The sequence below is a fragment of the Halomonas campaniensis genome, from assembly GCF_014193375.1.
Lineage (GTDB): Bacteria > Pseudomonadota > Gammaproteobacteria > Pseudomonadales > Halomonadaceae > Halomonas > Halomonas campaniensis.
The window spans coordinates 1-54,693 of the sequence record NZ_JACHZF010000023.1 but is presented as its reverse complement, the minus strand read 5'-3'; the positions used below and the strand labels follow the sequence as shown (position 1 = coordinate 54,693).

The window sequence follows — 54,693 nt, the reverse complement described above, 5'->3', positions numbered from 1 at the left end:
TTGTACCAGGGCTGGGCAAATAGGTTGGCCTTCGACTCGACCATGCCGCTGCGGGGCTCGGCGGCACCATAGACGACCCGCGCCAGGCGCGCGTGGATGATCGCCCCGGTGCACATCAGGCAGGGCTCCAGGGTCACGTAGAGGGTGCAGCCATCGAGCCGGTAGTTGCCCAGCCGCGCGCCGGCATCGCGCAGCGCACGGACCTCGGCATGGGCGCTGGGGTCATGCCCCGAGACTGGGGCATTGAAGCCACGGCCGACGATCTCGCCATCGGCATCGACCACCACGGCGCCCACCGGCACCTCGCCGGCGGCCAGCCCCTCACGGGCCTGGTCGAGCGCCCGGTGCATGTAGAATTCGTCACTGCGCAACGCCACGGACTCCCTGTAGACTGGCATGAAACGTTCGTATGAGATCGCCGGGCACCCGATGCGCCGGCCCCAGGAGACCCCCGATAATGACTGACGCCCTGAACGACCTGGTGGGCCTGCTCGGCCTCGAGACCCTGGAGGAGAACCTGTTCCGCGGCGTGAGCCAGGACCTCGGCCTGCCCCAGCTGTTCGGTGGCCAGGTGCTGGGGCAGGCCCTCTCCGCCGCCAGCCAGACCGTGGACCCCGTGCGGCGGGCCCACTCGCTGCACGGCTACTTCCTGCGTCCCGGCGACCCCCACCGCCCGGTAGTCTATCAGGTGGATGCCGTACGCGACGGCGGCAGCTTCACCACCCGGCGCGTCACCGCCATCCAGAAGGGGCGGCCGATCTTCTTCTGCAGCGCCTCCTTCCACGGCGAGGAGGCGAGCATCGACCACCAGACCGAGATGCCGGACGTCGTCTCCCCGGAACGCCTGATCGAGTCCGGGGCGCGGCTGGCACGCTTCGACAACCATCCCATCGAGTTCCTGCTCGACAGCGAGGCGTGGGAAGTCGGCCAGCCGGCCCGCAAGCGGGTCTGGTTCCGCCTGCGGGGCGAGCTTCCCGACGACCCCGCCCCGCACCGCAACCTGCTGGCCTACAGCTCCGACTTCAACCTGCTGACCACCGCCCTGGTGCCCCACGGCCTCGACTATCGCGACCCGTCGCTGCAGATCGCCAGCCTCGACCACGCCATCTGGTTCCACCATGAGGTCCGCGTCGACGACTGGCTGCTCTACGACATGGACAGCCCCTGGGCCGGCGGCGCCCGCGGCTTCGCCCGGGGAAGCCTCTACGACCGCCAGGGACGCCTGGTGGCCTCCACGGCCCAGGAGGGCCTCACCCGGCTGCGCCATCCCGCCGGGGGCTAGCCCCGACGGCCACGGCAGGGCTACCATCGGGACAGGCCGCAATAGCTCAGCTGGCAGAGCAACGCATTCGTAATGCGTAGGTCGGCGGTTCGAATCCGCCTTGCGGCACCAAAAAACTCAATGAAAACGGCCACCTGGCGAATCGTCGCAGTGGCCGTTTTTCGCCTCCTAGGCTCCAGGTTCCAAATAGGTAGCTGCTGTAAGGTCGGGGATGAGCGAGACAGTGGCGGGAGCTATCCCCTGTCGGCGGTCAGGGCCTGAAACACGGCTTCGCTGGAAATGGACTTGCCAGGCTCTTCCCCCCACAGCATGCCGATGGGCACCGCGTAACAGCCTGGCACCTGCAGCTTGAGGCAGTGACGGCCGGTGTAAACCAGCATGCCTCCCCGAAATCCTTTACCGGCCTGGTCGGCGAGCCTGGCGAGGCCGGCGGCATCCCTGGCCTGAACGCTGGCCGCGCGCTTGACCTCCACCCCCCAGAGCTCCTGTCCGCGCTCGATGACAAGGTCGACCTCCACCTGATCCTTGTCCCGGTAGTGGGAAAATCGTAGCTCCGGGTCCACCCAGGAGGCCTGAGCCACCAGTTGCGCGACCACATGGCTCTCCAGCAGGGCACCGAAACGTTCTGCCTCGGTCAGCCACTGGTCGGGTGCCAGGCGGCCCAGAGCCGCGGCAAGCCCGGTATCCACCAGATGCAGCTTGGGACTCTTGATCAGCCGCTTGGCCTGGTTACGGTGCCAGGCAGGGAGCTGATGGACCAGAAACAGGCGCTCCAGGATGCTGAGGTACTTGGCAACCGTGCCGCGCTCGAGACCTAGCTCCTTGCTCAGGTTGCTGACATTGAGCAGGCTGGCAGTGCGGTAGGCCAACAGCTCCACCAGGCGCTGCATCCCGTCTTCGTCCTGGATGGCGGCGATATCTCGCACGTCGCGCTGCACGATGGCGTTGAGGTACTGACGGTACCACTGACGTGCCCGGCGGGGCGTCCGGCGGCTGGGTTCGGGATACCCTCCCTGACAGAGTACTTCTGCCACGGGAGAAAGCGGCGCGGCGTCTGACACCACCCTGGCGGTGAGCTGCCCCGCCATCAGCGTATCGAGCAGGGTCGAGGCGCTGACACGCTTCTCCTGCTCGGTCAGCGGATGCAGATAGATGACCTCCATGCGACCCGCCAGGGAATCCTGCGCCCTGGGCAACAGCATCAGGTTGGCAGAGCCGGTGAGCAGAAAGCGCCCCGGGCGGCGATCACGGTCCACCACCGACTTGATCGCCAGCAGCAGCTCCGGCGCCCGCTGCACCTCATCCAGTGTGACCCGTTCGGGCAGGCCCTCGATGAAGCCGAGCGGATCCTGCCGGGCCGCCTGCAGCAGTGTCGAGTCATCCAGATTCAGGTAGATCCGCTCGGGATCGATGCGCTGGGCGAGCGTCGTCTTGCCTGCTTGCCGCGGTCCCAGCAGACAGGCCACCGGCGTGTCGGCGAGCGACTCGAGCACTCGATCACGAATCAGTCGTGGGAGATAGGGGGTTGCCATGCCTCGCCTCTGCCAGCGTCCAATTGCTGGCAAGACTAGCGTCCAATTGCTGCTCAGTCCATCGTCCAATTGATGGCCGATGCACCGTCCAACTGTGCCAGGGATATCGTCTCGCTTGCGGGGTCCTTCCGAGGCGCGGGAGGGTCAGCCCGGCAGGTACACGCCTGCCATATCCTGGCCGTGGACAAATCTCTCTGCACACCCGCCGGCAAATACACACCGGAGCCCCTCAGAAGTAGCCGATCAGCCGCATGCAGTGCGGGCGGATGGTCAGGTAGGCCTCGCGCACGTCCGCCTCACTCGGCCGGTCGGTCATGCGCACCAGGTCCGCCGCGGTGTAGTGCGTCTCGCCGATGGTCAGGTCGACCTCCCCGGCCGGGAACTCCGCTTCGCTGAGGGGCATGGGTCGCAGGGTCGCGAGGCGCTGGCGGGAGTCGCCGATGGCCGTGTGCATCGCCATGTACTCGTCCTCCTGCAGCCAGTGGCCGGTCAGCCGGTCGCAGGAGAGCAGCTCGCGGTGATGGGCTTCCAGCCTGGCCAGGTCGGGGTCGGTGGGCGCGTCTCCCGCCAGGGCGGGCTCGCCGAGCAGGGCGGCGACAATCAGTGATTCCAGCATGGGCTCTCCTTGGTGACCGGCCCATTCTTGCCCGTCCGCCAGCGGCTGCCAAGTCCCGCTCAGGCCTCCAGCCGCGGGGCGCGCCGCCGTGGGGCAGGCTCCGGCACCTCGGTGGAGAGCTCGATCTCGACGGCCTCGCCCTGCTGCCAGAAGCGGACCCGGGCATCCTCGCCCTCGGGGGTGTCGCGCACCAGCTCCAGGAAGCGCAGCGGGGTCCGCGGCGTCTCGCCGTTCACCTCGAGCAGCATCGCCCCCGGCACCATGCCGGCCTCGCGTGCCGCCCCGCTCACGTCGCTGACCAGCAGCCCCGGTGCATCGGGCAGCCCCAGGGCCTCGCGCAGGTCCTCGTCGAGGGGCGTCACCGTGATCCCCAGGGCCACCACCACCTGGTCCTCGATGCCCTCGTAGTCGATCTGGCGGGCGGCCTCCAGTACCTCGGGGGCCACATGGATGCTGGCCCCGGCGGTGACCGCCAGGGCGATGGCGTCGCTCGGCCGGCTGTCGATGCGCAGCGGGGCATCGTCGCCCTGCCGGCGCAGCTCCAGCATGCCGAGGAAGGTGCCATCGACCAGCGCATCGATGTAGATCCGTTCCAGGCGCACCGCGATGCCATCGAGCACGTCGCCGAGCAGTTCGTGGGTCAGCGGACGGCGCGGACGATCGCCGGCCAGGGCACGCAGGATCGCCCTGGCCTCCACCGGGCCGATGAAGATCGGGATCACCTCCCGGGCGCCCGGCTCGCGCAGCAGCACCACCGGCACGCTGCCCATTCCGGCCATGCCCACGGTGGCCACCTCGACCTCCACCATGGCGTCGGGCGCCACGGCCAGTTCGCGTGCAGCTGCCGGCGCAGGCGCCGCGGCCAGCAGCAGGGCCAGGCCCAGGGGCACCAGCAGGCGCCGCCAGGAGAACGGGGGGGAGTGTGGCATGGCGAGGCTCCTCGATGGCTGCCCTGTCAGGATGGCAGCCGCGGCGCCCCGCCGCCATGTCAACAGCCGGTCGTCAGGACTTGCCGGCGGTGAAGCCACCGTCGACCATCAGGTTGGCCCCGGTGACGAAGCTGGCCTCGTCCCCCTGGCAGCGCTCCCCGCCGCGAGCCCCCGCCCCTGCCGACAGCGCCTTCTTCAACCGGTCTTGACCCGCATCAATTCGTCCCAGCGCGTGGTGTAGCGAGGCGTGCGCCGCTCGCAGCGCAGCGTCCAGGCGTTGCCCTCGCGGGGCAGGCCGAAGCGCACCGTGTCGCGACCCATCTCGCGGTTGAGCCGGTCCAGGGTGGCCATCAGCCGCTGGCTGCGACCGCGCACCGCCTCGTCCCGCGGCGTCTCCAGCAGCGACAGCTGGCGGCGCCCCGCCTCCACCAGGTCGAGCAGCATCACCCCGCACTTCTGGTAGCGATAGCCCTCGAGGAACAGCGCCTCGAGCCCGCGCCGCGCCGCCGCGAGCAGCACGCGGCTGTCGTCCGTGGGGGCCGCCAGCGGCACCACCACGGCGTTGCGGTACTGGGGCTCGCCGGCCAGGAAGGGGTTGGTGCGCACGAAGACCTGCACCGCCCGCGCCAGGCTGCCCTGCCGGCGCAGCTTCTCCCCCGCCCGGGCCGCGTGCTGGCGGACCGCCTCCCGGAGGTCGACCACGTCGGACGCCAGCCGCCCGAAGGAGCGCGAGACCAGGATGCGCTGGCGCGGCGCGCCCATGTCGTCCAGGGCGATCGACGGCCGGCCGCGCAGCTCCCAGACGAGCCGCTCCATGACCACCGAGAAGCGGCTGCGCACCCAGCGGGGGTCGGCCTCGCGCAGCTGCCAGGCCGTCTCGATGCCCATCAGCGCCAGCCGCTCGCCGCTGCGCCGGGCCACGCCCCACAGCTCGGTCACCGGCCAGGCCTCGAGCACCCGGCGGGTCACGGCGCCATCCGCCTCCAGCCGGCAGACCCCCTCGAAGGCCGGCTCGCGCTTGGCCAGGTGGTTGGCTACCTTGGCCAGCACCCGGGTCGGCGCCAGCCCCACCCCCACCGGGATGCCGGTCCAGCGGCGCACGGTATCGCGTAACCGGTGGCAGCGGGCCTCGAGTCCCGCCGACGGGAAGCCCTCGAAGCCGACGAAGCTCTCGTCGATGGAGTAGAGCTCCACGTCCGGCGAGAACTCCGCCAACACCTGGTTGACCCGCCGCGACATGTCGCCGTAGAGCGCATAGTTGCTGGAGAGCAGCACCGCCTGGCGGCGCACCGCCGGCGGCAGCAGGTGCAGCGGCGCCCCCATGGCCACGCCCAGCGCCTTGAGCTCCTGGGAGCGCGCCACCACGCAGCCGTCGTTGTTGGAGAGCACCCCCACCGGCCGTCCCGCCAGGCGCGGGTCGAAGGCCCGCTCGCAGCTCACGTAGAAGTTGTTGCCGTCCACCAGGGCGATCATGGCGCCCGCCCCAGCAGGTCATGCACCACGTGGGTGACCACGCCCCACACCTCGCACTCGCGCCCCGCCAGGGGGATCGGCGCGAAGCGCGGGTTGCTGGCCACCAGGCAGACGTGCCCGCCGCGCCGCTCCAGGCGCTTGACGGTGGGCTCCCCCTCCAGGGCGATGACGATCACCCGGCCGGGCAGCGGCTCCAGGCTGCGATCCACCACCAGCAGGTCGCCGTCGTGGATGCCGTCGCCGACCATGGAGTCGCCCTCGGCGCGCACGAAGTAGGTGGCGGCCGGACGCTTCACCACATGGGCGTGCAGATCGACCTCCGCCTCCAGGTGGTCGTCGGCGGGACTGGGGAAGCCGGCCCGCACCCGGCAGCCCATCAGCGGCTGGACCCGGCCACCCCCCTCGCGGGCGGCACGGCCGAGGACGCGCACCGGCGTCCGATGAGAGAGCGACATGGGCACCTCCGACATATACTGTATTTTTATACAGTATCCAGCAGTGGGGACCGCTTGGCAAATGCCGCACCGCCCCATCGACTCAACGCAGCGGCGTGCTAACGTGAACGCCACGCACGACAACAATAACGACAACACACGCCGAGGGGTCTCTCGCCATGGAACGCCGCACCCACCCGCTGCTCACCGACCGCCCCTTCACCGAGAAGGGCAAGGTGGTCTCGGCCCGCGAGGCGGTCGAGCTGATCCGCGACGGCGACGCCGTGGCCACCGGCGGCTTCGTCGGCATCGGCTTCGCCGAGCACCTGGCGGTGGCCCTGGAGGCCCGCTTCCTGGAGAGCGGCGCCCCCCGCGACCTGACCCTGATGTATGCCGCCGGCCAGGGCGACGGCAAGACCCGCGGGCTCAACCACCTGGGCCACGAGGGGCTGGTGGCCCGGGTGATCGGCGGCCACTGGGGGCTGGTGCCGGCGCTGCAGCGGCTGGCCATCGAGGGGCGCATCCAGGCCTGGAACCTGCCCCAGGGGGTGATCTCCCACCTGTTCCGCGACATCGCCGCCGGCAAGCCCGGCACCCTCACCCGGGTGGGGCTCGGCACCTTCGTCGACCCGCGCCTGGGCGGCGGGCGGATCAACGACGTGACCCCCGACGAGCGGGTCCGGCTGCTGCCCATCGACGGCCAGGAGTACCTCTTCTACCCGGCCCTGCCGCTGCAGGTGGCGCTGCTGCGCGGCACCACCGCCGATACCCTGGGCAACGTGACCATGGAGCGCGAGGCGCTGGTGCTCGAGGCGCTGGCCATCGCCACCGCGGTGCGCAACTCCGGCGGCCTGGTGATCGTGCAGGTCGAGCGCCTCGCCGAGCGCGGTACCCTGCACCCCAAGGACGTGCGCATCCCCGGGGTGCTGGTGGACTGCGTGGTGGTGTGCGACGAGCCGGAGCACCACTGGCAGACCTTCCGCACCCCCTACAACCCGGCCTACTCCGGCGAGATCAAGGCGCCCATGGCCGCCCCCGAGGCCCTGCCCCTCTCGGCGCGCAAGGTCATCGCCCGGCGCGCCGCCTTCGAGCTGGCGCCCAACAGCGTGGTGAACCTGGGGATCGGCATGCCGGAGGGGGTCGGCGCGGTGGCAAGCGAAGAGCGGGTGCTGGAGCTGGTCACCCTCACCGCCGAGCCCGGGGTGATCGGCGGCCTGCCCGCCGGCGGGCTCGATTTCGGCGCGGCGCTCAATACCCAGGCGATCATCGACCAGCCCGCCCAGTTCGACTTCTACGACGGCGGCGGGCTGGATATCGCCTTCCTGGGCATGGCCCAGGTCGACGCCGCCGGCAACGTCAACGTCTCGAAGTTCGGCCCGCGGCTGGCCGGTGCCGGGGGTTTCATCAACATCAGCCAGAACGCCCGCAAGGTGGTGTTCATGGGCACCTTCACCGCCACCCGGGAGGCCCTCGAGATCATCGATGGCCGGCTGCGCCTGCCCGAGGGCGGGCAGCCCAAGTTCGTCGCCGAGGTGGAGCACCGCACCTTCAGCGGCGAACTGGCCGCCGCCGACGGCAAGCCGGTGCGCTACGTGACCGAGCGCGCCGTCTTCGAGCTCACGCCGGCGGGCATCGCCCTGACCGAGATCGCCCCGGGCGTGGACCTGGAGCGCGACATCCTGGCCCGGATGGGCTTCACGCCGCTGATGCCCGAGCCGCCGCGCGAGATGGACCCGCGCATCTTCGCCGAGGCGCCGATGGGACTGCGCGAGACGCTGCTCGAGCGGCCCCTGGCCCAGCGCTTCCAGCTGGACGCCGCGGGCGAGGTGCTGTTCATCGATTTCGAGAACCTGCGGACCACCACCCCGGACGACGTCGCGGCGATCGAGCGGGAGGTGGAGGCGCGGCTGGCGCCACTGGGCCGGCGAGTCTATGCGGTGGTCAACTACGACCACTGCCGCATCGACGACGCGGTGCTGGAGGCCTACACGGCCATGGTGCGCGGCCTGGAGGAGCGCTTCTATACCCGGGTCACCCGCTACACCACCAGCGGCTTCATGCGCCGCAAGCTCGGCCACGCCCTGGAGGCGCGGGCCGTGGCACCGCACATCTACCAGAGCGCCGCGGAGGCCGAGGCCCACCTGCGCGACCGCGACGCCTGAGCCCGCGCCTCAGGCGTCGAGGGCCAGCGCCTCCAGCGGCACCGGCCGCCCGAACAGGTAGCCCTGGAAGGCCCGGCAGCCGTGTGCCACCAGCCAGGCCCGCTGGGCCTCGCTCTCCACCCCCTCGGCGACCACCTCCAGCTTCAGGCTGTGGGAGAGCGCGATGATACTGGCGACGATGGCCATGCTGGCCTCGTCCTCGAGCAGGTCGCGCACGAAGGACTGGTCGATCTTGAGCTGGTCCAGGGGCAGCCGCTTGAGGTAGGAGAGCGACGAGTAGCCGGTCCCGAAGTCGTCCAGGGCGAAGGTGATGCCCCGCTCCCGGAGCCTGAGCATCTTGTCGCGGGCCTCGTCACGCTCCTCGAGGAACAGGCTCTCGGTGACCTCGAGCTTGAGCCGCCCGGGAGGCGCCCCGCTGGCCTCCACGGCCGCCAGCACACGCTCGACGAAGCCCGGGTCGCGGAACTGGCGCGGGCTGACGTTCACCGACACCGTCAGCAGCGCCGTTCGCGGGTCACCGGCCCAGGCCGCCAGCTGGCGACAGGCCGCCTCGATCACCCAATGGCCGATCGGCACGATCAGCCGGTTCTCCTCGGCCAGGGGAATGAACGCCGCGGGCGAGACCATGCCGCGTTCGGGGTGCTGCCAGCGCAGCAGCGCCTCGACGCCGCAGACGGCACCGCCTTCGTCCACCTGGGGCTGGAAGTGGAGCCGGAGCTCGTCGCGGGGCAGGGCCAGGCGCAGGTCCGCCTCGAGCCGCGCCCGGGCCTGCAGCCGCACCTGCATCTCGGGATCGAAGAAGCTCAGCGCATTGCGCCCCGCCGACTTGGCCTGGAACAGCGCCATGTCGGCCTGCTGGAGGATCTCGTCGAGGGTGGTCTCGTGGTCGCGGAACAGGGTGATGCCGATGCTCGCGGTCACCATCAGGCTCTCGTCGCCCAGGCGCACCGGCGACTGCAGCACCCCGAGCAGCTTGCTGGCGACGCGCTCGGCCACCCGGGCGACCTCGTCCTCCGTCTGCCCCAGGTCGTGCAGCAGCAGGGCAAACTCGTCGCCGCCCAGCCGCGCCAGGGTATCGGTCTCGCGCAGCACCTCGTCGAACCGCGAGGCGACCTGCTGCAGCAGCTGGTCCCCGGCGTGGTGGCCCAGGGTGTCGTTGACCCGCTTGAAGTGGTCCAGGTCGAGGAACAGCAGCGCGCCGAGCTGGCCGTTGCGGTAGCTGTCCTTGAGCGCCCCCTCGAGGCGGTCCAGCAGCAGGCGGCGGTTGGGCAGCCCGGTCAGCGGATCGTAGAAGGCCAGCTGGTGGATCTCGTGCTCGGCGGCCTTGCGCTCGGTGAGGTCGCTGAAGGTGGCCACGTAGTGGGTCAGCTCGCCGGCGTGATTGCGCACGGCGCTGATGGTCAGCCACTCCGGGTACACCTCACCGCTCTTGCGACGATTCCAGATCTCGCCCTGCCAGCTGCCCTCCCTCGCCACCCGGGCCCACAGCGTCGCGTAGAAGGCCGCGTCGTGGCGCCCGGAGCTGAGCAGGCGCGGGTTGTCGCCCACCACCTCCGCCTCGGCGTAGCCGGTGATGCGGGTGAAGGTGTCGTTGACCCGCAGGATGGTGCCCTCGGCGTCGGTGATCAGCATGCCCAGGTGGGTCTCGAAGGCGGTGGCGGCGATGCGCAGCTGCGCCTCGGTGGCGCGGGACTCGGTCACGTCGCGCACCACGGCCAGGGCGCCGCCCCGCCCCTGGCCGTGGTCGACCAGCGGGCTGAGCACGGTATGGAAGTCGCGCGCCTCGCCGCGAACCTCGAGGCCGTAGTCGTAGGCGGTCGGGCGGCCGGTCCGGGCCACCCGCGCGAACGCCGCCTCCAGCTGCTCGGCCATCGGGGCGGGCAGCACCTCCCGAAAGTGGCGACCCTGCAGCGCCTCGGGGGGCGTCATCAGCAGGTCGGGGTCGCCGGCGTGCACGTAGACGAAGCGTCCCTCGCCATCGAAGACGAAGATCAGGTCCTGCATCGAGCCCACCAGGGCCTCCAGGCGCGCCTCCCGGGACTGCACCTCGCGGCGGGCCTCCTCGCGCTCCCTCAGCCGGCCCTGCAGCTCCCGCTCCAGCATCAGCCGCCCCAGGTAGTGACGCAGCAGCCAGCCGCCCAGGGCCGCCACCAGCAGGAAGAGGCCGGCGAGCAGCCAGAGGCGCTGCCACCAGCCGGCCAGGATCACCTCGACCTCCTCGCCGACCACCACCGCCAGGGGCAGGTCCGCCACCCGCTGCATGGCATAGAGCCGCTCACGCCCGTCCAGTGGCGAGCCGGTGCGCAGCGTGATCTGGGACTCGCCGCCGTCGAGAAAGGCCCGGGTCAGCGGCTCGACCACCGGTCGGCCCATCACCGCCAAGGCCCCATCGCCGCCGACGTTCGGCCGCCGTGCGACCAGCTGCATCTCGGTGTCGAGGAGGGCGATGCTCTCCCCCCGGGTCATGTCCAGGCGCCCCAATGCCTCGCCGAAGATCGCCGGATCGAGGCGCAGGGCGGCGACACCGATGAAGCGCCCCGCCGCGTCCCGCAGCCGGCGGGCATGGACCAGGTGGTAGGCCTGCCCGAAGGGCGACCAGTAGAGCGGGGTGACGAGCACGTCCCGCGCCGGGTCGTCGAGGAAGGCAGTGAAGAAGTTGCGTCCGCTGAGGTCGAAGCCGGCCGGCCACCAGGGGGCCGAGGAGGCCAGGATGCGCCCCGAGGCGTCGACCAGGCTCAGCTCGTCGATGAAGGCGAGACGATCGCGCTGGGCAGCCAACCGGGCCTCGAGGCGCTCGGGCTCAAGAGCCGGCCCGGCCACGACCGGCGCCAGGGGATCATCTAGCAGCTGCGCCAGGCCGCCCAGGGCATGCTCGCTGACGGCGAAGGTGGTGGCCACCCACTCGGCGACGATATCGGCCCGGGCGACGGCGCGCTCGCGGCCGACCTCCAGGTCGCGGTGGTGCTGGCCCCAGAGGATCCCGGCGAACAGCAGCAGGATGGCCAGCAGGGCCACCAGATAGAACAGCATGGCGCGGCGACGCAGGCGGGCATGGCCGGTCCCGGGCTGACCTTGAAGCGTGAGGGCATCGCCACTCATGTCACCGGCGTTCCTTGCGTTAAATCAATCCGGAGAGAATATCGGTAGATCGTTCAGCAACTTGAGCACCGAGTCACGAGCCACCGCGTCATGGCACCCATTGAAGCAGAGAACGCCACGGTCCACCATGCGCGTCTCCGCACAGGCTCACCCCGGTTCGGCCAGCGCAACCGCTGCCCCTCGTTGCCGCCCGCCAACGACGCGGGCCGCCCTGAGGCGGCCCGGTCGAGGGTCATGCTGCCGGCGCGCCGGCGTCAGTTGCGGCCGCGCCCGGCGCCACGGCCTCCCCCGGTGCCCGGCTCGTGCATGCGCTGGCGACGCTCCTCCATGATGCGGTGGCGCATCTGCTGGCGATGCTCGGCCTGCAGCCGCTGGCGCTCCTCGGGGGAACGGGCGCCCTGCATGCGCTCGGCGAAGTCCCGGCGCTCCTGCGGGTTCATCATCTGGCGACCATAGATGCCGTCGGGCTCGAACCCGCGCTCCATGGCGCGCTGGCGGATCATCTGCTGGTACTCGTTGTGGATCTGCTGGCGCTCCTCGAAGGAGCGGGTGCTATGCAGGCGCTGACGGATCTGGTCGCGCTCCTGCTGGGTGGTCATCTGCCGGCCGTAGAGGGACTCCTCGAGGTCGGCGTCCTGGGCCTGGGCCAGGCCCACGGAGAGGCTCAGCACGGCCACCGGCAGCAGGGCGGCGCAGCGCTGGAAGAGTGACTGGCGTTTCATGGCGGTTACCTCATGGAAGAGCGAAGGGAATGACGTTATTCCCTGTGCCTCTTCATATGTAGTTGGCGCGTCGCTGCCCGTCCACGGCCGGATCACCGAACCGCCGGGGATCTGTCGCCGGGTTGATGCAGGACAAGCCCCGACAGGGCAACGACCGCGGCATGGCAATTGCCACGCGCACCGTCCACCCTGAGGGAAGAGCCGCCACCGCCGCCGGGACCGCCATGGACGACGTCGCCAGCCAGTTCATCGCCGCCAACCAGACCGCCATCGAGCTGGCGGTGGCCCTGATGCTGGGGGCGCTGATCGGCATCGAGCGGGGCTGGGTGGCGCGGGAGCAGAAGTCCGGCGAGCGCATCGCCGGCATCCGCACCCACGCCCTGGTGGGCCTGCTCGGCGGCATCGCCGCCCTGCTGACCGAGGCGCTGGTCGCCTGGGCCTTCCCGCTGCTGTTCCTGGCGGTGGCGGCCATCGGCCTGGTGGCCTGGCGGGCCCGAGTGACCGAGCATCGCGACTACAGCATCACCGGCCTGATCGGGCTGCTGCTGACCTTCTGCTTCGGCGCCATCGCGGTGGCCATCGACCTGGCCCTGGCCACCGCCTGCGCGGTGATCACCGCGGTGATCCTCGACAACAAGCGCGAGATCCACGGCCTGCTGAACAAGCTGCAGGCCCACGAGCTCGACGCCGGGCTCAAGCTGCTGATGATCACCGTGGTGATGCTGCCGCTGCTGCCCAACCAGGGCATGGGCCCCGGCGCGGTGCTCAACCCCTACGAGATCTGGTGGATGGTGGTGCTGATCGCCGCCATCTCCTTCGTCGGCTACTTCGCCATCCGCGTGGGCGGCCCCGAGAAGGGCATCCTCTTTACCGGCCTGTTCGCCGGGCTCAGCTCCTCCACCGCCCTGACCCTGCACTTCGCCCGCCAGTCGCGCCGCACCCCGGAGCTGGACGCCCTGCTCTCCGCCGGCATCCTGCTGGCCTGCGGCACCATGTTCCCGCGCATCCTGATCTATGCCGCGGTGATCCATCCCGCGCTGCTGCCGCGGCTGCTGCTGCCGACCCTGGTCATGGGGGCCCTGCTCTACCTGCCGGCGCTGTTGATCTGGCGCCGCCACCGCCTGGCGGCGCGGGTCGAGCGGCCGACGCCGATCCAGAACCCGCTGGAGCTGCGCACCGCGCTGCTGTTCGGCGCCCTGCTGGCGCTGATCATGCTGCTGGGGGAGTGGCTGCGGGAGTGGCTGGGCCAGGCCGGCATCTACCTGCTCGCCGCCGCCTCGGGGCTGGCCGACGTCGACGCCATCACCCTGTCGCTGACGCGAATGTCGCTGGAGCGCATCGATGCCCCCACCGCGGTGCTGGGCATCGTCATCGCCGCGGCGGTGAACAACCTGGTGAAGGCCGGCCTGGCGGCCGGCTTCGGCACCCCGCGGACGGGCTGGCGGGTCGGGGGGCCGATGCTCGCGTCGCTGGCCGCGGGGCTGGCGCTGGCCTGGGGGCTGTAGGGCCCCAGACTCAGTCGTGGGCCGTCGCCAGCAGCCGTGCCCCGAGCCGTTGAACCAGCCCCTCGGCCCCGTCCTGGGCCACCATCAGCAGCAGTTCCGGCAACCTCTCTCCCTCCTCTACCGCCTAGGCCGCGCCGGCGCCCAGCCGGGCCCGCTGACGCCGCCAGGCCGCGGGCGGCTGGCCGACTTCCCGGCGGAAGGCGCGACTGAAGGCGGACTCGGACTCGTAGCCGACCTCCAGCGCAATCGAGGCGATCGGTGCGCTGGAGTGGCGCAGCAGCCCGGCGGCTACCTGCATGCGCCACTTGGCGAGGTAGTGCATCGGCGCGTGGCCGGTGAAGCGGGCGAAGCGCTCGTGCAGGGACGAGCGTGACAGGCCGACGTGATCGGCAAGCCGGTCGATCGTCCAGGCCTCGGCGGGCCGGGCGTGGAGCAGCGCCAGGGCACGCCCGACATAGCGGTCGTTGAGCCCGGCCAGCCAGGTCGGCGGCCCCTCGGGCAGGTCGTCGAGGTAGCGACGCAGCAGCGCGACGAACATCGTCTCGCTCAGTCGCTCGAGCAGCGCCTCTCCGCCCGGCCGCTTGAGGGTCGACTCCGACAGCGCGAAGCGGATGAAGTGGGCGATCCAGTCATCGTCGTCGGCCTGCCCGGCAGGTACATGCAGCAGCTGGGGGAGGCTGGCGAGCAGCGGGTTGAAGGGGTGGGCATCGCAGCCGAAGAAGCCGCACACCAGGGTCGCGCCGTGCCGGTCGCTGGCCGGGTCGAGTCGCGACATCGAAAGCGTGGCGCCGCGCCGGCTGGCAAAGAACGGCAGCTGCTCCGGGCGGGGCAACCCATAGGGGCGCATGTCCACCTTGCCGCGCAGGCCCGGCTCGCTGGAGATCACATGGCGGTCGCCGTGGGGGAACATGACCACGTCGCCTGCCTGCAGCTGCACCGGCGCCTGGCCGACCACCATGGTCCAGCAGCTCCCCTGGGTCAGCACATGGTAGGCCATGACGTGTTCGATGCCCGGCATGATCAGCGCGGCGATGGCCCGGGCCGGGGGCGACTCGCTCACCCAGCGGTCATTGCCCTCGACATGGTAGAAGACCGCGCCCCGCAAGCGGATGCTGCGCAATACCTGGGACAGCGTGTCCTGACTCATGGCCACCTCGTCGGTGGGGGAAGGTGCGTCGAAGCCTGCATCACTGAGTATCGCGGACGATGCCTCCCATCGCCATGACAAACCGGATTCCCGGACAAGCCCGTCGGAGTCGGGGTCAGTCGCGCCGCCACCCGGCATCGCATACTTCAGCCGTGGCCCTTGCCACCGTGATGCCCCCTGACCCCGGAGAGACCCATGGAAACCCTGACCTATCGCACCCTGGACGGCCCCCTGGCCGCGCTGCCCCCCGAGGAGGCCGAGGCACTCGCCGCCGGCATCCGGGGCGGCGTCATCACCCCCGCCGATGTGGATTACGAGGACGCCCGCCGCGTCTGGAACGGCATGGTCGATCGCCATCCGGCCTTGATCGCCCGCTGCCTGGGCAGCCAGGACGTGCGCCGTGCCATCGACTTCGCCCGCGACCACCGCATGCTGGTGAGCGTGCGCGGCGGCGGTCACCATATCGCCGGCAATGCCGTGGCCGAAGGCGGCCTGGTGATCGACCTCTCCGCCCTGCGGGGCGTACGGGTCGACCCGCAGGGCCGGACCGCACGCGTGGGCGCCGGCGCCCTGCTCGGCGATGTCGACCACGAGACCCAGGCCTTCGGCCTGGCCACGCCGCTGGGCATCAACTCCACCACCGGGGTGGCCGGGCTGTGCCTGGGCGGCGGCTTCGGCTGGCTGACCCGCCAGCACGGCCTGACCATCGACAACCTGCTCTCTGCCGACATCGTGACCGCCGACGGCCAGCTGCACGTGGTCTCGGCCAGCCAGGAGCCCGAGCTGTTCTGGGCCCTGCAGGGCGGTGGCGGCAACTTCGGCGTGGTCACCTCCTTCGAGTTCCGGCTCCACCCGGTGGGCCCCCAGGTGCATGCCGGCCTGGTGGTCTACCCCTTCGCCCAGGCACAGAAGGTGTTGAGGGCCTGGCGCGATTTCAGCGCCGAGGCGCCACGCGAGCTCAGTGTCTGGACGGTATTGCGCCAGGCACCGCCGCTGCCCTTCCTGCCCGAATCGATTCATGGCCAACCGGTGGTGGTCTTCGCCCTGGTGCATAACGGCGCCCTCGAGGAGGGCGAGCGCCTGGCGGCCCGGGTGCTCGAGTTCGGCGAGCCGGTCGGCAGCATGCTCGGCGCACAACCCTATGCCGGCTTCCAGACCGCCTTCGACCCGCTGCTCACCCCCGGCGCGCGGAACTACTGGAAGTCCCACAACTTCCAGGCGGTCTCCGATGCGCTCATCGACACCGTGATCCGCGGGGCCGAGGCCCTTCCCGGGCCCGAGTGCGAGGTCTTCATCGCCCAGCTCGGCGGTGCCGCCGGCGAGGTCGCGGTGGCGGATACCGCCTACGCCGGCCGTGATGCCAACTTCGTGATGAACGTGCATGGCCGCTGGCAGGATGCCGCCGACGATGACCGGGTGCGGGAGTGGGCGCGGGGCGTCTTCCGTGACACCGGCCCGTTCGCCACCGGCGGCGGCTACGTCAACTTCCTGACCGAGGACGAGGCGGGCCGGGTCGACAGCGCCTATGGCCAGAACTATGCCCGGCTCCAGGAGGTCAAGCGCCAGTACGACCCCGACAACCTCTTTCGCCTCAACCAGAACATCGCGCCCGCGGTGCTGGCCCGGACAGCATGACCCCGCCCGGGCCGGCATCCCGCTGCCGGCCCGGGCCCCTCTTGCCCCTCGGCCGCCTCGGGCGGCGGCGAGCTATACTGAGACGGCTCCCCACCCCGCGCCGACCGGTCCTGCCGGCACCCAGTGTCCCTGCCCAGGCACGGCAAGCCAGACGCCCCTGCTCTCGAGAGGTACGGCCATGCACCCATGGGTCACTGCCGCGCTGCTGGCCTTGCTGCTGGTAAGCGTTCGGTCCCTCGCCGATCAGGAGGAGCGGGCGGAAGCCGCCGCCGCCAAGGCCGAGGTGCTGGAACGGGTCGTTGCCCCCGACGCCACTGCCACCCCGCCCGACGAGCCGATCACCGAACAGGAAGTACAGGCCGTGGACCCGGCGGGCACCGATCCGCTGGAGGAGCCGATCACCTGCCTGGCACGCGCCATCTACTGGGAAGCCAAGGGGGTACCCGGCCGCGACATGGAGGCCGTGGCCAATGTCGTCATGAACCGGCTCGCCCATGAGGGATTCCCCAATACCGTCTGCAACGTCGTCACCGAGGGCTCCGAACAGCCCCCCTGCCAGTTCTCCTGGTGGTGTGATGGCCGGCCGGACGAGGTCGTGGAGCCCGATGCCTACGAGATCGCCAGGGAGGTCGCTCGACAGGCGCTCAATCTGGAACTGGCCGACCACACCGGAGGCGCCCTCTACTTCCATGACCGCACGGTGACCCCCCACTGGTCGGCAGTCTATCCCCTGACCGCCGAGACGGAGCAGTTCCTGTTCTACCGGCCCGAGGGCGGCTAGGCGCGCTAGCCTGCCGCTCACTCCTCCGCCGTCGATTCGTCTCGGATATCCAGCCCCAGGAAACCGCCGGACTGGCGGCGCCAGAGGGCGGCATAGAGCCCGTCCCGGGCCAGCAGCTCGCGGTGGGTACCGGTTTCCACGATGCGTCCCTCGTCGATCACCACCAGCCGGTCGAGCATGGCGATGGTGGAGAGGCGATGGGCGATGGCGATCACCGTCTTGCCCGCCATCAGCGCGTAGAGCTGCTCCTGGATCGCCGCCTCCACCTCGGAGTCCAGCGCCGAGGTGGCCTCGTCCAGCACCAGGATGGGAGCGTTCTTGAGCAGCACCCGGGCGATGGCGATGCGCTGGCGCTGGCCGCCGGAGAGCTTCACCCCGCGCTCGCCGACGTGGGCGTCCAGGCCGCAGCGCCCCTGCAGGTCGACCAGCTCGTCGATGAAGGCATCGGCGTGGGCGCGACGCACCGCCTCGCGAATGGCCGCCTCGCTGGCCTCCGGGCTGCCATAGCGGATGTTGTCGCGCAGCGAGCGGTGCAGCAGCGAGGTGTCCTGGGTGACCATGCCGATCTTCCGCCGCAGCGACTCCTGGGTGACGCCGGCGATGTCCTGGCCATCGATCAGGATGCGCCCACCCTCCAGGTCGTAGAAGCGCAGCAGCAGGTTGGCCAGCGTCGACTTGCCGGCCCCGGAGCGGCCGATCAGCCCCACCTTCTCGCCAGGGGCGATGGTCAGGTCGAGGCCGTCGAAGACCCGCATGCCCTCCCCATCCGGGCGCGCATAGCCGAAGCGCAGCGCCTCGAAGCGGATCTCGCCACGGGGCACCGAGAGCGCCGGCGCCCCGGGGGCGTCCTGGATCGCGGGCTCCCGGGCGATGGTGTTGAGGCCGTCCTGCACGGTGCCGATGTTCTCGAACAGGCTCGCCACCTCCCAGAGGATCCAGTTGGACATGAAGCGGATGCGCATCACCAGGGCGATGGCCACGGCGATGATGCCCAGCGACACCGCCTCCAGGTACCAGGCGCCGATGGCCATGGCCGCCACCCCGGCCAGCAGCAGGGAGTTGAGCAGGGTCAGGGTCACGGTGAGGCCGGTGGCCAGGCGCATCTGGCGATGCACCGTGGCCATGAACGGCTCCATGGCATCGCGGGCGTAGGCCTGCTCGCGGCGGGTGTCGGCGAACAGCTTGATGGTCTGGATGTTGCTGTAGCTGTCGACGATGCGCCCGGCCATCACCGCCCGGGCATCGGCCTGGGCCATGGAGACCGCCCGCAGGCGCGGCACGAAGACCCCCATGATCGCCCCATAGCCCAGCAGCCACACCACCAGCGGCAGCATCAGCCAGGGCTCGGCCTGGCCCATCAGCAGCATGGCGCCGGCAAGGTAGACGACCACGTAGACCATCAGGTCCATCAGCTTCATCACCGTCTCGCGCACCGCCAGCGCCGTCTGCATGACCTTCTGGGAGACCCGCCCGGCGAACTCGTCCTGGTAGAAGGCGAGGCTCTGGCCCAGCATGTGGCGATGGGCCAGCCAGCGGCCGATCATCGGATAGTTGCCGAAGATGCTCTGGTGGGTCACCAGCGCCTGCAGCAGGGTCAGCAGCGGCAGCACGACCACCACCAGCGCCGCCATGCCGGCCAGCCGCCAGCCGTACTCGGCGAAGAAGCCCTCCCGCTCGGCCCCGGCCAGCCAGTCCACCAGCTCCCCCATCCAGGAGAAGAACAGCACCTCCGCCGCCGAGACCAGGGCGGTGAGCAGCGACATCACCAGCAGCAGCGGCAGCACCGGCCGCGAGAAATGCCGGATGAAGGGGAACAGTTCCCGGGGCGGCGTGCCATGCGCCTCCTCGGGGTAGGGGTTCACCAGGGTCTCGAAGTAGCGCAGCAGCGGGCGAAGCATGGCGATCTCGGCTGGGGGTGATCGGCCCATGATACGCCGGCCCACGGTCGCCTGCCCGGACCGGGCGGATCATCTTAGGCGGGCGACGGCCTGTCACAGGTCAAGCCGGCAGCCTGGAGGGCAAGCGGAAGCCGGACCGAGGACTATGCTGGGGAGACACGCATCCACGAGGCCGCCGCCCATGGAGATTCTGCGCAAGCGCCGCCGCGAGGCCCGGGAAGCGGTGCTGGACGACTATCCCTCGGTCCGCGCCCGTTTCTCCTGGGACGAGGCCCGGCGCTGGCTCGACGGCCTGCCCGACGAGGGCGGGCTGAACATCGCCCACGAGGCGGTGGACCGCCACGCCACCGGCGAGGCCGGCGAGCGCACCGCGATCCGCTGGCTCGGCAAGGCGGGGGCGCGACGCGAGATCCGCTACCGCGAGCTGGCCGGACTCAGCGCCCGCTTCGCCAACGTGCTCGGCGAGCTGGGCGTCGCCCGCGGCGACGGCGTCTTCCTGCTCGCCGGGCGGGTCCCCGAGCTCTACCTGGCGGTGCTCGGGGCACTCAAGCACGGCGCCGTGGTCACCCCGCTGTTCTCCGCCTTCGGCCCCGAGCCCGTCGCCACCCGGCTGTCCCTCGGCGAGGGGCGGGTGCTGGTGACCACCACCAGCCTCTACCGGCGCAAGGTGGCCCCGATCCGCGACCGGCTGGCAAGCCTCGCGCACGTGCTGGTGGTGCGCGACGACGACCAGGCGCTGCCCGAGGGCACCCGGGAGCTCGGCCCGCTGCTCGAGGCGGCCGCGCCCGACTATGCGATCCCGGCCACCGACCCCGAGCAGCCGGCCCTGCTGCACTTCACCAGCGGCACCACCGGCACGCCCAAGGGGGCGCTCCACGTCCATCAGGCGGTGGTCGCCCATCACGCCACCGCCCGCTTCGCCCTCGACCTGCGCGCGGGCGACGTCTTCTGGTGCACGGCCGACCCCGGCTGGGTGACCGGCACCTCCTACGGCATCATCGCCCCGCTCTCCATCGGCGCCACCCTGGTGGTGGACGAGGCGGAGTTCGACGCCGAGCGCTGGTACCGGATCCTCGACGAGGAGGCGGTCAGCGTCTGGTACACCGCCCCCACCGCGGTGCGGATGATGATGAAGGGCGGCCCCGAGCGGGCCCGCACCCGGGCCTATCCCTCGCTGCGCTTCATCGCCAGCGTCGGCGAGCCGCTCAACCCCCAGGCCGTGCACTGGGGCGTGGAGGCCTTCGGCCTGCCGATCCATGACAACTGGTGGCAGACCGAGACGGGCGGGATCATGATCGCCAACTTCGCCAGCATGGACATCCGCCCCGGCGCCATGGGCAAGCCGCTGCCCGGCATCGAGGCCGCCGTGCTGCGTCACCTGCCCGACGGCGGCGTGGCCCCCGTCGACGCGCCGGACGAGGAGGGGGAGCTCGCCCTGCGCGCCGGCTGGCCCTCGATGTTCCGCACCTACCTTCACGAGGAGGAACGCTACCGGCGCTGCTTCGTGGATGGCTGGTACCTGACCGGAGACCTGGCCCGCCGCGACGGCGAGGGCTACTTCTGGTTCGTGGGCCGCGCCGACGACATGATCAAGTCCGCCGGCCACCTGATCGGCCCCTTCGAGGTGGAATCGGCGCTGATGGAGCACCCGGCGGTGGCCGAGGTCGGGGTGATCGGCAAGCCCGACCCGATGATCGGCGAGGTGGTCAAGGCCTTCGTGGCCCTCAAGCCGGGCCATGCGCCCGACGAGGCGCTGCGCCGCGAGCTGCTCGGCTTCGCCCGCAAGCGCCTCGGACCGGCGGTGGCGCCCAAGGAGATCGAGATCCAGGCGTCGCTGCCCAGGACCCGCAGCGGCAAGATCATGCGTCGCCTGCTCAAGGCCAGGGAGCTGGGCCTGCCGGAGGGCGACACCTCGACCCTGGAGGCTCCCTGATGCCCTCCCCCGATACCTGCCCCGCCTCCGGCGCGGCCGCCCTGGACGACCCCGACCGGGCCCGGGCGCTGCTGTGGCAGATGCTGCGCATCCGCCGCTTCGAGGAGAAGTGCGCCGAGCTCTACAGCGCCGGCAAAATCCGCGGCTTCCTGCACCTCTACATCGGCGAGGAGGCGATCGCCGCCGGCGCCATGCCGGCCCTCGCCGAGCGGGACCACGTGCTGGCCACCTACCGCGAGCACGGCCATGCCCTGGCCCGCGGCGTTCCCGCCGGGGCGATCATGGCCGAGATGTACGGCAAGCAGGAGGGCTGCAGCCGCGGCCGCGGCGGCTCCATGCACCTGTTCGACGCCGGACGGCACTTCATCGGCGGCAGCGCCATCGTGGGCGGCGCCCTGCCGCTGGCGGTGGGCTATGCCCTGGCCGACCGGCTGGCCGGGCGCGACAGCGTCACCGCCTGCTTCTTCGGCGATGGCGCCGTGGCCGAGGGAGAGTTCCACGAGTCGCTCAACCTTGCCGCCCTCTGGCAGCTGCCGGTGCTGTTCCTGTGCGAGAACAACCGCTATGCCATGGGGACCGCGCTGGAGCGCCACCAGTCCCAGGTCGACCTGGCCGCCAAGGCGGCCGCCTACCGCCTGCCCAGCGAGTCGGTGGACGGCATGGACGTTGTGGCGGTGGCCCGGGCCACCGAGGCGGCGGCCGACCGGGTGCGCGCCGGCCAGGGGCCGATGTTCCTGGAGTACCGCACCTACCGCTTCCGCGCCCACTCGATGTTCGACCCCGAGCTCTATCGCGACAAGGCCGAGGTCGAGCAGTGGAAGAAGCGCTGCCCCATCGAGACCTTCGCCCGCGAGGCGGTGGCCAGCGGGCTGCTCGCCGCCACGGCGCGCGACGAGCTCGAGCGCGAGGTGGCCGAGGAGATCGACGCCGCCGTGGCCTTCGCCGAGGCGGGCACCTGGGAGCCGGTGGAGCACCTCTGCCACGATGTCTATGCCCGGGAGGTGCGGCCATGACCACGCAGACCATCGCCTACCGCGAGGCCCTTCGCCAGGGGCTCCATGCGGCCCTCTCCCGCGACGAGCGGGTGTTCCTGATGGGCGAGGACGTGGGCCGCTACGGCGGCACCTACGCGGTCAGCCACGGCCTGCTGGAGGCGTTCGGCGAGGCGCGCATCCGGGATACCCCGCTCTCCGAATCGGCCTTCACCGGGGCGGGCATCGGCGCAGCGCTGAACGGCCTGCGCCCCATCGTCGAGATCATGACGGTGAACTTCAGCCTGCTGGCCCTCGACCAGATCATGAACAATGCCGCTACCCTGAGGCACATGTCCGGCGGGCAGCTCAATGTGCCGCTGGTGATCCGCATGACCACCGGCGGGGGGCGACAGCTCGCCGCCCAGCACTCCCACAGCCTGGAGGGGTGGTATGCCCACATCCCGGGGCTGCGGATCGTCGCCCCGGCGACCCACGAGGATGCCCGCGGCATGCTGCTCGCCGCCCTGGAGGACCCCGACCCGGTGCTGATCTTCGAGCATGCCCTGCTGCTGAACGTCGAGGGCACGGTCGAGGGCGAGCCGCACCCCATGGAGCTCGACCATGCCGCCATCCGCCGCGAGGGCGGCCAGGTCAGCCTGATCACCTACGGCGGCATGCTGCACAAGACGCTGGCGGCCGCCGACCGGCTGGCCGCGGCGGGCATCGAGGCCGAGGTGCTCGACCTGCGCACCCTCCGCCCGCTGGACGACGCGGCGATCATGGCCAGCGTGGCGAAGACCCACCGGGTGGTGGTGGTCGACGAGGGGTGGCGCAGCGGCAGCCTGTCGGCGGAGATCATCACCCGCATCAACGAGCAGGCCTTCTTCGAGCTGGATGCCCCGCCGGCACGCGTCTGTACCCGGGAGGTACCGATCCCCTATCCCAGGCACCTGGAGGACGCGGCGATCCCCCAGGTCGAGGATATCGTCGCCGCCGTCCATCGGCTGATGGGCGGGCCAGGAAGCGGGGAGCCCTCGTGAGCGAGTTCCGCATGCCCTCCCTGGGGGCCGACATGGAGAGCGGCACCCTGGTCGAATGGCTGATCCGGCCCGGCGAGCGGGTCGAGCGCGGACAGGTCGTCGCCGTGGTGGAGACCCAGAAGGGCGCCATCGACGTGGAGATCTGGGAGGCCGGCAGCGTGGAGCGGCTGGTGGCGGAAGAGGGCCAGAAGGTCCCGGTGGGCGAGGTGCTGGCGGTGATCCTTGCCGAAGGCGAAAAGGCCGAAGGCGAGTCCGCACCGGCCGACCGCCCCACCCCCGAAGCCCCCCGGGCGCCTTCGCCGCGGGCACCCGGCCTCTCGCCGCCGCCAGCCAGGGCGACGCCGGAAGTGGCATCTTCCGGCGCGCGCCTGCGCATCTCCCCGGCGGCGCGCAAGCGGGCCGCCGAACTGGGGCTCGACCCGACAGGCGTGAGCGGCAGCGGTGCCGGGGGCAGCATCACCCTGGACGATATCGAACGTGCGGCCAAGGTCGCCGAGCCTGGCCGGGCCGCCCCCTCCCCCCAGGCAGCCCCCACGACCGACGCCCGCGGCGCCATGCGCCAGGCCATCGCCGCCGCCATGGCCCGCTCCAAGCGCGAGATTCCCCACTACTACCTGGGCCATACCCTCTGCGTGGAGCCGGCCCTGGCCTGGCTCGAGGCCCACAACGCCGAGCGCCCGGTGGCCGAGCGGCTGATCTTCCCGGTGCTGCAGCTGCGCGCCGTGGCGCTGGCGCTCGAGGCGGTGCCGGAACTCAACGGCTGGTATCGCGACGGCGCCTTCCAGCCGGCCGAGGGGGTGCACCCGGGGGTGGCCATCGCCCTGCGCGGCGGCGGCCTGGTGGCCCCGGCGCTGCATGACGCCGATCGGCTCGCGCCGGACGCCATGATGGCCGCCCTGCGCGACCTGCTGGCCCGCGCCCGCCAGGACCGGCTGCGCAGCTCGGAGCTCACCGCGGCGGGCCTCACGGTCACCAACCTGGGCGACCTGGGCGTGGAGAGCGTCCAGGGGGTGATCTACCCGCCCCAGGTAGCGCTGGTGGGGTTCGGGCGCATCACCGAACGTCCCTGGGTCCGCAACGGCCAGGTGGTCGCCGCCCGCTGCCTGCACGCCTCCCTGGCCGCCGACCACCGGGTCACCGACGGCGCCCTGGGCGCGCGCTTCCTGAGACAGCTCACCGACCACCTGCAGGAGCCCGAGCGCCTATGGCCGACCTGAGCCGCGACACCCTCCGCGAGACCGTCATCGACGCCATCCTGGCGGTGGCCCCCGAGGCCGACGTCGACGCCCTGCCCCCCGGCCGCCCCTGGCGGGAGGCGCTGGAGGTCGACTCCTTCGACTTCCTCAACATCCTGGTCGACCTCGAGAAGCGCCTCGGCGTCAGCGTGCCGGAGAGCGACTACCACGAACTCGTCACCCTGGAGGGGCTGCTCGACTACCTGGAGAGCCGGCTCGCCGCCTGAGTCGGCGGTGGTCACGGAGGATGCCCGACGCGGGCAGCCGCGGCGGGCGCCAGGTCGGCCGGCATCACCTCCTTCAGCGGTCCTCGCGGATCGGGCCGAACTCCACCGGCAGCCAGCGATAGCCCTCGCCCTCTCGGATCACGTGGCCGATGCCGGGAAACGGCAGGTGGGCGCCGGCCACCCAGTGCGCGTCCTCGGCGGCGCCCTCGAGCACCGCCTGGCGGGTCGCGATGGCCTGCTCGGGGTCGGTGTCGAACTCGATCGCCACGCTCGGGTCATCGAACTGCACGCCGTAGCTGTGCACCACGTCGCCCCACACCAGGATCTCGTCGTCATCGCCCTCGAACAGGAAGCTGGCATGGCCCGGCGTATGGCCGTGGGTGTCCCTGGCCTCGATGCCCGGCAGCAGCTCGTCGCCGGGCTCGAAGGTCGAGAAGCGCCCCGCCTCGCGGTACGGTGCCACGGCGTTGCGCGCCATGTCGAAGAAGGCGCGGTCCTCCTCGGGGACGGCCTCGGCCCGGGCCTCGCTCAGCCAGAAGTCGGCATCGCCCCGGCTGGCCCGCAGCTCGGCGTTGGGATAGACCGGCCTGCCCTCGCCATCCACCAGCCCGCAGACATGGTCCGGATGCAGGTGGGTCATCAGCAGGGTATCGACCTCCTCCGGGGCATAGCCCGAGGCACGCAGGTTGGCTTCCACCTGCCCCAGGGTCGGGCCGAAGCAGGCCGCGGAACCCGCATCCACCAGCACCAGGTGGTCGCCGGTATGGACCAGGAAGGCGTTGACCGCCGTCTGCACGCCCGGCTCGGTGTCGATGAACAGTGCATCCAGATGGGCGCGCAGCGCCTCCTGGTCCATGCCCGTCAGCAGCCCGGTATCCAGGTCGATGTAGCCGTCGTAGAGTGCCGTGACCTCATGCTGATCGACCATCATGCGAAACCAGCCGGGCACCTGGTCGCGACGCTGGTCGGGCGGCGCGGCCTGGACGGCGAGCGACAGCGACGCCAGGGCGAGCGCCAGGGCGCCGACGGCCGGCACGGGGCCTGGGACGATCATCTTCGGGGCCATCACCTTCATGGGTACCTCCTCGGTCAGGACTTCATCGTGGCGGCCGAGCGCTCAGGCCGGCCGTTCATTGAGCTGCCAGTCGTTGTCGGTGAGCGGCTCGCCGCCCTCCGGGGTGACCCTCACGGTATCGCTGAGGCCGATCCCCCACTCTCCCGGCAGGCGCAGGCAGAGCGGCAGGTGGAAGACCATGTCGGCGGCGAACTCCCGCGGCTGGCCGCGGGCGATATAGCCGGTGCCCTCGACCCAGCTGGGCGGGAACTGGGCCCCCACCGCATAGCCGAACACTCCCGAGAAGAACAGCCGGTCGGCCTGGGGGGCCAGCACCGCCTCGGCGGCGCGGGCGGCATCGTCGAAGGTACGGCCGGGGCGCATCTCGGCGGTGAGCGCCTCGAAGAGGCCACGACACAGGTCCCGTACCGCCTGCATCTCGCGGCCGGCCCGACCCGCCACGGCGGTGCGCATCATGGGGGCGGTGTAGCGCTGGAAGGCCGAGCCGAACTCCAGGAACACCGGGTCCCCGGCCTCGATGACGGTGCGCTTGTGGTTGACGTGGATGATGCTGATGCGCCGCCCGCTGGTGACAATGGGCTGCAGGCTCATGAACTCGCTGCCGGCCGCCAGCATCGCCCGGGCGCCCTCGGCGGCGACCTCGTTGTCGGTGACGCCGGGGGCGATCACCGCCTCGGCGGCGGCGAGGCCGGCCGAGGTGATCCGCGCGCTCTCGCGCAGGCAGTCGAGCTCTGCCGGCGTCTTGACGATCCGGATACGATCGACGACATCACCGCCGTCGTCACGAAAGCGCCCGGCTCCGAGCCGCGCCTGGAGCTCGCGGATCACGCCGAAGCGCAGGCCGGCGCCGAAGGCATCCAGGCCGATGGCCCGGAACGGGGCCAGGGTCTCGGCCAGCGGCTCGATCACTTCCTCGACGCCTTCCCAGCGGTAGCCGAGGATCTCGTCCACCTCGGCGGTGACCACGGCCGGGCCGGTCTCGATGGAGGGCACCTGCAGCACCCGCCGGTCGGCCGAGACCACCAGCGCCGTGTGCACCGAGACCTCGAAGGTGTGGTAGCCGGTCAGGTAGAAGATATCGGCGGGGTCGGTCAGCAGCAGCGCCTCGAGGCCCGCATCGCCCATCGCGGCGCGCACCCGGGCGAGCCGGGACGCGAACTCCTCGCGGGCGAAGGGCAGCTCGGCACCGGCGAGGTGGTCGGCCAGGGCATGGCGGTAGGCGTGGTGGTCCATGAGCACTCTCCGGGCAGCGCCGTGATGGCGTTCGAGCGAGGATCGACCCCGACGGTTCGGGGCTACCGGCAGTGTAGACCCGACCCGGCGCACGCCACCGCGAGGAAGCGAAAATATCCCTGTTCGCCTCCGGCCCGGTTTCGTAGAATTCCGCCACATGTTGAACGCCACAGGACAACGATATGGGTAGGGCCTTCCAGAACCGCAAGGAATCCATGGCCAAGACGGCCGCCGCCAAGACCAAGGTCTACAGCAAGTACGGCCGCGAGATCTACGTGGTCGCCAAGCAGGGCGGCACCGACCCCGCCGGCAACCTCAGCCTGCGCGGCCTGATCGAGCGCGCCAAGAAGGACCAGGTGCCCTCGCATGTCATCGACAAGGCCCTGGACAAGGCCAGCGGCGTGGGCGGCGAAGACTTCTCCCCGGCCCGCTACGAGGGGTTCGGCCCCGGCAACTGCATGGTCATCGTCGACTGCCTGACCGACAACCCCAACCGCACCTTCGGCGACGTGCGCGCCTGCTTCAACAAGGCCAAGAGCAAGCTCGGCACCCCCGGCAGCGTCAGCCACATGTTCGATCACTGCGCCATCCTGGCCTTCGCCGGCGATGACGAGGAGGCCACCCTGGAGGCGCTGATGGAGGCCGATGTCGACGTCACCGACATCGAGAACGAAGAGGGCCGGATCACCGTCTTCGCCCCGCACACCGAGTATGCCAAGGCCAAGCAGGCACTGCTCGACGCCTTCGGCGAGCTCGACTTCGAGGTCGACGAGATCCAGTTCGTGCCCCAGACCGTGACCCCCATCGAGGGCGACGACGTGGCGATGTTCGAGAAGCTGCTCGACACCCTCAACGACCTGGACGACGTGCAGAACGTCTTCCATAACGCCGAGCTGTGAGGCGACGGCCGCTCACCCTTCCCGGCGGCCCGTGATCGGGCGCCGGGAAGGGTCGGCGAGGCCGCGGATGCGCCGACCGAGGTCTACTCCCGGGCGTCCACGGGAATCATCAGGTGCTGATAGTCCGTCCCCTTCCACATCACATAGGGGCCGCCGTTGTGCGGATCGGTGGGGAAATTCTCCAGCAGCTCCGCCGGGGCAATCAACATCAGGTGAGGCCCTTCCTTGACCCACTCGTTGTCATCAGTGGGGCCCTCGGCATAGGGATCGACATTGCTGGCGCCCTCATCACCCGACAGCATGTACGCCACGCCGATCGACTCGGCGGTGAACGGCTCCTTGTTCTGCCAAGCCTGCGCCCACTCCATCCATAGTTCGTCGAGACACATCGGCGCGGTGCCCGAAAGCACCGGCGGTGTCGGCATGCAGGTAAAACCATTGGAGCCCTCCTGCAGGACATTGCCCTCCCAGTCGACCACCCGTGCCCCTTCCTGCATGCCCGGCCAGGCGGCACTCAGGGCATCTGCCTTGAGATCCTCCTCGGCCAGCGCAGTACCGGAACCGGCCAAGCTCATCAGCAGGATAGCCAGGGCACCGGTGCCCACCCGTCCATTCATACCCGTGTACGTTTTCACCGCCTTCTCCTTCTCGTTGGAGAAGTGCCTGTCCACCAGCCCCTTCCGACCGAAGCGGCATCACTGCAGCGAAACCCGACAAGCCCTCCTCGACCCTCCGGATGCTCGCCTGACCAACCCGCCGGGCAGGCAACCTCAGTACAGCCCCAATCCGCCAGCGCCTCCAGAGAAAGCGATGAAAGGCGCCGGGTTCATGGGAAAAATCAGGCACCAGCATGAGGCGCTCGCTGCACCGGAGGCCGGGCAATACCAGGCCTCGCGTCTGCACATCGGGTTCACCGCAGCCCCGCCTCTTCGCTCAGGAAGGCGTCTATTCCCGCGGAGTAGTCCGGCTCGCTGTCCAGGAAGCCGGTGTTGTGGCCGCCGCGGATCTCGAGCAGGCGCTTCGGGTCATGCGCCGCCCGGTAGACGGCCTCGCCCTCGGCGAAGGGGATGATCTCGTCGTCGCGACTGTGGATCACCAGCAGCGGCGCCTCGACGCCCTGGACATGAGTCTCGGTGTCATGGGAGACGCGCGCCAGCCAGCGCGCCGGCAGGAAGGGGTAGAGGCGCTGCCCGAGCTTGGGCACCGAGCGGAAGGGAGACTCCAGGATCACCGCCGCCGGACCCTGTCCGCGCCCCGATGCTTCCAGCGCCTCGGCCAGCTGGGCCGCCACGGCGGCCCCCAGGGAGCGTCCGAACAGCACGATCTCCTCCGGCGCCCGATCGGCCTCCTCCCGCAGCCAGCGCCAGCCGGCCCGGGCGTCCAGCGCCAGCCCCTCCTCGGAGGGTCGCCCCTCGCTGCGGCCATAGCCACGGTAGTCGAGGATCAGCACCGAGAGCCCCAGGCGGTGGAACTGCACCAGGGAGTCGAGGCGATGGGAGAGGTTGCCGGCGTTGCCGTGCAGGAAGAGCAGGCTGGCCCGGGGGCGCTCGTGGGGCAGCCACCAGGCGTCCAGGGCCAGGCCGTCCTCGGCCTCGAGGGTCACCGGCGACCAGGCCAGGCCGCGATCGGCCGGGGTGCCGATGGGCTCGCGTCCCATGTGCGGCAGATAGAGCAGCCGTTCCTGGAAGGCCCAGGCCAGCGCCACCACCAGCAGGTAGACCAGGGCGATCCCGACAAGCCAGCGCAGCAGCATCGTCTCCTCCTTTCCGCGCCCGCTGGCGAACCCGTGGGCGCTCAGCCGTTCGCGACTACCAGGCGCAGCCCCAGCCACAGGGCCATCGCCAGGGAGTAGAGCGCCGTCAGGCCCAGCAGGGCATTGAGCGCCGCGCCGTCGCGGCGGCGCATCTCCCGCGCGAGCCCCAGCGCCGCCAGGCCCGTGAGACCCCAGGCGATCCAGGCCCAGGCGACCAGACCCAGCGGCAGCGTGGCCGCCAGGGGCCCTGCCGTCAGGAGGGCGAACAGTCGCCGGGTGGCGCCCGGCCCCATGCGCACCGCCAGGGTGATCTTGCCGGCCCGGGCGTCGGTATGGCGGTCGCGCAGGTTGTTGACCACCAGGATGGCGGCCACCGGCATGCCCACCAGCAGGCCCGCCGCTACCGCCTCCCGGGTGATCGGGCTCTGCTGGGCCAGCAGCGAGCCCAGCACCGCCACCGGGCCGAAGAAGGCCCATACCGCGAGCTCCCCCAGCCCCCGGTTGGCGTAGGGGCGCCTGCCGCCGCTGTAGCCGAGCACGCCGAGCAGCGCCAGGCCACCCAGCCCCCACAGCAGCCAGTGGCCGAAGAGCACAAGCCACAGCCCCGTGGCCACGGCAACGCCCAGGGTCAAGGAGAGCCCCACGCGCAGCTCGCCGGCGCTGAGCCAGCCCCCCTGCAGGGCGCGGGTGGGGCCCAGGCGGTCGGGCTGGTCCACGCCGGAGAGGCCATCGAAGAGGTCGTTGGCCAGGTTGACCGCCAGCTGCAGCGCCAGCGCGCAGGCCAGGCAGAGAGCGGCGGTCGGCAGGCTGAAGTGGCCGGGCACCACCAGCGCCTGGCCCAGCAGCACCGGCCCCAGCGCGGCGGGCAGGGTTCGTGGGCGCAGCGTCTGCCCCCAGACCCTCACCTTGTGGCTCACCGCCGTGGTCATCGACCTCCTCCCTGAGCGCGCCGCCGCCCGTCGCCGCGGCGCATGACATGGGGCATACTCTGTGGCGTATCCCCCGTGCCTGCAAGGAGATAAGGATGTCCGCAGCCTGGTTGTCCCAGGTGGCCCTGCCCTGGGTGCTGGCCAGCGTGATGATGGCCATGGGCCTCAGCCTGACCGGGGCCGACTTCGCCCGCACCTGGCGCCATCCCCGCCGGGTGCTGCTCGGCACCGGCCTGCAGATGCTGGCCCTGCCGCTGCTGGCCTGGGCGCTGGTGCTGCTGCTGCCCCTGCCGCCCCTGGCGGCGGCCGGCCTGCTGCTGGTGGCCCTGGTGCCGGGCGGGGCCACCTCCAACATGTTCAGCTACCTGGTGCAGGGCGACCTGGCCCTGTCGGTCACCCTGACCGCCATCGCCGCCGTGCTGGCGCCCTTCACTCTGCCGCTGGTGATGGGCTGGAACCTGGCGCTGCTGGATCTCGCCAGCGGTGGCCTCTCGCTGCCCTACTGGCAGACCGTCGGCCAGCTGCTGATGGTCACCCTGCTGCCGGTGCTGGCGGGCATGCTGCTGCGCCAGGCCCTGCCGGCGCCCTGGCTGACGGTGGTGCTGCCGGGGGTGAAGGGGTTCACCGGGGCCGCGATGGTCGCGGTGGTGGTGGCGCTCTTCGCCAGCCACGCCGAGCGGCTGCCGTCCCTGGTCAGCCTCGAGACCCTCGCCGTGCTGCTGCTCTGCCTCTCGAGCATGCTGCTGGGCCACGGGGTCGCCCGCCGGCTTCGCTTGCCCCACGACAGCGTCCGCGCCATCACCGTGGAGGTGGGCGTGCAGAATGCCGGGGTGGCGATGATGGTGGCCTTCGTGCTGCTGCAGCAGCCGGCCATCGGCCTGGTGCCGCTGCTCTACGGCCTGCTGATGAACGTGCCGGTGTTCCTGTGGATGTTCGCCTGCCTGTGGCGGGATCGCCATCCGGCATCCGCAATTGCCGACAGGCGCTGAGCCCCCTGCCGCTCACCCGTCGCCGATCCGTCGCGTGGCCGGCACTCGCCCCAGATGGCCGTCAGCTGCCTGCGCGGCGACTGACGGCCGGACGGGCTACTCCACGGTGATGGTGATGACCTCGGAGGTCAGCGGCGGGTCGAAGCTGACATGTCGGTAGTCCATGAACAGCAGCTGGAGGCTGTACTCCCCCGGCTCCAGCTCCAGGGTGCCCTCGGTCTGGCCGCCGCCGAAGTGGCGGGTGTGGTCGGTGAAGGGCAGCGGCGCGTCCAGGTCCACGTCTTCCAGCGGCATGTTCACCAGCAGGTGGTGATGGCCGGTATCCGGCAGGTCGGCCCCCGCCGGCGCCACGCCCATGCCCTTGAGCCCCATGCGCACGGTCACCGGGCTCGACAGGGTGGCGCCATCCTCCGGCGAGATGAGATAGACCTCGGCGCCCTCGGCGGCCGGGACGCGCTCCAGCTCCGCCATGGCCGGGGCCGCCAGCAGCGCGCTGCCGGCCAGTCCCAACGCCAGGGCCAGGGTATAGGTCCGCGTGTTCATGGTTCTCTCCTTTGCCATTCCGCGATGGCGTGCAGGGCGGCATCCACCACCCGGTAGGCACATTCGGGCCGATGCAGCCCGCTCCCGCCTCACAGCCTAGCCCAGGGCAGCCGGGTTGGCAGGCGGGTCCTGCTCAGTCGCGGGGGATGTCGCACCCCATCTCGCCGCCGCGGGCCCAGTGCTCGCCGTCCACCTCGTGGAAGAACACCTGCACGGACTCCGCCCGGGCACCGTAGACCTCCTCGAAGGCCTCGGTGATGCGGCGCGCCAGCCGGCGCTTCTGCTCCAGGTCGCGGGGAAACTGCTGGATGGTGACGATGGGCATGGTGGCCTCCTCGGGCAGGGGTCTCGGTCGTGGCAATGGCAGGCCAAGATAGCAGAAACCCGCCGATGGGCGGGTTCCGGTAGGCGTAGCGCACAGGCGCTCAGCGGTCGGTGACGAACGCCTGGTAGGCCTCCCAGGCGTCCTCGACGCCCGCCTCGAGGAAGCGCGCGCCGTGCTCGGCGCTGGCCAGGGAGGGGTCGGAGCCCATGCGTCCATCCGGGAAGCGCCGGCGGAAGGTGCGGGCATCGCACTGGGCGCTACCCGTGGGGGCGAGGCGCGGCGACAGGATCACGTCGCGCACCGTCTGGGGGGCGGCGTGCCAGGCCAGCGACACCTCGGAAGCGGTGGCGTGGGAGCCCTCGGCCTCCCCGTAGAGGGACTCGGCCAGTTCGCGGCCGCGGCGGCCGGCGAACCAGTTGAACAGCCGCAGGTGCAGCTCCCCGGCCGCCTCGCGGCCCAGGCTGCGCTCGGCGAGCACCTCGGCGAAGGCCGCGTTCACGGTGGCGATATTCCCCCCGTGACCGTTGAGGAAGAAGACGTGGGTGAAGCCGTGATGGGCGAGCGACTCGATGGTGTCGCGCAGCACCGCGACCAGGGTGCTGGGCCGCAGGGTGAGGCTGCCGGGAAAGGCCAGGTGGTGCTGCGCCATGCCGATCGCCTGGGTCGGGCCGATCAGCACCCCGTGGCGCTCGCCCAGCGCCCAGGCGATCGCCTCGGGGCATAGCGAATCGGTGCCGATCGGGCCGTTGGGGCCATGCTGCTCGGTGGAGCCGATGGGCAGGATGATGCCCGTGGAGTGTGCCAGGTAGGCTTCCACCTCCTGCCAGGTGGCGTGTTGCAGTCGCATCGATGCGCTCCCCGTTGGTCGGCCGATGACGCCATGATGGCAGATCCGCCGGGGCGCTGCCCGCCGGTCACCACCGCGCCGGGCTCAACGCTCCCGCTGGGACTCCCGCCACTCCTCGGCGGCCTCCTCCACTCCGGGCTCGTCGCCGCGGTTGAGGGCCGCCCGGCGATAGGCCTCCTCGTCGCGCACGTCGTCGATCACCGTCATCAGCTCGTCGACATCCACGGGGGTGGTGTCGTGGACGAAGCAGCCGGTGAGCTCGCTCTCCGGGTGCAGCTCGCCCGCCTCATAGAGCGCCCAGATCTCCTTGCCGTAGTCGGTGGCCAGGAGCTCCGGGGCGAAGCGGCCGAAGTAGCGACGCATGTTGTCCACGTCGCGCTCGAACATCCACTCGGCGCTGTTGTTGCCTGCGGCGTCCACCGCCTGGGGCAGGTCGATGATCACCGGGCCGTCGGCGGCCATCAGCACGTTGAACTCGGAGAGATCCCCGTGCACCAGGCCGGCACACAGCATCTTCACCACGTCACGGATGATCTTGGCGTAGGACTCGCGGGCCTGCTCGGCGCTCAGGGTGATATCGTCCAGGCGCGGGGCGGTCAGCCCCTCGGCGTCGGAGATCATCTCCATCAGCAGCACGCCGTCGATGAAGCCGTAGGGCTTGGGCACACGCACGTCCGCCGCGGCCAGCCGATAGAGGGCATCGACCTCGGCGTTGAGCCAGGCCTGCTCCTGCTCCTTCTGGCCGTAGCGGGTCTTCTTGGCCATGGCCCGGGAACGCCGGCTGTTGCGCTCGCGGCGACCCTCCTGGTACTGCACGGCCTGCTTGAAGCTGCGCTGCTTGGCCTCCTTGAAGACCTTGGCGCAGCGCCGCTCGCCGTGGGAACGCACCACGTAGACCTGGGCCTCCTTGCCGCTCATCAGCTGGCCCTCGACCGCCTCGATCAGGCCGTCGTCCACCAGCGGCTGCAGTCGCTTGGGTATCTTCATTTCTTCTCCCGAAATTGGCCGATGCGCCTCACCGGCCGACCCGCCGGGCGCGAACGCTGCGCCCCTTGATTCTGCCGTTGACCAGGCGCTCCAGGGCCTCGTCGGCCACCTCGCGCCGCACGGCAACAAAGGCGCTGTTGGCCAGCACCTTGATTCTTCCCACCTGGTCGCCGGCCAGCCCCGCCTCGCCGGTCAGGGCGCCGAGGATATCGCCGGGACGCACCTTCTGCTTCTTGCCGGCGCCGAGCTGCAGGGTCGCCATGGGCGGCACCAGGGGCTCGCGAGAGAGCACGGAGCGAGGCGGCAGCGTGGCCTCCTCGAGGGGCTCGCCGAGGAAGTCGGACAGCCGCGCCAGACGGTAGGCTTCGCCCTCGCCGACCAGGGTGCAGGCGATGCCGGCACTGCCGGCCCGGCCGGTGCGCCCGACCCGGTGCACATGCACCTCCAGGTCCCGGGCGATGTGATAGTTGAACACCGCATCCAGCTCGGCGATGTCGAGCCCCCGGGCCGCCACATCGGTGGCCACCAGGATGGAGGCGCTGCGGTTGGCGAAGAGCACCAGCAGCCGGTCGCGGTCGGCCTGCTCCAGGTCGCCGTGCAGCGCCAGGGCGCTGAAGCCCGCCGCCTCCAGCGCCTGGGCCACCTCGTCGGTCTCGCGCTTGGTGTTGCAGAACACCACGCTGGACGCCGGGCGGAAGTGCAGCAGCAGCCGGCACAGCCCCTCCAGACGCGCCTCGTCGCCGTCGGCGACCCGGTAGACCCGCTCGTGGATGCTGCTGGCGTCGTGGGTCTCGGCCACCTCCACGGTGACCGGGTCGCGCATCAGCGCCGCGGCCACGGGGCGCACGGCGTCGGAGAAGGTGGCGCTGAACAGCAGCGTCTGGCGGGACGCCGGGGTCTCGGCGACGATCGCCTCGAGGCTCGCCTGGAAGCCCATGTCGAGCATGCGGTCCGCTTCGTCCAGCACCAGGGTCGCAAGCCCGTCCAGGACGAGCGAGCCCTTGCGCAGGTGCTCCTCGATCCGGCCCGGGGTGCCCACCACGATATGCGCGCCGTGGGCCAGGGAGGCGAGCTGGGGGCCGAAGGGGGCGCCGCCGCACAGGGTCAGCACCTTGACGTTGGGCAGGGTGCGGGCCAGCCGTCGCAGCTCGCCGGCCACCTGGTCGGCCAGCTCCCGGGTCGGGCAGAGGATAAGCCCCTGCACCGCGAAGCTCGCCAGCTCGAGCCGCGAGAGCAGCCCCAGGCCGAAGGCCGCGGTCTTGCCGGAGCCGGTCTTCGCCCGGGCGATCACGTCACGGCCGGCCAGGATGGCCGGCAGGCTCTCGGCCTGGATCGGCGTCATGGCGGCGAAACCCAGGGAGGCGAGGTTGTCGAGCAGCTCCGGTGCCAGCGGCAGCGTGGCGAAGGCGGCATCGGGGGAGGAATCAGACAAGGGAACATCCTGCAGACAAGATAGGGGGCGCCGGCGACAGCGAGCGAACCGGGGTCGATAACGGCCGGGGTCGACAATGAAGAGCAGCGAAGGCCGGGCGGCATGGGCCGGGGAAGCGGGAGAGTGGAAGGCCTGCAGGATAGCAGAAAGCCGACTGGCACGCTGCAGATACCGACTGCCGGCTGGCGCGCCGCCGGGGGCGAGAGCGCGTGGGGGTCACGGCTGCTGCGGGGCCGTCACCTCGCCGCCCGCCTCCGCCAGCCTCTCCACGGGCAGCGGCCCGTGGGCCTTGACGGTCTGGATGGCAAAGTTGCTGCGGATGTCGGTGACCCCGGGCAGCCGCAGCAGGGTGCCGGTGAGGAAGCGCTCGTAGGCCGCCAGGTCCGGCACCACCACCTGCAGCAGGAAGTCCGACTCCCCCGATACCAGATGGGCGGAAACCACCTCCGGCAGGGCGACCACCGCCTCGCGAAAGGCGTTGGCCTGGGCCTCGTGGTGGCGCTCCACCTTGATGCCGACGAACACCGTGAGGCCGAAGCCCACCCCGCCGCGATCCAGCTCGGCGTGATAGCCGCGGATCAGCCCCGCCGCCTCCAGCTGGCGCACCCGGCGCAGGCAGGGCGACGGCGAGAGGCTCACCTCCTCGGCCAGCTGGACGTTGGTCAGCCGGGCGTCGCGCTGCAGCGCGGCCAGGATTCGGCGGTCAATGGCATCCAGTCGTCGATTTGGCATTTTCTATTACCCATGACTCATTGGATGGCAGCAAGTGCCAACTATAGCCGATATATCGACCAATCTTGCAAGGACCTGCTCTGCCCCCTGGCGCTAGACTGGCATCGCTGCCCCTCACACACTTTCACCCCCGGCAGGAGGCGCCCCATGGAGCTCTGGCTGTTCATCGTCGCCCTGGCGGCGGTCTACCTGCTGCCCGGCCCCGACATGCTGCTGGTGCTGCATACCGGCAGCCTGCAGGGGCGCTCCCGGGCGCTGGCCACCGCCGCGGGCCTGGCCGTAGCCCGTGGCCTGCATGTGGCCCTGGCCGCCCTGGGACTGGCCGCGCTGTTCGTCACCGCCCCCTGGACCTTCGATGCGGTGCGCTACGCGGGTGCCGCCTACCTGGCCTGGATCGGCCTGCAGCTGCTGCGCGCCCCCACCGAACCGCTCCCGGAGGCCCCGGACAGAACGGTGCCACCCAGGGCGAGCCACCGCCTGGCCTGGCGCCGCGGGCTTCTCACCAACCTGCTCAACCCCAAGTCGCTGCTGTTCTGCTCGGTGCTGCTGCCCCAGTTCGTGCATCCCGACCGCGGGCCCGTGCTGCTGCAGTTCGCCCTGCTCGGGACGCTGCTGGTGGCCATCGGCCTGCTGTTCGATGCCGGCTACGCGACCCTGGGCGCCGCCCTGCAGCGCTGGTTCGCCGGCAGCCCCCTGAAGGCGCGGCTGCAGCGCTGGACCTTCGGGTCGCTGCTGATCGGCTTCGGCCTGCGCCTGGCCGCCTGACCCCAGGGCCTTGCCCTGCGTCAAGACGCCGCCGTCGGGGCTCGGCGACACGTCCCCACCCTGTGCCATAGTGGATGAACCGAGACCATGGATGACACCGAGGAGAGCCCGATGCAGCACCGTGAGGTCGATATCGCCATCATCGGCGCCGGCAGCGCCGGCCTGAGCGCCTGGCACGCCGCCCGCAAGCACAGCGACAGCGTGGTCCTGATCGAGGGAGGCGAGTACGGCACCACCTGCGCCCGGGTGGGCTGCATGCCGTCGAAGCTGCTGATCGCCGCCGCCGAGGCGGCCCACCAGGCCCGCGATGCCGGCGGCTTCGGCATCCGTGTGAGCGGCGTCGAGGTGGATGGCCGCGCGGTGATGGCGCGAGTCAGGGAGGAGCGAGACGGCTTCGTGGGCCGGGTCTTCACGTCGATGAAGCGCATCCCCGAGGAGGACCGCCTCACCGGCCACGCCCGCTTCGAGGACCCGCATACCCTGATCGTTGGGGAGCACACGCGAGTGACCGCCCGCGCCGTGGTCATCGCCACCGGCTCGCGCCCCACCTGGCCTTCGATGTTCGATGCCGCCGGCGACCGCCTGGTCACCAACGACGCGGTCTTCGAGTGGGAGGACCTGCCGGAATCCGTGGCGGTGTTCGGCCCCGGGGTGATCGGCCTGGAGCTCGGCCAGGCGCTGCACCGGCTGGGCGTGCGGCTGCGGATGTTCGGCGTGGGCGGCGCCCTGGGCCCCTTCCAGGACGAGGTCGTGAGGGACTACGCCGATCGCACCTTCAGCGAGGAGTTCTCCGTCGACCCCGACGCCAAGGTGGAGAGCATCGAGCGCGACGGCGATGCCGTGGTGATCACCTTCGTCGAGCGCGACAGCGGCGAGACGCTCACCGAGCGCTTCGACTATCTGCTGGCCGCCACCGGCCGGCGCACCAACGTCGACCGGCTGGGCCTGGAGAACGCGGGCCTCGCGCTGGACGACAAGGGCGTGCCGCGCTTCAACCGCTTCACCCTGCAGTGCCTGGGCGAAGGCGACGACCCCGGTCATATCTTCATCGCCGGCGACGCCAACCAGGCGCTGCCGCTGCTTCACGAGGCCAACAGCGAGGGGCGCATCGCCGGCGACAACGCCGGGCGCTTCCCCGAGCTGCGCGCCGGGCGGCGCAACGTGCCGCTGGCCATCGTCTTCACCGAGCCGCAGATGGCCACCGTGGGCGAGGGCCATGCCGAGCTGGAGAAGCGCCTGGGCGGCTGCGACTGCCTGGCCGTGGGCGAGGCCTCCTTCGAGGACCAGGGGCGCGCGGTGGTGATGCGCCGGAACCGCGGGCTGATGCGGCTCTACGGCGAGCACGGCTCCGGTGAGTTCCTGGGCGCCGAGCTGTTCGGCCCGCGGGTGGAGCACATGGCCCACCTGCTGGCCTGGGCCCTGGAGCAGAAGCTCAGCGTCAGCGAGATGCTCGCCATGCCCTGGTACCACCCGGTGCTCGAGGAGGGGCTGCGCGGCGGCCTGCGCGACCTCAACGCCAACCTGCAGCAGGGCCCGGCGATCACCGAGCGCTGCATGGAGTGTGGGCCGGGCGACTGAGCCCTGCCCGATGCCCCGCCCGGGCCAGGTGCCCGGGCGGCCTCGCGGGCCTTGCCCTCAGGCTCGCACCGGCAGCCGGGCGGCATCGGCAGCCTCGAGCACCTCGCGGATCTGATCGCCCTCCAGGGTCTCGCGCGTCTCCAGCGCCGCGGCCAGCGCGTCCAGCGCCACGCCGTGCTGCTCCAGCAGCCGGCGCCCCCGGGCCTCCATCTCGCCCAGCAGCCGGCGAATCTCCTCGTCCACCAGGCCGGCGGTGGCCTCGCTGTGCTCGCGCAGCTGGGTCATCTCGCGCCCCAGGAAGGCATGTTCCTGGCCCTGGGAGAGCGCCACCGGACCGATGCGCTCGCTCATGCCCCAGCGCGCCACCATGCGCCGTGCCAGGTAGGTCGCCTGCTCCAGGTCGTTCTCCGCGCCGCTGCTCACCTCGCCGAAGACGATCGACTCGGCCAGCCGGCCGCCGAACATCACCGTCAGGCGGTCGTGGAGCCAGGACTCGCTGTAGTTGACCCGCTCCTCGTCCGGCACCTGGGCGGTGACGCCCAGGGTGCGCCCCCGGGGCAGGATGGTGACCTTCTCCAGCCGGTCGGCGTGGGGCAGCAGGTGGGCCAGCAGCGCATGCCCCGCCTCATGGTAGGCGACCACGCGGCGCTGCTGCTCGGAGAGCCCCAGGTCGCGCTCCTCGCCCAGCATCACCCGGTCGCGGGCGTCGACGAAGCAGGCCCAGTCGAGGTCGGCCCGATCCCGCCGCCCGGCAAGCAGCGCCGCCTCGTTGGCCAGGTTGGCGAGATCCGCCCCCGAGAAGCCGATGGTGATCTCGGCCAGTCGCGCCAGGTCCACGTCGGCGGCCAGCGGCATGCGCCGGGTATGCACCTTGAGGATCGCCTCGCGGGCGTCGCGGTGGGGATTCTCCAGGGTCACCTTGCGGTCGAAGCGCCCCGGACGCAGCAGCGCCGGGTCGAGCACGTCGGGACGGTTGGTGGCGGCCAGCACCACCACCGACTCGTGGCCCTCGAAGCCGTCCAGCTCGGCCAGTATCTGGTTCAGGGTCTGCTCGCGCTCGTCGTGGCCACCGCCCACCCCGGTGCCCCGGGTGCGGCCGATGGAGTCGATCTCGTCGATGAACACCACCGAGGGCGCCTTCTCCTTGGCCTGGCGAAACAGGTCGCGCACCCGCGAGGCCCCCACCCCCACGAACATCTCGATGAACTCCGAGCCGCTGATGCTGAAGAAGGGCACCCCGGCCTCGCCGGCCACCGCCCTGGCCATCAGCGTCTTGCCGGTGCCTGGCGGGCCCATCATCAGGATGCCGCGGGGGATGCGGGCGCCCAGCACCTGGAAGCGCGCGGGCTCCTTGAGGAACTCGATCACCTCGAGGATATCGCGCTTGGCGTTCTCGGAGCCGGCCACGTCGGCCAGCCGCACCTTGCTCTGCTGGGGCTCCACCAGCCGGGCCCGGGAGCGGCCCATGCCGAAGGTGCCGCCGCCACCGGTCAGGCGCTCCTGCATGCGGTTCCAGAACCAGAACAGCAGCGCCAGCATCAGCAGCCAGGGCACCACCCCGACCAGCAGGCGCTGCCAGAGCGCGGGATCCCCGGGCCTCGCTGCGATCCGCACCCCGTGGCTCTCCAGGCGCTCCAGCAGGCGTTCGCTCTCCACGTCCGGCCGCGTCGTGGAGAAGGCCTCGGCCTCGCCGAGGTCGAGGTCCAGCCGGCCCGAATCGCTGAAGCGCCCCTCCAGGGACTGGCCGCGCAGCGTCACCTCGTCGACGTGGCCGGCGTCCACCGCCTCGAGGAAGTCGGAATAGGTCAGCTCGACCCGCGCCTGGCGCTGGGTGCCCTCCAGGTAGTGGAACATCACCAGGATCACGAAGGCCATCCACACGAACAGCAGCCACTGCTGGCGGGGCGGCGGCTGGCCGTTCGACGGCGCGGGCGGCCGGGCGTCGGGGTCCGGGGCGGACGGCGGGGAAGGCGGAGCGGGAACGGCCATGGCAGACTCGAGGTGGCGGGGCTCTTCCACAACCATGGCCCCGGGCCGGCGCACTGGCAAGGCCCGCGCCATGGGCAGGCGTGGGCGGCGCCCCGTCGCTGTGCGATAGTGGCGGGCAGCGACCGTTCCATCAGGAGGGCATGATGCGTGCTTCCGTCCCGGCGCCTCGCCGCCTTTCCGCCACCCGCCTGCGCGCCCTCGCCTTCGGACTGCTGTGCCTGGCCCTGCTGCTGCCGATGCCGCTGCCCGCCGACGAGCGGCCACCGCGCCCCACCATCGGCCTGGCGCTGGGCTCCGGCGGGGCCAACGGCCTGGCCCATATCGCCATGCTGCGGGTCTTCGACGAGCTGGGTATCGTGCCGGACCGCATCACCGGCACCAGCATCGGCGCGGTGATCGGCGGGCTCTATGCGGCGGGACTCTCCGCCGACGAGATCCAGGACATCTTCGACGATGTCGCCGGCTCCCCGCTGGATGCCCTGTCGGGGCTGGCGGGCTCGGACCTGGACCTGGCCGACCTGCTGCAGATCGGCCTGAGCGATGGCGGGCTGCTGGATTCCGGCGGCTTCCTGCGCTTCCTGGCCGGCCATACCGAGGTGCGCCGCTTCGCGGAGCTGCGGATCCCGCTGGCGGTGGTGGCCACCGACTACTGGACCGGCGAGAGCGTGGTGATCGACGAGGGGCGGCTCTTTCCGGCCATCGAGGCCAGCATGGCGGTGCCCGGGCTGTTCTCCCCGGTGGCCCGGGGGGAGCAGCTGCTGATCGACGGCGGCACCTCCAACCCCCTGCCCTTCGACCTGCTCCAGGGCGAGGTGGACCTGGTGATCGCCGTGGACGTCACCGGCAGCCGCCAGCCGGATGACGACGAGCCCCCCGGCGTCACCGACATGCTCTTCAACACCTTCAAGATCATGCAGCAGTCGCTGACCGCGAAGGCCGTGCGCCATGCGCCGCCCCATGTCTACCTCCGGCCCGAGGCCCGGGGCGTGCGCCTGCTGCACTTCAACCGCATCCACGAGATCCTGGCCCAGGCCGAGCCGGCCGCCGACGAGTTGCGCGACCAGCTGGTGATCTGGCTGGCGATCCAGGCCGATGCCATCCCCTGAGCCGCTTGGGGCTATGCTCAAGGGGCCAACCACGAACGACCCTCAGGAGGGCCCGCGATGGCCGACACCGTGTCACGGCTGACATTCCTCAAGTCACGGATCATCGAGCTGGCCGACATGGCCGGCCGCGACAAGGAGGGGGAGGCCCGCGCCCTGGCCGCCGAGCTCTCCGCCGAGCTCGACCGGCTAATGGCAGAGGCTGCGGCGCCCGCCGGCGGCGAGCCGGACCAGCAGCGGCCAGCCCCCCGGGCCCCGCGCGACGAGGTGGAGCGCTGTCCGGTCTGCTCGCTGCGCAGCTTCCACTTCCAGAGGGGCTCGATCCGCGAGAGCGTCAATGGCGGCTTTGAAGCCTTCTATCGCTGCGGCAGCTGCGCCCACGAGGGGTGGCGAGAGCTCCCGTGATGCCGAGAGGCACCGGCCGGCGGTGCCTTCCGATGGGGCGCCGCCGCTTCAGAACAGGCTCATGCGCTTCATCACCCCGTCCCGGCGGATCAGCCAGTGAAAGAGCGCCCCGGCGACATGCAGCACCACCAGCGCCAGGATCGTCAGGCCCAGCCGGCCGTGCCACAGGAACAGCTGCTCGGAGAGGGCATCGTTGCGGCCGATCAGGCCGGGCAGGTTCCAGTGCAGGAACTGGACCGGAAAGCCGCCGCTGGCGGTGGCCAGCCAGCCCAGCACCGGCATGGCCAGCAGGGCCAGATAGAGCAGGTGGTGCACCGCGCTGCTGACCACCCGCTGGAAGAGAGGCAGGGGCGGCTCATGGACCGGCACCACGAAGACGATCCGCGTCACCACCCGGGCGAGCATCAGCCCGAGGATCAGCACCCCGAAGGTCTTGTGGAAGGTGTAGAGCAGGTCGGTGAGGGTGCGGCCGAGCCGCTCCATGGCCCCCTCGAAGCCCAGATAGCCGAGGGTCAGGCCCGTGGCCAGCGACAGCAGCAGGACCAGGGCGACCAGCCAGTGCAGCACCCGGTGGGGATAGGCGTAGCGGTCGTGGTCGTTCTCGAGGTCATGCATGGCGCTCTCCGGTCGGCGGCGGGGCCGCCCGGCAGGCGGCAGATGAGTCTCAGCGTAGCGGATCGCGACGCGCGCCGCCGATGGAGCAGCGTTGAAGCGCGCGCCCCCCCGGCTGGTAGGGTAGGCGTGAAGCCCGCTGGAGGTTGCCCTTGCCAATGCGACACGCCATGAGGCCACTCGCCGCACTGCTGCTCCCCCTGGGTCTGGCCGGCCTGCTGCTCGCCGGCTGCGGCCAGGAGGCGCCACGCCTTTCACCTCCCGAGGAGAGCGGCACCCTCAAGGTCGCGACTCGCAACGCGGCCACCACCTGGTACCTGGATCGCGACGAGTCCCCCGCCGGCCCCGAGCACGACCTGGTCGTCCGCTTCGCCGAGTCGCGGGGCTGGCAGGTCGAGTGGACGGTGCACGATGCCGTTGCCGAGGTTCTCGCCTCGCTGGAGGCGGGAGAGGTCCACCTGGCCGCCGCCGGCCTGACCCGACTGCCCTCCCGGGATGCGCGGTTCCTGCCGGGGCCTTCCCACACCCCGATCGTCGAGCAGCTGGTCTGCCACCGGGAGTCTCGCCCGCTGCCGCGCAGCGTGGAACAGATGGCCGAGGTGGAGATTCGGGTCACGGCGGCCTCCAGCTACGCCGACAAGCTCGCCTCGCTGGTCAACGAGCACAGCGGCATCACCTTCGAGGAGGACCCGCGCACCACCGAGATGCTGCTGGCCGCCGTGGCCGAGGGGCACCTCGGCTGCACCCTGGCCGACTCGAATATCGTGCAGGTGGTGCGTCGCCACTACCCGGCCCTGGAGGTCGCGCTGAACCTGACCAGCGGCGACCGGCTGGGCTGGTACCTGGCCGCCGACCAGGCGGCACTGGCCGAGCAGGCCCACGACTGGCGGGGAACCGCCGAGGCGGAAACGGCGATCGAGGCGGTGGAGAGCCGCTACTACGGCTACATCGACGAGTTCGACTTCGTCGACCTGCGGGCCCTCAACCGGCGCATCGGCGAGCGGCTGCCGGACTTCCTGGAAGACTTCGCCATGGCGGAGCGCGCCACCGGCATTCCCGCCGACCTGCTGGCCGCCCTGGCCTACCAGGAGTCGCACTGGGACCCCCAGGCGGTCTCCCCCACCGGGGTGCGCGGCATCATGATGCTGACCCGCAACACCGCCGAGTCGCTGGGCGTCACGAACCGCCTGGACCCGACCCAGGCGATCGACGCCGGGGCCCGCTACCTGGCCGATCGCCACCAGCGGCTGCCCGAGGAGATCCCCGAGCCCGATCGCACCTACCTGGCCCTGGCCAGCTACAACATCGGCCGCGGCCACGTGCTTGACGCCCGCGAGCTGGCCCGGGAGCTCGGCAAGAACCCCGACTCCTGGGACGACATGCAGGAGGTACTGCCGCTCAAGGCCGACAAGCGCTACTACCCCGGGACCCGCTACGGCTATGCGCGCGGCTACGAGCCGGTGCACTTCGTTCAGCGCATCCGCAACTACCGTGACGTCATCGGCGTGGCGCTGGCAACCAACGAGACAGCCTCACCAGCACCCTGAGGCCCGGGCCGCCGGCGAGTCACCCTGGCCGTCAGCCGCGGCAGAAGGGCCCGACCTGGTAGAAGCGCCGGCAGCGGAACTCGGCCTCGCAGGAGGCCAGCTGCGACTGGTAGCGGCTGGCCCGGGCGGCGACCTGGCTCGCCGCCCGCTGGACGGCGGGCTTGCCGCGGTAGCTGCCGCGCTGATAGCCCCCCGCCCCCTCGTGGTAGGCCAGGTAGAGGTGCTCGGGGTTGTGCAGGGAGATCCCGGTCTGCCGCCGCGTACGCGCGTTGTACCAGCCGATGAAGTCGGTGGCGTGCTTCATGTGGGTGCGCCGGGCCAGCGTGCTGCCGGCCTCGTCGCGATACTCGCCCCAGACCGGGTCCTGGGCCTGGGCATAGCCCCGGGCCGAGGAGGGGCGCGGGCCGGGAATGAAGCCCAGATAGCGCTTGCGGGGCGGGCGCACGTGGCTGCGAAACGACGACTCCTGCTGGATGAAGGCCAGCTGGGTGGCGATGGGCGTGCCCCACGCCTGCTCCGATGCCCGGGCATGGTCGTACCACTTCGGCTGCTCGCGGAAGATCTCGCAGACGTTGCTCTGGTCCTGGGGGGGCGACGGCGCCAGCATCGCACAGCCGCTGACCAGCAGGCCGAGCCCTGCCGCCAGCAGCAGGCGCCCCGTCCGACCCAGCCGATGGTTCCCGATGCCTCTGCTCATCCCGCCTCCCGTCTGCCTCTGTCGATTCGGCCCACGCTCACGATTCGGCCCCTGAGACGCCGCTGTCAGTCCAGGGCCGCGCGGATCTTCTCGGCGGCGGCGGCCAGCTCCTCGGCGGGCGCCATGTCCAGCCCCACCACCCGGATATCCTCCATGGCATCCAGCGGCGTCAGGTGGATATGCACATGGGGCACCTCGAGGCCGACGATCAGCAGCCCCACCCGCTTGCAGGGAAAGGCGCGCTTGATCGCCTTGGTCACCCGTCGGGAGACCGCCATCAGGTGATCGGCCAGGTCGGACGGCAGGTCATCCCAGTGGTCGATCTCCTCCCGGGGGATCACCAGCACGTGGCCGGGCTTCATCGGCTGGATGGTCATGATCGCCACGCAGCGGTCATCCTCGTGGACGAAGTGGCCCGGAAGCTCGCCCTGCATGATGCGGGTGTAGACGCTTGCCATCTCGGCGCTCTCCTGACGAAAGGGGACGGAATGCCGCCGGCGCCGAGAGATCCTGCAGCGGCGGCGGAAAGTCGGTATGCTGATGGCGCAACACCATCAGTCACGGAGCAGAATACACGATCGATCATTCATTCCAAGCCAGCACGGGAGGTTCACATGAAGGTCTACAAACCTGAGTGGCGGTGCACGTTTAGCGTAAACGAAGGCGCGGAAGAATCAGCCAGCCTGAAGGAGCGGATCGCCTGGCAGCTGCGAGGATTCGCCGACAGGCTCGATGGCGGCGGAAGAACGATCAAGATTGACTGCAGCGTTACCCCCGCGGTGAGCAGGGAAGAGATCGACACCTGTCTGGGCAAGGGCTTCGCCGTGACCCAGAGCCTGCTCACCCAGCTTGCCCACCAGGCCGCCTGCGAGAACGTCATGCGTGACGCCAAGGCGGAGCTGTTCGAGGAAGAGGAAGAAGAACAGCGCCATTGAGGGAAAGCCCCTGCAGTCACCGCACCCCATCCTGCCCCGGCCGGATGGGGTGTTTTCGTTGAGGCCCGGTCTCGAAATATCCTTTGACACTCATGTCGAACGGCTCTATTCAAGGAATTGAAGGGCGATTCCCCGACGCCCCGGCGACCCAGAGAGGTGAGCGCCATGAACATCTCGACAGTGGCGGTGGAACTGGCCGAAGAGCTGGTCGACCAGTTGCTCCCCCCGGCCGACGTGCCCCCCGCCTGCCTCGGCTTCAACCCGCAGCTGGGTCGCCGGCTGGCCGCGGCCAAGGCGCGGCTGGATCGGCTGGAACGGGATGCCACCACGCGGGATCTCGCGGCCCTGGAAGCCGCCCGGGTGGAGTTCGCCCTGGCCTCCCGCGCCGTCGCCGACGAGCTGATCGCCCAGGGCCTGCATGCCGGGGCGGGCAACGACTGACCCCGAGCCTACCTCCGACACATGGCGGCAACAATGTCGCCAATGTGTGCCCATCTTCGCCGATCTCCAAAAGCCGATCTCGAAAAGGGTTGTGCTGCATTGCGGCGGCGGTTAAAATTTGTCCAGTCAACCTGGGCCCCGGCCCCTCATTGCATCGATGCATGCGCACGACGCAACAGCGAGAACCATGAGGATTTCCCGATGGGAACCCGATCGAGAACGTTCGCGGCCTGCTGCCTGGCAGGCCTCCTGACCCTCGGCACTGCGGCCAGCGTGAAGGCCCATGACACCAGCGCCGAGACTCAGGAGGGATACGCCTCCTTCTACCACGACAAGTTCCAGGGTCGTGCCACCGCCAGCGGAGAGCCCTTCGACCAGAACGCGCTGACCGCCGCCCATCCCGAGCTGCCCTTCGGCACCGAGGTGGTGGTGACCCGCCCCGATACCGGGCGCGAGGTCACGGTGGTGATCAATGACCGCGGCCCCTTCGTCAAGGGCCGCATCATCGACCTCTCCAAGCGCGCGGCCCGCGAGCTGGGCATCCTCAACCGCGGCGTCGCCCCGGTGATGGTCACCATGGTCAACTGACCCTCAGGCCACGGGGATCCCCTGCCCCGTGGCCAGCTTCAGCGCGATGGCGGCCATCATCATGCCGATGGCCCCGTCGATCAGCCGCCACGCCACCGGCCGCGACAGCCACGGCGACAGCGCCGCCCCGCCCCACGCCAGCAGGCTGAACCACAGCACCGACGCCGTGCCCGCGCCGGCCAGGAAGGTCGCCGCGCTGTCCTGTTGCGCGCCGATCGCGGGGATCAGCAGCAGCGTGTCCAGATAGACCTGCGGGTTGAGCAGGGTCACCGCCAGGGTGGCCAGCACCACCTGGCGCAGGCCGCGCACCTCGCCGCCGGCCAGGCCCAGCCCCTGGCGGCCGGTCAGCGCCCGGCGCAGGGCATGGAACGCCAGCCAGCCCAGGAAGGCGACCCCCGCCCAGCGCATCGCCTCCAGGGTGGCCGGCATGGCCAGCAGCAGCGCGCTGACCCCGAACATCCCCAGCGCCAGCAGCGCCAGGTCAGCCCCCATGCACAGCCCCGCCGACCACCAGTGGTACTGGCGCCGCGTCGCCAGCCCCAGCACATAGGCGTTCTGCGCGCCGATCGCCACGATGATCCCGCCGCAGACCACCAGGCCCGTCAGGTAGCTCTCCAGCATCTTGCCTCCTCCGCCATCGGTCTCCAGTGGCGGCCAGCCTACCCGGCGATCGTCATACGCAAAAATCATCCTGTTAATGCCACATCAGTTTTGCTTATGATCGAGGCACACCTTCCCGGGAGCGAGACGGATGCTGGACTACAAGCTGCTCGAGGCACTGGCGGCGGTGGTGGAGTGCGGCGGCTTCGAACGCGCCGGTGATGCCCTGGGGCTGTCGCAGTCGGCGGTATCCCAGCGCATCAAGGCGCTGGAGGTGCGTCTGGGCCAGCCGGTGCTGGTGCGGGCGCCGGCGCTGGCCCCCACCCCCGCCGGCCAGCGGCTGCTCAACCATATCCAGCAGGTGCAGCTGCTGGAGCGCGACCTGCGCCGGGCGCTGCCCACCCTGGACAGCGCCTCGCCGCGGCTGCGGATCGCCGTGAATGCCGACAGCCTGGCCACCTGGTGGGCCGAGGCGGTGGGCCCGCTCTGCCGGGAGGAGGGACTGCTGATCGACCTGGTGGTGGAGGACCAGGACGTGGGCCTGCGTCGGCTGCGCGACGGCGACGTGGCCGCCTGCCTGTGCGCCAGCCCCCAGCCCATCGCCGGGGCCCGCTGCGTGGCGCTGGGCACCATGACCTACCATCCGCTGGCCACGCCGGCCTATCGCCGTCGCCACTTCCCGGCGGGGCCGACGCCCGAGGCGTTCCGCCACGCCCCGGCCATCGTCTACGGTCCCCACGACCAGCTCCAGCACCGCTTCCTGGCCCAGTGCGGCTACCGCGGCGCCTTTCCCTTCCACCTCTGCCCCTCCTCGGAGGGGTTCGTGGCGCTGGCCCGCGCCGGCATGGGCTACGGCATGGTGCCGCTGATGCAGGCCGAGCCATGGGTCGCACGGGGCGAACTGGCCAGCATCGCCCCGGGCCAGGTGCTGGAGGTGCCCCTCTACTGGCACTTCTGGCGCCACAGCGGCGAGCTGATCGAGCGCCTGACGGCGGCGCTGGGCACGGTGGCGCTGCGCTGAGGCGCGCCGCCACTCCACCGGGGCGAGCTGATCGAGCGCCTGACGGCGGCGCTGGGCGCGGTGGCGCTGTACTGAGGCGCCCCGCTACTCCACGGGGGCGAGCTTGTCCTGGGTCCGGGTGGCGAAGTCGCTGGCGTCGTGGCGCTCGTGGAGCTGCATCTCGGGCTCGCCGAAGGTGCGGTTGACCATGCGACCGCGCTGCACCGCCGGGCGTGCATCGATCTCCCGGGCCCAGCGCTGCACGTGCCGGTACTCCTGCACCTGCAGGAACTCGCCGGCATCGTAGAGACGCCCCAGCGCCAGCTGGCCGTACCAGGCCCAGTTGGCGATATCGGCGATGGTATAGGTGTCGCCGCCCAGGAAGCGCGCCTCGGCCAGGCGGCGGTCGAGCACGTCCAGCTGGCGCTTGGTCTCCATGGTGAAGCGGTCGATGGCGTACTCGATGGGGAACGGCGCATAGGCGTAGAAGTGGCCGAAGCCGCCGCCCAGGAAAGGTGCACTGCCCATCTGCCAGAACAGCCAGTTGAGGGTCTCGGTGCGCGACGCGTGATCGCTCGGCAGGAACTCGCCGAAGCGCTCGGCCAGGTAGAGCAGGATCGCCCCCGACTCGAAGACCCGGGTGGGCGGCTGGGTGGTGTGGTCCATCAGCGCCGGGATCTTGGAGTTGGGGTTCACCTCGACGAAGCCGCTGCCGAACTGGTCCCCCTCGGTGATGCGGATCAGCCAGGCATCGTACTCGGCGCCGGTGTGCCCCAGCGCCAGCAGCTCCTCCAGCATCACCGTGACCTTCACCCCGTTGGGCGTACCCATGGAGTAGAGCTGCAGCGGATGGCGGCCCACCGGCAGCTCCCGGTCATGGGTCGGTCCGGCCACCGGCCGGTTGATGCTGGCGAACTTGCCGCCGCTCGCACGCTCCCACGTCCAGACCTTCGGCGGGGTGTAGTCGGTGTCCTGTGTCATGTGGCCTCCTGGTTGAAGGGTTGGATGCTCATAGGCTTTCACATCTCCAGGCAACTTGTACAACATCGGTCCGATAGAGGGGAGCCATGGGGTGGCCGCTGCCGGTCTCGCCTTAGCGCTGCCCTCGGCACGCCCCGGCCCCACATGAGCGTCGCCGCATCAACCATCTTATGCTGCAATGCAACAAAAAAGGGCCTATGGTGGTAGGTGTCCCACTCAGGAGGACATCCATCATGACGCATTCCAACGCACTCATCCTCGACACCGAGGTCCTTGCCTTCTGGTACCGCCAGGCCGAGTGGCAGCGCGCTGCCTTCGACGCCTACCTCGCCTATCTCGGCTGACCCCGCCAGTTCAACTGCCTTCGGGCATGAAAGCGCCACGGCAGCCCCGGCAAGCCACTGGACAGGGGCCTTGCCAGCGGCCCGGCATGACGTCGCTCCTCGGAGGAACCTCCCCCGTGGGGCGCCCTTGCGTCACCACCGATTCGCGTCCGGGGCGACAGGCTCCTACACTGGCGGGCTCCCCATCACGTGAAGGAACGACACCATGCAGTCACGCTACTTCACCATCAACGACTTCCCCCAGGGCACCCCGCGCCGCGAGCTGTTCGAGCTGCGCGAGGCCGAGCTGCCCGCCCTGGCCGAGGGCGAGGTGCGCATCCGCAACAGCTGGCTCTCGGTGGATCCCTACATGCGCGGGCGGATGAGCGGGGTGAAGACCTACATCGACCCCTTCGCGCTCGGTGAGCCGCTGGAGGGCGCCGCGGTGGGCGAGGTGATCGAGTCGCGGGATGCGCGGCTGGCCGTGGGCGACCGGGTCCGGCACATGGGCGGCTGGCGGGACATCGCCCAGCTGCCGGGCAACCAGGTGGAGCCGCTGCCGGGCATCGAGGTGCCGGAACAGGCCTACCTCGGCGTGCTGGGCATGCCGGGCATGACCGCCTGGACGGGCCTGAACCGGATCGCCGGGATGCAGGAGGGCGACAACGTGCTGGTCAGCGCCGCCAGCGGCGCGGTGGGCTCGCTGGCCGTGCAGCTGGCCAAGGCCAAGGGAGGCACCGTGGTGGGCATCGCCGGGGCACCCGAGAAGCTCGCGTGGCTCGAGTCCCACGGCATCCAGGCGGTGAGCTACCGCGACCGCGACGCCGGGCAGCTGACCGAGGCCCTCCAGGCGGCCTGCCCGGCCGGCTTCGACGTCTACTACGAGAACGTCGGCGGTACCTGCCTGGAGGCCGCCCTCAACACCCTGCGCACCGGCGGGCGCATCGCCGTGTGCGGGATGATCGCCCGCTACAACGCCGAGGGGCCGGCGCCGGGGCCGAGCAACCTGGCCATGGTGCTGATCAAGCGCCTGCGCATGCAGGGCTTCATCATCTTCGACCACTGGGCCGACTACCCGCGCTTCCTGGAGGAGGTCGGCCCGCGGGTCGCCAACGGCGAGATCGACTACGCGGAGACCGTCGAGGAGGGCCTGGAGCGCACGCCGGACGCCTTCCTGGCGCTGTTCGAGGGGGCCAACACCGGCAAGATGCTGGTGCGACTGTAAGCCGGGCCGCGGACCAGGTAGCCCCAAGGCGCAAAGGATTCTATTTTCCCTGCCATTCTTGGAGCAAATTTCTGACAGGCTGATAAATTACAAACGTATTATCTTAATTATCACCCCTCTGCCGATCTTATGGGAAGCGCTGCTAGAATCCCCCGAATGACAAGCCCCGCCCACGGCGGGGCGTTCTTCACCTATCGGCAGGGAGATCCTCATGGCCCGCAATATCATCGTTCTTGGTGCCGGCATGGTCGGCGTATCAGTGGCCTGGCATCTGGTGCGGCGCGGCCATGACGTCACCCTGGTGGACCGTCGCGAGCCGGGGCTCGAGACCTCTTTCGGCAATGCCGGCATCATCCAGCGCGAGGCGGTGCGCCCCTACGCCTTCCCCCGTGATATCGGCACCATGCTGCGCGTCCTGCCCAACCGCCAGGTGGATATCCGCTACCGCCCCACCGGCATGATGAGCGCGGCGGGCCCGCTGCTGGACTACTGGCTGAACTCGAGCGGAAAGCGCTACGAGCGCATCGTGCGGGAATGGGCGTCGCTGATCATGCGCTGCCAGGAGGCCCACGCGCCGATGATCGAGGCCGCCGGCGCCGAGGCGCTGGTGCGCAAGGGCGGCTGGCTCGAGCTCTACCGCACCCGCGAGGCGTTCGAGGAGTGCCAGAAAAAGGCCAAGGAGAACCACGAGCGCTTCGGGGTCGAGTATGAGGTGCTCGACGCCGAGGCGCTCCACGCCAAGGAGCCGCACCTGGGCGAGGGGCTGATCGGGGCGATCCACTGGACGCAGCCGTGGATGGTCTCGGACCCGGGCGGCCTGGTACAGGCCTACGCCCGCAGCTTCGCCGAGCAGGGTGGCCAGGTGATGCAGGCCAGCGTCGAGGAGGTGCTCCAGGTGGATGGCGGCTGGCGGGTCAAGACCAGCGAGGGGCCAATGGAGGCCGATGAGGTGGTGGTGGCCCTGGGGCCCTGGACCGGTGAACTGCTGGCCAGGCTGGGCATGAAAGTGCCGCTGTTCGTGAAGCGCGGCTACCACATGCACTACTCCGCCGAGGAAGGGGCCAGGCTCAACCACTGGGTGATGGACGCCGAGAAGGGGTTCCTGCTCGAACCGATGCGCGCCGGGATTCGCCTGACCACCGGCGCGGAGCTGGCCGAGCTGGACTCGCCGCCCCAGTACAAGCAGCTGGCCGCCGCCGAGAAGGTGGCTCGCAAGCTGTTTCCGCTGGGCAAGCGCCGCGACAGCCAGCCCTGGAAGGGCGCCCGCCCCTGCCTGCCCGACATGAAGCCGGTGATCGGTCCGGCCCCCGACAAGGCGGGGCTATGGCTCGCCTTCGGCCACGGCCACCAGGGCTTTACCCTGGGGCCGGCCACCGGCGAACTGCTTGCCCAGATGATGGATGGCGAGGCGCCCGCGGTGGACATGACCCCCTTCCGCCTCGACCGCTTCTGACCGGAGGCCCATGACCGGAGCGGGCGCACGTCGGCGCCGCCCTGCTCCCTCATGGCGAGGCCCTTCCCACCGCCATGGCCGACTCGGGCGAGACGCCCTGGGCCAGGGCGGCCTTCCGCTCCACTGCCAGGGCGCGCCGGAAGGCCTCCCGCTGCTGCAGGCGCGCCCAGTAGGCGGCCACGGCGGGCTTGAAGCGTTCGTCCAGGCCGATATGGCTGGCCAACAGCAGCGCATAGCCCACCGAGACATCGGCGGCGGTGAAGCGCCCGGCGCAGAGGAAGGGCTCGCGCTCCAGCCGCGGCGCCAGGGTGCGTAGCCGGGAGAGACACCAGCGGGCATAGTCCTCCACCACCTGGGGCTGGCGCCGTTCCGGCGGCTCGAAGTGGCCGTAGCGCAACACCAGGGTCTGGGGGAAGGTCAGGGTCGCCTCGCCGAAGTGCAGGAAGTTGAGGTAGTCGCCATAGGCCGGATCGCCCGGCGCCACCTCCAGGCCCGCCTCGGCGTGGCGGGAGGCGAGGTACTGGCAGATGGCCGCGGACTCGGTCATTGCCACCTCGCCGTCGAAGAGCGCCGGCACCGTGCCCAGCGGATTGATCTCGAGAAAGGCCTCGTCCTGCAACCGGGGCGGGAAGGGGTGCATCACCAGCTCGTAGGGCAGCCCCAGCTCCTCCAGCAGCCACAGGGGACGAAAGGAGCGCGCGCTGACGCAGTGGTGGAGTCGGATCATGGCAGGGTTCCCTCGAAGGCTTTCAAGACATGGTGCCAGCGCTTCATCGGCGAGCGCCACCACGCTCAGCCCAGTGAGGCATTGCCCTCGGCATCGAGGGGGAACCCGGGGTTGTGCGCCACCTCCCAGAGGTGGCCGTCGGGGTCGGCGAAGTAGCCGGAATAGCCGCCCCACTCCGCCCGGCGGGCCGGCCTGACGATCCGCCCGCCGGCGCGCTCCGCCTCGCCCAGCACGGCGTCCACCTCGGGCGCCGAGCGCACGTTGTGGGCCAGGGTGATGCCGGCGAAGCCGCTTTCCGCCTCCGCCACCCCGGCATCCTCCGCCAGGGCGGCGCGGGCATAGAGCGACAGGACCAGGCCGTTGAGCTGGAAGAAGAGCACCTCCCCCTCCACCGCCAGGCCCACCCGCCAGCCCAGCCCTTCATAGAAGCGCCGCGCCCGGGCCAGGTCGCCGACGCCCAGGGTGATCAGGCTCATGCGCTGCTCCATTGCTGGCCCTCCCCGGCCGGGTCTGATGTCGGCCGAAACACCAGGCGAGGGTGGGTCAGCGCACCGACACAGATCATGATCAAGCGTATCTTGCTACCACCCCTGCGTCTCGATGACTTCATGGCGAGGTTCAGGCGTCGACACCCGCTCTTCACAGGCGACGTGTTCATGAACAGGCCCCGGGACGAAGCCGGAAAGAACGAGGAGTACCAGACGATATGAAGAATAACCCGATGGACATGATGTTCGCGTGGATGAAGATCGCCACTTCCTACAACATGATGATGCTGTCTGCCGGCGAGGTGATCGCCCGTCGCGCCATGATGATGGCCAGCGGCGCCATGACCGGCCCCGAGGCCATGGGCATGATGATGGAGAAGGCGACGATATTCGCCACGGCCAGCGAGCGCGCCTCGGTGGCAGCAGCCAGAGGCGCAGATCCCGCGCAGATCACGGCGGCGGCGCTGAAGCCCTACAGCACCAAGACGCGCACCAACGCACGCAAGCTGCGGGGCTGAGCCGGGCATCCTGCCTCAGCGGCAACTAACACCGGAAGACCATCAACGCATAACCGCCACTCGGGGAAACCCGAAAGTGGCGGTTTTTCCTTGGCCGTCACCTCACCATGGCCAGCGACCGGGCCGTGCTCGATGGAATCGGTGACACCCGGCGCGGGCACTCATGGGCCCTCAGGCACTCATCGGATAGGTGAACAGCAGCAGGTGGGTGAGGTTGAGCCCCCAGTGCACCAGCACCGCCCAGGCCAGCCGCCCCCCCCACTGTCAAGCTAGTTGGAGCCTCAGCGGCTGTTAGACTCTGAACGATGTGGGGCGTGACGAGGTTCCGATGAAGTACTCCGACGAGCGCC

At 70.7% G+C, this 54,693-nt stretch carries 54 protein-coding genes and 1 tRNA gene (1 of these 55 only partly in view); 25 read left to right on the top strand and 30 right to left on the bottom strand.

The features are described from left to right. Positions 1-371, bottom strand: the 5' portion of a protein-coding gene (tadA, locus tag BDK63_RS14835; protein ID WP_183333334.1) for a tRNA adenosine(34) deaminase TadA. It extends 88 nt beyond the left edge of the window; only the first 371 of its 459 coding nucleotides appear in the window; its start codon is at positions 369-371; the stop codon falls past the left edge of the window. Between the two features lie 86 nt (positions 372-457). Between tadA and BDK63_RS14830 the strand changes: the two genes are divergently transcribed. Both BDK63_RS14830 and BDK63_RS14825 read left to right on the top strand, forming a co-directional pair. Further along, complete coding sequence (locus tag BDK63_RS14830; RefSeq protein WP_183333319.1) at positions 458-1,282, top strand: acyl-CoA thioesterase; 825 nt, start codon at positions 458-460, stop codon at positions 1,280-1,282. A gap of 35 nt (positions 1,283-1,317) precedes the next feature. Continuing rightward, a tRNA-Thr gene (locus tag BDK63_RS14825) sits at positions 1,318-1,393 on the top strand. 122 nt (positions 1,394-1,515) lie between these two features. On the opposite strand, the gene BDK63_RS14820 is transcribed toward BDK63_RS14825, so the two are convergent. The 6 genes from BDK63_RS14820 to BDK63_RS14800 all read right to left on the bottom strand — a co-directional run bounded on the left by BDK63_RS14820 (position 1,516) and on the right by BDK63_RS14800 (position 6,287). After that, positions 1,516-2,814 (bottom strand): ATP-binding protein, encoded by a 1,299-nt coding sequence (locus BDK63_RS14820; protein WP_183333317.1) that lies wholly within the window; start codon positions 2,812-2,814, stop codon positions 1,516-1,518. Positions 2,815-3,043: 229 nt separating this feature from the next. Next, positions 3,044-3,430: a hypothetical protein gene (locus BDK63_RS14815; RefSeq protein ID WP_183333315.1), complete on the bottom strand. Its 387-nt coding sequence runs from the start codon at positions 3,428-3,430 to the stop codon at positions 3,044-3,046. Positions 3,431-3,489: 59 nt separating this feature from the next. Further along, positions 3,490-4,359 carry a bifunctional nuclease domain-containing protein gene (locus tag BDK63_RS14810; protein WP_183333313.1) on the bottom strand — a complete coding sequence of 290 codons (870 nt, stop codon included), beginning with the start codon at positions 4,357-4,359 and terminating at the stop codon, positions 3,490-3,492. 73 nt (positions 4,360-4,432) lie between these two features. After that, a complete protein-coding gene (locus tag BDK63_RS18420; RefSeq protein ID WP_221202646.1) occupies positions 4,433-4,558 on the bottom strand; it encodes an SDR family oxidoreductase in 126 nt (41 codons plus the stop codon). Continuing rightward, positions 4,555-5,832, bottom strand: a complete 1,278-nt coding sequence (locus tag BDK63_RS14805) for a Y-family DNA polymerase (RefSeq protein ID WP_183333311.1) — start codon at positions 5,830-5,832, stop codon at positions 4,555-4,557. The genes BDK63_RS18420 and BDK63_RS14805 overlap by 4 nt, the downstream gene beginning before the upstream one ends. Further along, positions 5,829-6,287 carry a LexA family protein gene (locus BDK63_RS14800; RefSeq protein WP_183333309.1) on the bottom strand — a complete coding sequence of 153 codons (459 nt, stop codon included), beginning with the start codon at positions 6,285-6,287 and terminating at the stop codon, positions 5,829-5,831. The genes BDK63_RS14805 and BDK63_RS14800 overlap by 4 nt, the downstream gene beginning before the upstream one ends. Positions 6,288-6,445: 158 nt before the next feature. Here BDK63_RS14800 and BDK63_RS14795 point away from each other — a divergent pair, with 158 nt between their 5' ends. Then, positions 6,446-8,428 (top strand): acyl CoA:acetate/3-ketoacid CoA transferase, encoded by a 1,983-nt coding sequence (locus BDK63_RS14795; protein ID WP_183333307.1) that lies wholly within the window; start codon positions 6,446-6,448, stop codon positions 8,426-8,428. A 9-nt stretch (positions 8,429-8,437) separates the two neighbouring features. Here BDK63_RS14795 and BDK63_RS14790 read toward each other — a convergent pair whose 3' ends face one another. Further along, positions 8,438-11,527, bottom strand: a complete 3,090-nt coding sequence (locus BDK63_RS14790) for a bifunctional diguanylate cyclase/phosphodiesterase (protein WP_246386176.1) — start codon at positions 11,525-11,527, stop codon at positions 8,438-8,440. A 254-nt stretch (positions 11,528-11,781) separates the two neighbouring features. Continuing rightward, the gene (locus tag BDK63_RS14785; RefSeq protein WP_183333305.1) at positions 11,782-12,249 is read right to left on the bottom strand and encodes a hypothetical protein; all 468 of its coding nucleotides are present in this window, start codon (positions 12,247-12,249) and stop codon (positions 11,782-11,784) included. Between the two features lie 161 nt (positions 12,250-12,410). On the opposite strand from BDK63_RS14785, the gene BDK63_RS14780 reads away from it, so the two are divergent. After that, the gene (locus BDK63_RS14780) at positions 12,411-13,754 is read left to right on the top strand and encodes an MgtC/SapB family protein (RefSeq protein WP_246386173.1); all 1,344 of its coding nucleotides are present in this window, start codon (positions 12,411-12,413) and stop codon (positions 13,752-13,754) included. A 124-nt stretch (positions 13,755-13,878) separates the two neighbouring features. Here BDK63_RS14780 and BDK63_RS14775 read toward each other — a convergent pair whose 3' ends face one another. After that, positions 13,879-14,901 carry an AraC family transcriptional regulator gene (locus BDK63_RS14775; RefSeq protein WP_183333303.1) on the bottom strand — a complete coding sequence of 341 codons (1,023 nt, stop codon included), beginning with the start codon at positions 14,899-14,901 and terminating at the stop codon, positions 13,879-13,881. A gap of 195 nt (positions 14,902-15,096) precedes the next feature. Here BDK63_RS14775 and BDK63_RS14770 point away from each other — a divergent pair, with 195 nt between their 5' ends. Continuing rightward, positions 15,097-16,536, top strand: a complete 1,440-nt coding sequence (locus BDK63_RS14770; protein ID WP_183333301.1) for an FAD-binding oxidoreductase — start codon at positions 15,097-15,099, stop codon at positions 16,534-16,536. Positions 16,537-16,714: 178 nt separating this feature from the next. Beyond that, positions 16,715-17,317 (top strand): cell wall hydrolase, encoded by a 603-nt coding sequence (locus tag BDK63_RS14765; protein WP_183333299.1) that lies wholly within the window; start codon positions 16,715-16,717, stop codon positions 17,315-17,317. Between the two features lie 17 nt (positions 17,318-17,334). Here the strand turns inward: BDK63_RS14765 and BDK63_RS14760 are convergent, their stop codons facing one another. Continuing rightward, entirely contained in the window at positions 17,335-19,215 is a 1,881-nt protein-coding gene (locus BDK63_RS14760) for an ABC transporter ATP-binding protein (protein WP_183333297.1), read from the bottom strand. Between the two features lie 181 nt (positions 19,216-19,396). On the opposite strand from BDK63_RS14760, the gene acsA reads away from it, so the two are divergent. From acsA to BDK63_RS14735, 5 genes are read left to right on the top strand one after another with little or no spacing between them, the layout of a single operon-like run. Beyond that, positions 19,397-21,148: an acetate--CoA ligase gene (gene acsA / locus BDK63_RS14755; RefSeq protein WP_183333295.1), complete on the top strand. Its 1,752-nt coding sequence runs from the start codon at positions 19,397-19,399 to the stop codon at positions 21,146-21,148. Then, the gene (pdhA, locus tag BDK63_RS14750) at positions 21,148-22,161 is read left to right on the top strand and encodes a pyruvate dehydrogenase (acetyl-transferring) E1 component subunit alpha (protein ID WP_183333293.1); all 1,014 of its coding nucleotides are present in this window, start codon (positions 21,148-21,150) and stop codon (positions 22,159-22,161) included. Before acsA ends, pdhA begins: the two co-directional genes overlap by 1 nt. Then, entirely contained in the window at positions 22,158-23,162 is a 1,005-nt protein-coding gene (locus BDK63_RS14745) for an alpha-ketoacid dehydrogenase subunit beta (RefSeq protein ID WP_183333291.1), read from the top strand. The genes pdhA and BDK63_RS14745 overlap by 4 nt, the downstream gene beginning before the upstream one ends. Next, complete coding sequence (locus BDK63_RS14740) at positions 23,159-24,379, top strand: 2-oxo acid dehydrogenase subunit E2 (RefSeq protein ID WP_183333289.1); 1,221 nt, start codon at positions 23,159-23,161, stop codon at positions 24,377-24,379. The genes BDK63_RS14745 and BDK63_RS14740 overlap by 4 nt, the downstream gene beginning before the upstream one ends. Continuing rightward, positions 24,367-24,624, top strand: coding sequence for an acyl carrier protein (locus BDK63_RS14735; RefSeq protein WP_183333287.1), 258 nt, complete (start codon positions 24,367-24,369; stop codon positions 24,622-24,624). Before BDK63_RS14740 ends, BDK63_RS14735 begins: the two co-directional genes overlap by 13 nt. A 73-nt stretch (positions 24,625-24,697) precedes the next feature. Here the strand turns inward: BDK63_RS14735 and BDK63_RS14730 are convergent, their stop codons facing one another. Then, complete coding sequence (locus BDK63_RS14730) at positions 24,698-25,699, bottom strand: MBL fold metallo-hydrolase (protein WP_246386171.1); 1,002 nt, start codon at positions 25,697-25,699, stop codon at positions 24,698-24,700. A gap of 42 nt (positions 25,700-25,741) precedes the next feature. Further along, positions 25,742-26,932: a M24 family metallopeptidase gene (locus BDK63_RS14725; protein ID WP_183333285.1), complete on the bottom strand. Its 1,191-nt coding sequence runs from the start codon at positions 26,930-26,932 to the stop codon at positions 25,742-25,744. 182 nt (positions 26,933-27,114) lie between these two features. Here BDK63_RS14725 and BDK63_RS14720 point away from each other — a divergent pair, with 182 nt between their 5' ends. Continuing rightward, positions 27,115-27,831, top strand: a complete 717-nt coding sequence (locus BDK63_RS14720) for a YebC/PmpR family DNA-binding transcriptional regulator (protein ID WP_183333282.1) — start codon at positions 27,115-27,117, stop codon at positions 27,829-27,831. Positions 27,832-27,914: 83 nt separating this feature from the next. Here the strand turns inward: BDK63_RS14720 and BDK63_RS14715 are convergent, their stop codons facing one another. From BDK63_RS14715 to menA, 3 genes are all read right to left on the bottom strand, one after another. Next, on the bottom strand, positions 27,915-28,502 hold the full coding sequence (locus tag BDK63_RS14715; protein WP_221202645.1) for a hypothetical protein: 588 nt from the start codon (positions 28,500-28,502) through the stop codon (positions 27,915-27,917). 239 nt (positions 28,503-28,741) lie between these two features. Further along, on the bottom strand, positions 28,742-29,584 hold the full coding sequence (locus BDK63_RS14710) for an alpha/beta hydrolase (protein ID WP_183333281.1): 843 nt from the start codon (positions 29,582-29,584) through the stop codon (positions 28,742-28,744). Positions 29,585-29,625: 41 nt separating this feature from the next. Next, positions 29,626-30,513 carry a 1,4-dihydroxy-2-naphthoate octaprenyltransferase gene (gene menA, locus BDK63_RS14705; RefSeq protein WP_183333278.1) on the bottom strand — a complete coding sequence of 296 codons (888 nt, stop codon included), beginning with the start codon at positions 30,511-30,513 and terminating at the stop codon, positions 29,626-29,628. Between the two features lie 95 nt (positions 30,514-30,608). Between menA and BDK63_RS14700 the strand changes: the two genes are divergently transcribed. Further along, entirely contained in the window at positions 30,609-31,502 is an 894-nt protein-coding gene (locus BDK63_RS14700) for a bile acid:sodium symporter family protein (protein ID WP_183333276.1), read from the top strand. A 96-nt stretch (positions 31,503-31,598) separates the two neighbouring features. Here BDK63_RS14700 and BDK63_RS14695 read toward each other — a convergent pair whose 3' ends face one another. The 6 genes from BDK63_RS14695 to BDK63_RS14670 form a co-directional block, all read right to left on the bottom strand. Then, positions 31,599-32,045, bottom strand: coding sequence for a DUF4399 domain-containing protein (locus BDK63_RS14695; RefSeq protein ID WP_183333274.1), 447 nt, complete (start codon positions 32,043-32,045; stop codon positions 31,599-31,601). A gap of 133 nt (positions 32,046-32,178) precedes the next feature. Next, positions 32,179-32,370 carry a tautomerase family protein gene (locus BDK63_RS14690; RefSeq protein ID WP_183333272.1) on the bottom strand — a complete coding sequence of 64 codons (192 nt, stop codon included), beginning with the start codon at positions 32,368-32,370 and terminating at the stop codon, positions 32,179-32,181. 100 nt (positions 32,371-32,470) lie between these two features. After that, entirely contained in the window at positions 32,471-33,217 is a 747-nt protein-coding gene (locus BDK63_RS14685) for a creatininase family protein (RefSeq protein ID WP_183333270.1), read from the bottom strand. 84 nt (positions 33,218-33,301) lie between these two features. Further along, positions 33,302-34,204, bottom strand: a complete 903-nt coding sequence (locus BDK63_RS14680; protein ID WP_183333268.1) for a PA4780 family RIO1-like protein kinase — start codon at positions 34,202-34,204, stop codon at positions 33,302-33,304. 28 nt (positions 34,205-34,232) lie between these two features. Beyond that, entirely contained in the window at positions 34,233-35,636 is a 1,404-nt protein-coding gene (gene dbpA / locus BDK63_RS14675) for an ATP-dependent RNA helicase DbpA (protein WP_183333266.1), read from the bottom strand. A gap of 216 nt (positions 35,637-35,852) precedes the next feature. Beyond that, positions 35,853-36,368 carry an Lrp/AsnC family transcriptional regulator gene (locus BDK63_RS14670; RefSeq protein ID WP_183333264.1) on the bottom strand — a complete coding sequence of 172 codons (516 nt, stop codon included), beginning with the start codon at positions 36,366-36,368 and terminating at the stop codon, positions 35,853-35,855. 147 nt (positions 36,369-36,515) lie between these two features. Here BDK63_RS14670 and BDK63_RS14665 point away from each other — a divergent pair, with 147 nt between their 5' ends. Both BDK63_RS14665 and BDK63_RS14660 read left to right on the top strand, forming a co-directional pair. Further along, positions 36,516-37,133, top strand: a complete 618-nt coding sequence (locus BDK63_RS14665) for a LysE family translocator (RefSeq protein ID WP_183333262.1) — start codon at positions 36,516-36,518, stop codon at positions 37,131-37,133. Between the two features lie 111 nt (positions 37,134-37,244). After that, positions 37,245-38,711: a dihydrolipoyl dehydrogenase gene (locus BDK63_RS14660; RefSeq protein WP_183333260.1), complete on the top strand. Its 1,467-nt coding sequence runs from the start codon at positions 37,245-37,247 to the stop codon at positions 38,709-38,711. Positions 38,712-38,768: 57 nt separating this feature from the next. Here the strand turns inward: BDK63_RS14660 and ftsH are convergent, their stop codons facing one another. After that, positions 38,769-40,700: an ATP-dependent zinc metalloprotease FtsH gene (gene ftsH, locus BDK63_RS14655; RefSeq protein ID WP_221202644.1), complete on the bottom strand. Its 1,932-nt coding sequence runs from the start codon at positions 40,698-40,700 to the stop codon at positions 38,769-38,771. A gap of 143 nt (positions 40,701-40,843) precedes the next feature. On the opposite strand from ftsH, the gene BDK63_RS14650 reads away from it, so the two are divergent. Together BDK63_RS14650 and BDK63_RS14645 are read left to right on the top strand one after the other, a co-directional pair. Continuing rightward, positions 40,844-41,806, top strand: coding sequence for a patatin-like phospholipase family protein (locus BDK63_RS14650; RefSeq protein ID WP_183333256.1), 963 nt, complete (start codon positions 40,844-40,846; stop codon positions 41,804-41,806). A 57-nt stretch (positions 41,807-41,863) separates the two neighbouring features. Beyond that, entirely contained in the window at positions 41,864-42,208 is a 345-nt protein-coding gene (locus BDK63_RS14645; protein ID WP_183333254.1) for a zinc ribbon domain-containing protein, read from the top strand. 48 nt (positions 42,209-42,256) lie between these two features. Here BDK63_RS14645 and BDK63_RS14640 read toward each other — a convergent pair whose 3' ends face one another. After that, a complete protein-coding gene (locus tag BDK63_RS14640) occupies positions 42,257-42,823 on the bottom strand; it encodes a cytochrome b (protein WP_183333252.1) in 567 nt (188 codons plus the stop codon). Between the two features lie 167 nt (positions 42,824-42,990). Here BDK63_RS14640 and mltF point away from each other — a divergent pair, with 167 nt between their 5' ends. Continuing rightward, positions 42,991-44,367, top strand: coding sequence for a membrane-bound lytic murein transglycosylase MltF (gene mltF / locus BDK63_RS14635; RefSeq protein ID WP_221202643.1), 1,377 nt, complete (start codon positions 42,991-42,993; stop codon positions 44,365-44,367). Between the two features lie 31 nt (positions 44,368-44,398). Here mltF and BDK63_RS14630 read toward each other — a convergent pair whose 3' ends face one another. Both BDK63_RS14630 and BDK63_RS14625 read right to left on the bottom strand, forming a co-directional pair. Beyond that, a complete protein-coding gene (locus tag BDK63_RS14630) occupies positions 44,399-45,064 on the bottom strand; it encodes a transglycosylase SLT domain-containing protein (protein ID WP_221202642.1) in 666 nt (221 codons plus the stop codon). 65 nt (positions 45,065-45,129) lie between these two features. After that, positions 45,130-45,522, bottom strand: a complete 393-nt coding sequence (locus BDK63_RS14625; RefSeq protein WP_183333250.1) for an HIT family protein — start codon at positions 45,520-45,522, stop codon at positions 45,130-45,132. A 156-nt stretch (positions 45,523-45,678) separates the two neighbouring features. On the opposite strand from BDK63_RS14625, the gene BDK63_RS14620 reads away from it, so the two are divergent. The 3 genes from BDK63_RS14620 (at position 45,679) to BDK63_RS14610 (ending at position 47,028) form a co-directional block, all read left to right on the top strand. Continuing rightward, complete coding sequence (locus BDK63_RS14620; RefSeq protein WP_183333248.1) at positions 45,679-45,999, top strand: hypothetical protein; 321 nt, start codon at positions 45,679-45,681, stop codon at positions 45,997-45,999. Positions 46,000-46,164: 165 nt separating this feature from the next. Beyond that, positions 46,165-46,440, top strand: coding sequence for a hypothetical protein (locus tag BDK63_RS14615; protein WP_183333246.1), 276 nt, complete (start codon positions 46,165-46,167; stop codon positions 46,438-46,440). A gap of 201 nt (positions 46,441-46,641) precedes the next feature. Continuing rightward, complete coding sequence (locus BDK63_RS14610; protein ID WP_183333244.1) at positions 46,642-47,028, top strand: septal ring lytic transglycosylase RlpA family protein; 387 nt, start codon at positions 46,642-46,644, stop codon at positions 47,026-47,028. A 3-nt stretch (positions 47,029-47,031) separates the two neighbouring features. Here the strand turns inward: BDK63_RS14610 and BDK63_RS14605 are convergent, their stop codons facing one another. Then, a complete protein-coding gene (locus BDK63_RS14605; RefSeq protein ID WP_183333242.1) occupies positions 47,032-47,649 on the bottom strand; it encodes a LysE/ArgO family amino acid transporter in 618 nt (205 codons plus the stop codon). 130 nt (positions 47,650-47,779) lie between these two features. Between BDK63_RS14605 and BDK63_RS14600 the strand changes: the two genes are divergently transcribed. Continuing rightward, positions 47,780-48,649 carry a LysR family transcriptional regulator ArgP gene (locus BDK63_RS14600; protein WP_183333240.1) on the top strand — a complete coding sequence of 290 codons (870 nt, stop codon included), beginning with the start codon at positions 47,780-47,782 and terminating at the stop codon, positions 48,647-48,649. An 84-nt stretch (positions 48,650-48,733) separates the two neighbouring features. On the opposite strand, the gene yghU is transcribed toward BDK63_RS14600, so the two are convergent. Beyond that, positions 48,734-49,609, bottom strand: coding sequence for a glutathione-dependent disulfide-bond oxidoreductase (gene yghU / locus BDK63_RS14595; protein ID WP_183333238.1), 876 nt, complete (start codon positions 49,607-49,609; stop codon positions 48,734-48,736). 549 nt (positions 49,610-50,158) lie between these two features. On the opposite strand from yghU, the gene BDK63_RS14590 reads away from it, so the two are divergent. Both BDK63_RS14590 and BDK63_RS14585 read left to right on the top strand, forming a co-directional pair. Continuing rightward, complete coding sequence (locus tag BDK63_RS14590) at positions 50,159-51,157, top strand: NADP-dependent oxidoreductase (protein ID WP_183333236.1); 999 nt, start codon at positions 50,159-50,161, stop codon at positions 51,155-51,157. Positions 51,158-51,368: 211 nt separating this feature from the next. Next, positions 51,369-52,610, top strand: coding sequence for an NAD(P)/FAD-dependent oxidoreductase (locus BDK63_RS14585; protein ID WP_183333234.1), 1,242 nt, complete (start codon positions 51,369-51,371; stop codon positions 52,608-52,610). A 49-nt stretch (positions 52,611-52,659) separates the two neighbouring features. On the opposite strand, the gene BDK63_RS14580 is transcribed toward BDK63_RS14585, so the two are convergent. Both BDK63_RS14580 and BDK63_RS14575 read right to left on the bottom strand, forming a co-directional pair. After that, a complete protein-coding gene (locus BDK63_RS14580; RefSeq protein WP_183333232.1) occupies positions 52,660-53,337 on the bottom strand; it encodes a glutathione S-transferase family protein in 678 nt (225 codons plus the stop codon). A 65-nt stretch (positions 53,338-53,402) separates the two neighbouring features. Then, entirely contained in the window at positions 53,403-53,813 is a 411-nt protein-coding gene (locus BDK63_RS14575) for a VOC family protein (protein WP_246386168.1), read from the bottom strand. 230 nt (positions 53,814-54,043) lie between these two features. Between BDK63_RS14575 and BDK63_RS14570 the strand changes: the two genes are divergently transcribed. After that, a complete protein-coding gene (locus BDK63_RS14570) occupies positions 54,044-54,343 on the top strand; it encodes an antifreeze protein (RefSeq protein WP_183333228.1) in 300 nt (99 codons plus the stop codon). Positions 54,344-54,693 lie beyond the last annotated feature (350 nt).

Coding starts and splice junctions, on each gene's coding strand:
- BDK63_RS14830 (WP_183333319.1), top strand. CDS start 458: ATGACTGACGCCCTGAACGACCTGGTGGGCCTGCTCGGCCTCGAGACC.
- BDK63_RS14820 (WP_183333317.1), bottom strand. CDS start 2,814: ATGGCAACCCCCTATCTCCCACGACTGATTCGTGATCGAGTGCTCGAG.
- BDK63_RS14815 (WP_183333315.1), bottom strand. CDS start 3,430: ATGCTGGAATCACTGATTGTCGCCGCCCTGCTCGGCGAGCCCGCCCTG.
- BDK63_RS14810 (WP_183333313.1), bottom strand. CDS start 4,359: ATGCCACACTCCCCCCCGTTCTCCTGGCGGCGCCTGCTGGTGCCCCTG.
- BDK63_RS14805 (WP_183333311.1), bottom strand. CDS start 5,832: ATGATCGCCCTGGTGGACGGCAACAACTTCTACGTGAGCTGCGAGCGG.
- BDK63_RS14800 (WP_183333309.1), bottom strand. CDS start 6,287: ATGTCGCTCTCTCATCGGACGCCGGTGCGCGTCCTCGGCCGTGCCGCC.
- BDK63_RS14795 (WP_183333307.1), top strand. CDS start 6,446: ATGGAACGCCGCACCCACCCGCTGCTCACCGACCGCCCCTTCACCGAG.
- BDK63_RS14790 (WP_246386176.1), bottom strand. CDS start 11,527: ATGAGTGGCGATGCCCTCACGCTTCAAGGTCAGCCCGGGACCGGCCAT.
- BDK63_RS14785 (WP_183333305.1), bottom strand. CDS start 12,249: ATGAAACGCCAGTCACTCTTCCAGCGCTGCGCCGCCCTGCTGCCGGTG.
- BDK63_RS14780 (WP_246386173.1), top strand. CDS start 12,411: ATGGCAATTGCCACGCGCACCGTCCACCCTGAGGGAAGAGCCGCCACC.
- BDK63_RS14775 (WP_183333303.1), bottom strand. CDS start 14,901: ATGAGTCAGGACACGCTGTCCCAGGTATTGCGCAGCATCCGCTTGCGG.
- BDK63_RS14770 (WP_183333301.1), top strand. CDS start 15,097: ATGGAAACCCTGACCTATCGCACCCTGGACGGCCCCCTGGCCGCGCTG.
- BDK63_RS14765 (WP_183333299.1), top strand. CDS start 16,715: ATGCACCCATGGGTCACTGCCGCGCTGCTGGCCTTGCTGCTGGTAAGC.
- BDK63_RS14760 (WP_183333297.1), bottom strand. CDS start 19,215: ATGCTTCGCCCGCTGCTGCGCTACTTCGAGACCCTGGTGAACCCCTAC.
- acsA (WP_183333295.1), top strand. CDS start 19,397: ATGGAGATTCTGCGCAAGCGCCGCCGCGAGGCCCGGGAAGCGGTGCTG.
- pdhA (WP_183333293.1), top strand. CDS start 21,148: ATGCCCTCCCCCGATACCTGCCCCGCCTCCGGCGCGGCCGCCCTGGAC.
- BDK63_RS14745 (WP_183333291.1), top strand. CDS start 22,158: ATGACCACGCAGACCATCGCCTACCGCGAGGCCCTTCGCCAGGGGCTC.
- BDK63_RS14735 (WP_183333287.1), top strand. CDS start 24,367: ATGGCCGACCTGAGCCGCGACACCCTCCGCGAGACCGTCATCGACGCC.
- BDK63_RS14730 (WP_246386171.1), bottom strand. CDS start 25,699: ATGAAGGTGATGGCCCCGAAGATGATCGTCCCAGGCCCCGTGCCGGCC.
- BDK63_RS14725 (WP_183333285.1), bottom strand. CDS start 26,932: ATGGACCACCACGCCTACCGCCATGCCCTGGCCGACCACCTCGCCGGT.
- BDK63_RS14720 (WP_183333282.1), top strand. CDS start 27,115: ATGGGTAGGGCCTTCCAGAACCGCAAGGAATCCATGGCCAAGACGGCC.
- BDK63_RS14710 (WP_183333281.1), bottom strand. CDS start 29,584: ATGCTGCTGCGCTGGCTTGTCGGGATCGCCCTGGTCTACCTGCTGGTG.
- menA (WP_183333278.1), bottom strand. CDS start 30,513: ATGACCACGGCGGTGAGCCACAAGGTGAGGGTCTGGGGGCAGACGCTG.
- BDK63_RS14700 (WP_183333276.1), top strand. CDS start 30,609: ATGTCCGCAGCCTGGTTGTCCCAGGTGGCCCTGCCCTGGGTGCTGGCC.
- BDK63_RS14695 (WP_183333274.1), bottom strand. CDS start 32,045: ATGAACACGCGGACCTATACCCTGGCCCTGGCGTTGGGACTGGCCGGC.
- BDK63_RS14690 (WP_183333272.1), bottom strand. CDS start 32,370: ATGCCCATCGTCACCATCCAGCAGTTTCCCCGCGACCTGGAGCAGAAG.
- BDK63_RS14685 (WP_183333270.1), bottom strand. CDS start 33,217: ATGCGACTGCAACACGCCACCTGGCAGGAGGTGGAAGCCTACCTGGCA.
- BDK63_RS14680 (WP_183333268.1), bottom strand. CDS start 34,204: ATGAAGATACCCAAGCGACTGCAGCCGCTGGTGGACGACGGCCTGATC.
- BDK63_RS14670 (WP_183333264.1), bottom strand. CDS start 36,368: ATGCCAAATCGACGACTGGATGCCATTGACCGCCGAATCCTGGCCGCG.
- BDK63_RS14665 (WP_183333262.1), top strand. CDS start 36,516: ATGGAGCTCTGGCTGTTCATCGTCGCCCTGGCGGCGGTCTACCTGCTG.
- BDK63_RS14660 (WP_183333260.1), top strand. CDS start 37,245: ATGCAGCACCGTGAGGTCGATATCGCCATCATCGGCGCCGGCAGCGCC.
- ftsH (WP_221202644.1), bottom strand. CDS start 40,700: ATGGCCGTTCCCGCTCCGCCTTCCCCGCCGTCCGCCCCGGACCCCGAC.
- BDK63_RS14650 (WP_183333256.1), top strand. CDS start 40,844: ATGCGTGCTTCCGTCCCGGCGCCTCGCCGCCTTTCCGCCACCCGCCTG.
- BDK63_RS14645 (WP_183333254.1), top strand. CDS start 41,864: ATGGCCGACACCGTGTCACGGCTGACATTCCTCAAGTCACGGATCATC.
- BDK63_RS14640 (WP_183333252.1), bottom strand. CDS start 42,823: ATGCATGACCTCGAGAACGACCACGACCGCTACGCCTATCCCCACCGG.
- mltF (WP_221202643.1), top strand. CDS start 42,991: ATGAGGCCACTCGCCGCACTGCTGCTCCCCCTGGGTCTGGCCGGCCTG.
- BDK63_RS14630 (WP_221202642.1), bottom strand. CDS start 45,064: ATGAGCAGAGGCATCGGGAACCATCGGCTGGGTCGGACGGGGCGCCTG.
- BDK63_RS14625 (WP_183333250.1), bottom strand. CDS start 45,522: ATGGCAAGCGTCTACACCCGCATCATGCAGGGCGAGCTTCCGGGCCAC.
- BDK63_RS14620 (WP_183333248.1), top strand. CDS start 45,679: ATGAAGGTCTACAAACCTGAGTGGCGGTGCACGTTTAGCGTAAACGAA.
- BDK63_RS14615 (WP_183333246.1), top strand. CDS start 46,165: ATGAACATCTCGACAGTGGCGGTGGAACTGGCCGAAGAGCTGGTCGAC.
- BDK63_RS14610 (WP_183333244.1), top strand. CDS start 46,642: ATGGGAACCCGATCGAGAACGTTCGCGGCCTGCTGCCTGGCAGGCCTC.
- BDK63_RS14605 (WP_183333242.1), bottom strand. CDS start 47,649: ATGCTGGAGAGCTACCTGACGGGCCTGGTGGTCTGCGGCGGGATCATC.
- BDK63_RS14600 (WP_183333240.1), top strand. CDS start 47,780: ATGCTGGACTACAAGCTGCTCGAGGCACTGGCGGCGGTGGTGGAGTGC.
- yghU (WP_183333238.1), bottom strand. CDS start 49,609: ATGACACAGGACACCGACTACACCCCGCCGAAGGTCTGGACGTGGGAG.
- BDK63_RS14590 (WP_183333236.1), top strand. CDS start 50,159: ATGCAGTCACGCTACTTCACCATCAACGACTTCCCCCAGGGCACCCCG.
- BDK63_RS14585 (WP_183333234.1), top strand. CDS start 51,369: ATGGCCCGCAATATCATCGTTCTTGGTGCCGGCATGGTCGGCGTATCA.
- BDK63_RS14580 (WP_183333232.1), bottom strand. CDS start 53,337: ATGATCCGACTCCACCACTGCGTCAGCGCGCGCTCCTTTCGTCCCCTG.
- BDK63_RS14575 (WP_246386168.1), bottom strand. CDS start 53,813: ATGAGCCTGATCACCCTGGGCGTCGGCGACCTGGCCCGGGCGCGGCGC.
- BDK63_RS14570 (WP_183333228.1), top strand. CDS start 54,044: ATGAAGAATAACCCGATGGACATGATGTTCGCGTGGATGAAGATCGCC.